The sequence below is a fragment of the Agrobacterium leguminum genome, assembly GCF_015704895.1.
Lineage (GTDB): Bacteria > Pseudomonadota > Alphaproteobacteria > Rhizobiales > Rhizobiaceae > Agrobacterium > Agrobacterium leguminum.
Window position 1 is genome coordinate 1 of sequence record NZ_JADQWB010000022.1, and the last position, 57,671, is coordinate 57,671.

The window sequence follows — 57,671 nt, forward strand, 5'->3', positions numbered from 1 at the left end:
ATGAGACGCCTAAAATCTGCGCCGCGCCGGGATATGACTACAATCGGGCTACGCCCTCACTCCGTCACACCCCGGCGCGAGTCTCATCCTGATTGACGCTGAATCTCACCTTGATTGCCGCTATGCAGGCAAGGTCCGTAAGGGGCTCGAAAAGCGAAGTTGCACTAATCAGGGGCGGATATTGCCCAATCGGCGCATTTCGCTATAGACCGTGGAACGACCGAGGCCAGATTGCCTGCCAGCTTCCGCATGAAGGGTTTGCGCCTCGATGAGCTTCATCGCAGCCTCGACCTTCTTCAGGTTTAGAGACTTGACGGCCGGGCCGCTTCCATGCCGCTCGACACACACTTCCAAGTCCCGGACCAACCAGCATTGGGTTCTGTCTTCGATACCCATCAGCGGTAGTATTGCGGAATTGTGTTGTTTGTCCGATCTGCTGCGAGCTCCGCGGCAGGCGCTGGTCTGCCAAGGAGATAACCTTGACCAATGTCGCATCCCAGGTCCTGGAGGCGCTGAAGCTGGCTCTCCTCCTCAATGCCTTCAGCTGTTATCGTCACGCCGAGACCAGCGCCGAGGGCAATGATAGCCTTGACCACCTTGTCCTGCTTTTCGTTGTCCTCAAACGAAGCAACGAAACTCCGGTCGATCTTGATCTTGTCGAATTGATAGTTGGAAAGTTGCGAGAGGCTGGAGTATCCGGTGCCAAAGTCGTCGAGAGCGATCTTGACCCCTGCATTCACCAAATCGTCGAGGATGCTTCGGGCGGTGATGACATCTTGTATGATGGCACTCTCTGTTACTTCCAGCTCGATCCTGTGTGCTGGCAGCCCGACATCGCCCAATATCTTGAGGATGCGTAGTCCCAGCAGCCGGTCGCTCAGCTGGATGGGAGAAAGGTTGAATGACAGGATAACGTCAGAAGGCCAAGAGAGTGCATCCGTACAGGCGCGGCGAAGCAGTTGGTCCGTCAGATCGACGATCAAGCCGGCTTCCTCCGCCACCGGAATAAATTCGCTCGGGGGGATGAAGTCGCCGGACGCCGTTTTCCAGCGCGCCAGTGCTTCAAAGCCGATTATCCTGTTCGTCTTCAAGTCCACCAAGGGTTGATAGTAGGGAACAATCTCCTCTTTGTTTATCGCAGCCCTCAGGTCCCCTTCCACTCGGATCCGCTTCTCTAATTCGTTCTGCATCGAAGAGACAAAGGACTTCACCAGGTTGCGCCCTTGCTTTTTCGCGACATACATCGCGCAGTCCGAATGCCTGATGACCTGTTTGAGATTATCACCGTCTTCCGGATAAAGTGCGAGGCCGACGCTGGCACCAATATCGACGCCGATACCGTTGACCGTCAACGGCTTGGTGATGGCAGTTACTATACGGTCCCCTAAAGTGGCGAGATCCGGACTTCCACTGCGTTTCGCCAGGACAAAAAACTCATCTCCTCCAAGCCGGAAAACATGTTCGCGGGGAAAGAGGGACGAAAGCCGTTGAGCGACAGCTCTCAGCACTTCATCGCCATGATCGTGACCAAGGAGGTCGTTGATCTTTTTGAAGCCGTCCAGATCGATGCTGAACGCGGCATACGCCTCTTGTGCACTTTGATTATTTGTTTTCTGCGCGCACAAGGAATCGAGAAACCTGCGGTTGGGCAGCTCGGTCAAGGGGTCGTGGCAGGCAATCCAATCCACATTCTTTTCGGCCTGTTGCCTGCGCTTGATCTCGCTCGAAAGCTCTCTGATCCTCAGCAAAGAATAAATCAGGCAAAGGAATCCAGAGATGTTCACAGCGACGAAGAGGTTCTCGACTAAATTGCCATCATGCGCTTCAGCAAATGCGTCCAGCGCCTGATGCGTCTGGAAGTGCCAGGAAAGATAGAAGAGGATCAAGAAGACGGAGAGCCAGACGAATATCTCGCATTGATGTTGGGTCAGTCGGAGTCGGGGCATAAGCGGTATCCTGTTCTGAACTAAGAAGAGGCATCATGCCAAGACTGGGGGACAGCATTGGCCCCTACATTTATTTGTCGAACGACTTGGCTCATCTTGCCTGCAAAGCGCAGAAGACAGGCCGGCTACAACGATGGAAGACCGCCCGATTCATTCTAGCGGACGTGAGATAAACAGGTTGTCGGTGCATACGAAAACGCGAGCGAAGTCTCCATAGACATTCTTGCAGGCGTGCCATTTCGGAGTGGCATGGTAAATTGCCTCTTTCGTGGGCTCAACGTTTCATTCGTTTGAATTGTCGTACCGAGGAACCGGCACCCGTCAGTGTTTGACACTCTGCTTGATGCGCCGAAATTGGGGTCGCTTTGTTGATTTAGGGTTAACTGAATCGACGCTGTTAAGCGCGAAACTACTGAATGTTGCGCCGGCTGGATATCCAGTGGAATTTTTGGATAGTGCGATGTACCTGCCCCAGTCGATCTGATCCGATTTTGGTCAAGTGAAGAGACGGCCTGCGTTAATCGTCTAATTGCTCATTGCCGCCCGCCAACGCTCTGTAAACAGTCATTCTGAAAACATTGATCACGCACGCTACCGAACGTGGTGGTTTCGGATATCGTTACACAGCGCGAAGGGACCGGTAATTAAGGGCGCTATCCGACGCTCGCAAATTTCTGCAAGAGCGTGGAAAGCGATCGCGTGATCATAGACATTTCAATGCCATTCGCCGCCAGTAAGACCGGCCTCGAGGTCAAATGTTCAGTCCGGAGCAACAGCCTTAGTTCCGGCAGTCGCTGATTGAACTCACATCCCCGCAAATGACACCCGCCGACCGGCGGACCTTCGACCTAGCGGACGATTAGGCTGGTGGGCGGGCGCGGACTAGTCGGGGACCGAGCGTCGTGGGTCAGCTTGCTTCGTTGTGGTCGTGCTTGAAGCGGTAGATGTAAAACGGAGGATGTCCTTCGTCGGCGGCCCCGGTGAAGGCTGGAGTTGTGTCCAAATGGTTGGCGACGACATAAATCCAGTCTTCCGGACCGAGCGCGATATTGTCTGGCCAGAGAATGCGAGGATCCTCGATGAGCGTTTCGGCGGTTTGACTGTTTGCAGAAACTTTGACAACCGCGTGGTTTTGCAGGTCGCCGAAATAGTGGTTGCCTTGTCCGTCGGTCACCGCGCCGTCGCTCAGCGGCTTGGGACCGGCCTTACGAATGGCGGCGCCAATAACCGCGTCTGCCTTTCGTTCGCGAAAGAGCGCTGCAGGCACCCTGTACCATGTCGATCCGTTCATGGCCCCGAAAAACAGGGTCTCGCGATCATTCGACAGCGTAATTGGATCGATCGCAACGCGCGCCGGCTTGCCGCCAAAGTAAGTGACTTTCCCATCGATGACGACGTCAACATTCTCGGACTGCAACGCGGGATGGCCACCAAAGCGGCGCGCCTCCTTTGTGTTCAGATCGATCGCGACAATACCGGGATTGGCTATGTCGGCGAGGTAGATCCAGCCGTTCTTCTCGTCGATGGTCAGATCTTGGATGAACGAGCCACGCGGTGCAATGTCGCGGGGCACCTCTATCTTGTCGACGACTTGCCCCGAAGTAATGTCGATCGCCCAGACGCGGGTCTTTCCAAGATCAAGCCCCATATCCATAACCCAGAGCCGATCGTTCTTATCGAAGACGAGACCGAGCAACGTGTCGAACGTCGCGTCGGATGGCTGTTTGTCGCCGCGCTGTAGTTCAGCGCTTGGATACGCAACGGCTTTCCCGTCCTTGATTTCGACCAACTGCACTTGCGGCTTTCCGAGCGGATGCAGAGTGGTGAAGATCCTTCCTGTGCTGGAAACGGCGACATTCCCGGGGCGCTTGTCAAGGGCTGCAACGACCTCAAGACGCGGTGTGTCCTGTGCAAAGATTTGAGCAACAGGTAGCGCAAACAACATCGGAAGTGTGAGCGCCAGGACTTTAGCAAATCTCATCAATTAGCTCCTTTTTTGCATTATTTTCCGTCACCGTCGTGGAACGCCGACAGAAGAAGGTGAGATGAAAGCGTTGGGCGGAACTAAGAATTAAATCACGAGAGGTGCCGACGGTTCCTATGACCCGTCGGCACCTAACCGAAATTCGTGTCGTCAGCTTGGGACACGACAGCCGGAACGGACGAGTTGTGGTTGTGGCGGCCGACGCCTCGCATGAGCGACCTCTTCTTTTTTTGCCTCAGATGAATCTAAAACTAAAGTTGTCTTGCGCAAGAACGCACACGTATTTGTGATAATGTACGGGCATGCGGATCCGATTCCGTGGCCCGGCGTAAATCTGCGTTTCGTGGCCGGTCCTCAAATGGCTTGATCTCTTTTATACATTCTGGAGGAAATTCTCGAGCGGCTGGCACGCCATCAGCCAGCTGCGAATCCCGGTTTCCGTGCATTAGTACGCGGGATATCCAACGGCGGGAGCCGATCATTGTCTGAAAAGTATCCGGGTGAGGCCTCGACATTGCCTCGCCCCGATTTTCGCGAAACTAGTTCAGCTCTCTGAGAAAGTGATCAAGCGACCCAGCTCTTTCTGCATGTCGGTTTGTGAATGGCACACCGTCGCGCCGCATTGTGGATCATACAGTCGATCGCGTGGTCGATCCGTACGGGCAGGTTTCGGACATCCATTGGAACGAGGAAGCAAAAGCTCTCCTGACCGGGTCGCCTTCGCGCGGTGCGTCGTCGGTTTCACTTCGGTCGTTTTTTCCTCTGCCTATCGGGCGACCTATGGGAGAAACCGTCGGATACGAAAACGCGAGCGGCAAGAGCCTTCAAATCAACCTTTATCCAATTTTTAGAAGCAGTATCCGTATTATGCATATTTGATCACGCCAAGCAGCAAAGCTTAGGTGTTGTTAAGCTTTACCATTGAGTAACGTTACTCAGCCGCGGACGGCGTTTCCGCCGGTCGCTTCGATTGCTCCAAGTCTTGTCCAGGAGGCGTGAGACCCTTCTGCCCAGCACCGGAAAACCCGATGAAACCGTCATTACTCTATTACTCTCGCTCGATGCGTCGTCCATGCCCACCCCAGGCACACTGCTGCTGAAACCTTTTGCGAGCCAATCCTTTTCGCCACGAAGTCCATGAGCGACGACCGTCGCAACATCAGAAGCCACCAAACCTCCCTCCCGCCGAATGAGTCGCGCTGGATCACATTTGTCCCCTCCAACCTTTGAAGCCATGACGACTTTCAAGTGAGCGGCGTGAAGCCTCGGTGGAACCGTATGGTTCTCCACCACAATCGAAAAAGGTGTTCGTCATGAAACGACCAAGTGTAAAACTGTCCCTCATCGGCTCTGCCGCTGGGATGGTCCTTTTAACCGGTATCATCTCCTGGGTGTCCATCAGCTCGCTGTCCCGGATCGACGTTGAGAGCGACGAGATTATCGACAACCGGATGCCGGGCATCGAGCGCTCGAAGGAAATAGATACGGCTCTTTCCGACCTGCGTGTGGCTTTCAACCGCCACGTCCTCGCGACCACAGATGAGGAACAGAATGTGGCCGACAAGGCGATTGCGGACGAGAAGGTCCGCTTCTTCAAGGCTATCGAAGAGTATGAGGCAATTTTGGGGGACAAGAACGTCAGGCAAAAGGCCGAGCTGCCGAAGATCAGGGACACGGCCGGCCAGCTCATCGAGGCGGGCGGCAAGATGGTTGCCGCTTCGGTAGCAGCGAAGGACGACGAGGCCAAACAGATCATCGCCAAGGAGATGGCGCCGCGCTTCGCGGCAATCGCCGAATCGATCGACACCATCGTCGGCATCAACAAGGAGGGAGCTGCCGAGTCCGGGGCCAACATCCAGAGCCTTCTGGAGAACGCCCTCAATCTCGTCTACGTGCTCTGTGGTATCGCCCTTGCAGTCGGCCTCAGCGTCGTCGCCTTCGCCGTTGCCGGGATCGCTAATCCCATCAGTCGAATCACAGCTGCCATGCGCAATCTTGCTTCCGGCGATACGGCAAGCGCCATCCCCTTCGCGGGCCGGCAGGACGAAATCGGCGCCATGGCCGAAGCCGTTGAGGTCTTCCGTCAGAACGCCATCGCCAATGCACGCCTGGAGCAGGAAGCCTCGCAGTCCCGCAGCGCACAGGAAGCGGAGCGCGTCGAGGTCCAGCGCCGCAACGAGCGCGAGGCCGAACAGCTGCGCTTTGCCTCCGACAACCTCGCGGCCGGCCTGAAGCGACTTGCAGGCGGCGACCTCGCCTTCCAAATCGATGAGGCTTTCGCGCCGGACTTCGAGCCGCTGCGCCAGGACTTCAACCAGTCGATCCGCCAACTCGGAACGGCGCTCTCCTCCATCGCCGAAAGCATCGGCACGATGGACAGCGGCACCCGCGAGATCGCGTCCGGCGCGCAGGACCTCGCCAAGCGGACCGAACAGCAGGCCGCCGCGCTCGAGGAAACCGCTGCCGCCCTCGACCAGATCGTCGCAAATGTCGGCTCTTCGACAAAGCTGACGGAAGAGGCCCGCACCGTGGCAACCCAGGCAAACCAGAGTGCGGCGAAATCCGCCGAGGTGGTTTCCCACGCCGAAGAGGCGATGCGCCGCATCGAGGAAAGCTCGCAGCAGATCTCCAACATCATCGGCGTTATCGACGAGATCGCCTTCCAGACCAACCTTCTGGCGCTGAATGCTGGCGTCGAGGCAGCGCGAGCAGGCGAAGCTGGTAAGGGCTTTGCGGTCGTTGCACAGGAAGTCCGCGAACTCGCCCAGCGCTCGGCCCAGGCTGCCAAGGAGATCAAGGGCCTGATCCAGAACTCCACGACCGAGGTCGAAAGCGGTGTGAAGCTGGTACGCGACACCGGCGAGGCCCTGAATGTCATCGGAGGCTTCATCGGGCAGATCAACAGCCACATGAACTCGATCGCTCTCTCAGCTAGGGAGCAGTCCACAGGACTTGCCGAAATCAACACGGCAGTCAATTCGATGGACCAGAGCACACAGCAGAATGCGGCAATGGTGGAAGAATCGACCGCCGCCGCTTCAAGCCTCGCCCAGGAAGCGGCCAAGCTCCGCGACCTCGTCGCTCGCTTCAAGCTGGAAGGAACTTCCGGGCCGCATGTCGCGAGCGAGACGGCGAAGCCCGTCCTCTCTCCGGCCCGCGTTCTCGGTAACAAGCTCGCCCGCGCTTTCGGCGGCAAAGGCGCTGCGGCGGTCGCGGTGAAAGAGTGGGAGAGCTTCTGATGACTGCGACTGCTTCGGCCCTGGCGACGACGCTGGAAATCATCGCCTTCCATCTTGGCGACCAACAGTTCTGCATCAAGACCACCTCCATCCGGGAAATCCGGGGATGGGCAGCGGCGACGCCGCTACCCCACTCGCCAGCTGATGTCATCGGGGTGATGAACCTGCGCGGTTCCGTAATTCCGATCATCGATCTCGCCGCGCGCCTGGGTGTGCGGAGTACGATAGATACCAGCCGCGCCGCGATCGTCGTTGCGGAAATCGACAGAAATATCGTCGGCCTTGTGGTCGATCAGGTCTCCGACATTCTCTCGATCCGGACGGACCAGATTCAACCCGTGCCGGATCTTGGAACGTCTTTCGATCCGGCTTTCTCCTACGGCATCATCCCGCTCGAACGCGGCATGGTCTGTTTTCTGAACCTCGACCACATGTTCGAGAGGTTCGAAGACGAGGTGCACGCCGCATGACTCGTGATTCCGGCCGGAAACGGCCGGAATCTTCAACAACGACTACTCCCGAAAGGCGTTTCCAATGCGTGGCCCCACCGCACTCTCTCACCTTGAACCAGCGAATACAAACGGCGCTTCGCAGGCCGCCAGCAATTTCGGGACAGACTTGGGATTGGAACAACACCGAAACAATATGCTGCACATTACAAACTATATGGAAGCGCTCCATGCGCGATTGCGCATAGCGGCGCATGGCCGATTGTCAGTCCTGACTGTCTATGAAACGGAGTCAGAGGCCTGAACAGCAGCCTCGAGAAATGCGCGCGCCTAACAAAGCCGGTTTAGTTAAATGAGCAAAGCGACGCCGGTTCTGGCGCATCGAGCAGCGAGCCAAGCCCAGCAGGCTGCCGGTTCGACGAACGATCAAGATGCAGGCTTGATCACGATTTGCCTTCTGGGCGGCAACGTCGAGGGCGGCACTTTTCCGGATTTGGCGGCAATGTCCCATCACGGCAGCGCCAAGAAACCAACGAGCATCGACGCCCCACTAGATCGACAATGAGAGACAAAAGATATGACAATCAAAATAAAACTCCTCGCTGCCACGTCGGCGCTCATCGGGTTGATGTTTTTTATATCGGTTTTTTCTGTCTACGTTTCCGGTAAAGAAGAGGAGATTGCAGATTCCATCGTTTCTGACGATGTTCGTCCAATGGAGGCCTTGAAGCATGTCGCTGACAGCTACGCCGTGGACATTGTCGACACGACGCATAAAGTGCGGTCGGGGGTGCTCACGGCCGCCGAAGGTAGAAAAGCTGTCGTTCAAGCCCTGGACCTGATTGACACCGAGTGGAAGGAATATACTGCAGGATCGCTAACCCGCGAGGAAAGGGCGATTGCCGACGAATTCCAAAGGGCTCGCCAGGTTGCCGATAAGGGCATCGCGGAATTGCAGGCTTTGCTGGCAAGCAATGACCTGCAAGGACTCGCCACTTTTGCGGATGGAAAGCTCTATCCGGCCATCGATCCGCTTGGTGCTCAGATCTCGAGGCTGATAGACCTGCATATTACCTTCGCTCAACACAGCCTCGATAAAGGTAAGGCACTTCAGGGTCAGTTGGCGATAGTCATGACGGCGTTGTTCGTTTTGGGCGCGGCGGCGGCCGCATTTTCGATCTGGACCATAATTGTGGGAGTGGTCCGACCGCTAAACTCGATCACGGGCGCAATGGGCGCCCTCGCTGGCGGCAATCTGGATGTGGCTGTCTACGGACAACATCGCCGTGACGAGATCGGGACCATGGCCGCGACCGTGGTGACGTTCCAGGAAAATGCCCGCAAACGGCGCCAGCTTGAGGAACAGGCCGCGGAGAACAGCGGCAAAATAGACGCGATTTCTCGGGCGCAGGCTGTTATCGAATTCACGCTCGAAGGCAATATCCTCACCGCCAACGAGAATTTCCTTCAGGCTCTCGGTTATCAGCTTTCCGAGATCCAGGGCAAGCATCATTCCATGTTCTGCGACCTGAGCTACGCGAACAGCGAGGACTACCGTCGGTTCTGGGCTCAGCTTGCTCAGGGTGAGTTTGTCGCCGGCGAATTCTCTAGGAATAGCAAGGCGGGCAAAAGAGTATTCATCCAAGCTTCCTACAACCCGATCTTCGATATCAACGGCAAAGTCTTCAAGGTTGTCAAGTATGCCACCGACGTCACGCAGCGTGTGGAGAACGTTGAACAACTCGCAATTGCCCTCCAGGCGCTGTCGGCTGGGGATCTGACGCAGACGATTGCCGATCCGTTCCTGCCTACCCTCGAACAGCTACGGGTGGACTTCAACGGGGCATCTTCGAAACTCCGTTCGACCTTGCAGACGGTCTCCCAAAACGCCAGCGCCATTGCCGCCGCATCCCAGCAGATCCAGTCCGCCTCAAACGATCTTTCCAAGCGGACCGAGCAGCAGGCGGCTTCGGTGGAGGAGACTGCGGCAGCTTTGGAGGAAATTACCACCACGGTCAATGATTCCAGCCATCGCGCTCAAGAGGCCGGAGAGTTGGTCCGGCGGACGAAAGAGAATGCCGAGCATTCCGGCAATGTCGTGGGGCAGGCTGTGGATGCTATGGGGAAGATCGAAAAATCGGCGGGAGAGATTGCCAACATCATCGGCGTCATCGACGAAATTGCGTTCCAGACGAATCTCTTGGCGCTTAATGCTGGCGTCGAGGCGGCCCGCGCCGGCGAGGCCGGAAAAGGTTTCGCCGTCGTCGCACAAGAAGTCCGAGAGCTTGCACAGAGATCAGCGAAAGCTGCAAAAGAGATCAAAGAACTGATCAACGCTTCGGGTGAACATGTGCGAAGCGGCGTCGAGTCGGTCGACAAGACCGGCAAGGCTCTCCAAACGATTGTAACCCAGGTAGTCCAGGTAGACGGCAATGTCGGTGCCATTGTCGAAGCATCGCGGGAGCAGGCCACGGGCCTCAAGGAGATCAACGTTGCCGTCAATACGATGGATCAGGGCACGCAGCAGAATGCGGCAATGGTCGAAGAAACCACTGCGGCCGCCCATAGCCTTGCCCGGGAAGCAGAGCAGTTGTTCGACCTTCTAGGACAGTTCAACATCGGATCCGACACGAGCACAACGGTTGCAGCGCCCAAAACCTTTTCCCGGCCAATCGCATCCCCGGCTCGCCAAATGGCGGTCAAGGTGGCGTAGGCATTCAACGGCGAAACAGGCTTAAAGCGGCGATGGTTGGGCAAAATTCTGAAACTACAAATTTTGCTTGGCCTATAGATGATCTGCCGAAACAGGTTTTGTCGGTCGCCATCGTAATTCTGGCGGCGGGACAATCGAGCCGGATGGGCAGTGCCCATAAGTTGCTTGCCGAATTTGATGGAATGCCGCTGATCCACCGCTCGGTGGTCGTCGCTAGCAGTTGCCAGAGCCATTCCGTCATCGCCGTCACCGGCTACCGGTACGCCGAGATCGGGGCGGCAATCACGGACTTACCCGTCAAGCTCGTGTACAACGCTGAATTTTCCTCTGGCATGGCGAGCTCACTTGTCCTCGGCGTTGCGGCCGCCGAGGCCGATCAGCCTGACGGCATCATGATCATGCTTGCCGACATGCCTGCAGTGACCGTGTCCGATCTCGACGCGCTCATTGCCGCTTTTAGCTGTTGCGAGGCCCGATCCATCGTTCGCGCCGCCGCAGGAGATAGGCCGGGCAATCCGGTCATTTTTCCCCGCGCGCTCTACGCGGACTTGAAAAAACTGACGGGGGACAAGGGCGCGCGTGAACTCATACGGAGTTCGGGCTTTCCCGTCGCCGATATTGAGATTGGCGACGGGGCCATCATCGATGTCGACACGCCGGATGCCATAGAGGCTGCGGGCGGAGTCTTGCGCGGGTAGGGGGCCATACCCGCGAGCTGATTGCTGCATTTCATTCATCACCGTCTTCGGAAATACGTACCTAATCGTAAAATACGTTTTGAGGCACGATAAAAATGTACACCGACTGCAGTGCCAGCAACGTCTCGGCACGAACAGCAAGTGTCACGCAACAAGCCGCGGGACCTTCTAGGAGGGAGGCTCAGCTTTAGCTTGATGAACCGGAGCTCATGCATGACCACTTTCAAAATCAATGACAGAGACTACACCTTCGATGGTGATCCCGACACACCCTTGCTCTGGTATCTCCGAGATGAGTTGGGACTGACTGGCACGAAGTTCGGTTGTGGCCAAGCATTGTGTGGAGCTTGCACGATTCACGTTGACGGCGATGCGGTCCGTGCCTGCCAAACCCCGATTTCCGCTGCTGAGGGTCGCACGATCACGACGATCGAGGGCCTGTCGCCTGATGGATCGCACCCCGTACAGGTGGCCTGGCGCGAACTGAACGTCATGCAATGCGGCTACTGTCAGAGTGGGCAGATCATGCAGGCGGCTGCTCTTTTGCAGGCCAATCCTAAGCCGACCGACGACGATATCGACGCTCAGATGAGCGGGAATATCTGTCGGTGCGGAACGTACCCTCGCATTCGAGCAGCGATCAAACAGGCAGCGCAGAACGGGGTGGCACCATGACCGAGACTCGCACTGGTGCCAACGCAATCACCAACGTCAGCCGCCGCAACTTTCTATCGGGCATTGGCGCCGGTAGCCTCGTTCTCGCGATGGGCTTGCCGACCGCGCAGGCAGAAGAGACCAAGTATGCCGGAGAGGGTATGCCTCACGGGCTTCGGGACGACCCTCGGATCTTCGTCGCGATCGATCAGGATGGGATCGTGACAGTCCTCTGTCATCGCTCGGAAATGGGGCAAGGTATTCGCACCAGCCTTACAATGGTCATCGCCGATGAACTTGACGCCGATTGGGCGCGGGTACGCGTCGAGCAGGCGCACGGCGACGAGGCGCATTTCGGAAATCAGGACACCGATGGCTCGCGAAGCATGCGCCATCACTTTGCGGCATTCCGCAGATGTGGAGCCGCCGCGCGCGCCATGCTCGAACAGGCGGCCGCTGCCCAGTGGAAGGTACCAGCATCTGCGGTCAAAGCCATCAACCATGAAGTCGTACACCAAGCCTCCGGAAGGCGACTGGGCTATGGCGCGCTAGCTCAAGCAGCGGGGGCTCTCTCGGTGCCATCTGCCGAGCGCTTACGGCTGAAGCAGCCATCGGAGTTCCGCTACATCGGCCGTGGCGAGATCGGTGTGATCGATCGGTATGACATGACAACCGGTCAGGCTCGGTATGGGATTGATACTCGCCTCGACGAGATGCTATACGCCGTCATTGCTAGGCCGCCTGTTTATGGCGGTTCTGTCACCAGCTACGACGATACTGACACGCTGAAGGTGCCGGGCGTTGTCAAGGTCGTGACGGTCGACACGATGCCGATCCCAACTGAATATCAGCCCCTAGGCGGCATCGCCGTCGTGGCAAAAAGCACGTGGGCTGCGATAAAAGGGCGCGAGGCGCTCAAGATCACTTGGAACGACGGGCCAAATGCAATCTATTCCTCCGACACTTACAAGGCTCTTCTAGAGGAACGCGTGCGCCAGCCGGCACTGGCCGTTCGCAACGAGGGAGACGTTGATGCGGGAATGAGCCGGGCCGCGCGCCGAGTCGAGGCCGAATACTACATCCCACACCTTGCGCAGGCCCCAATGGAGCCCCCGGCGGCGGCTGCGCGGATTGTGAACGGTAAGGTGGAGATTTGGGCCTGCGCTCAGTCTCCGGAGGCGGTCCGCAGCAGGGTATCGAAGCGTCTTGGATTGAAGCTGGAGGACGTTACGGCAAATGTGACGCTGCTTGGCGGTGGCTTTGGCCGCAAATCAAAGGTAGACTTCGCGGTGGAGGCAGCACTTCTCTCTCAGGCCATGGGCGGCACGCCTGTCAAGGTGACTTGGACCCGCGAGGATGATCTCCAGAATGGGTTCGTTGGAACTGTCTCTGTTGAACGGCTCGAAGCCGGACTGGATGCTGCAGGCAAGCCAATCGCCTGGCTGCATCGCAGTGCCGCACCGTCGCTTCTGGCAATTTTCGCGCCAGATCCGAAACACGAGTCGGCTATTGAGCTTGGCCTTGGCCTCGTAAATACACCCTTTGCCATACCCAATTTGCGGATCGAGAATCCGGAGGCCGAAGCGCATACACGTGTGGGCTGGTTCCGGTCGGTTTCTAACATCCCCCATGCGTTCGCGATCCAGTCGTTCGTCGCCGAGCTCGCGGCAGCAGCCGACCGCGATCATAAGGATTATCTGCTGGAACTTATCGGCCCGTCGCGTCGCATCGATCCGCGATCAGTTTCAGATAAGTGGAACTACGGTGAAGACCCCGCAGTGTACCAGCTGGATACAGGTCGTCTGAGACGCGTCATCGAGACGGCGGCTGAACAGATCGGATGGGGCCGCCAACTCCCGCAGGGACGTGGCCTTGGCATTGCAGGCCACTACAGCTTCCTGACCTATACGGCCGCGGCAATAGAGGTTTCCGTCGATGCCAACGGAATTCTTACAATCCCTCGCGTGGATATCGCGATCGATTGCGGCCCGCAGATCAATCCCGAACGAATTCGTTCTCAGCTCGAGGGTGCAGTTGTTCAAGGTGTAAGCCTCGCGACCACTGGTGAGATCAGCTTCAAAGATGGTCGCGTCGAGCAATCGAACTTCGACACCTATGAGGTGACGCGGATCGACGCCGCCCCGCGCGAGATCCACGTTCACCTTCTCCCAGATCCGGACTACTCAACCCCACTCGGTGGTGTAGGAGAACCTGGAGTCCCGCCGATTGCCCCGGCGCTTCTCAACGCCGTATTCCTAGCAACGAGCAAACGAATTCGACAGCTACCGATCCGCGATCAACTCGCGAGCTGACATCGATCTCTAGAAGACACGAAAAGACAACGCTATGTACTCACTTGGAATAACAATGCTTGCGGCCGTCGTCATACTCGGGCCTGCGACGTCAAGAGCTTCAGCCCAGGATCTTTCGGCCGAGGGGCAGCGCCAATTTCGCGCGCGATGCGGCGGATGCCATGCGGTCGAAGCAGGCAAGACAGGGATAGGTCCTAACCTAGCGGGGGTCCTCGGCAGGCGTGCCGGGTCTGCGAGTGGTGCACGATACTCGCAGGCACTTGCGAACGCCACCATTACCTGGGATGCCGCGACTCTCGACCAGTTTCTTACCAACCCAAAAGCGCTGGTACCAGGCACGTTGATGGCTATCAGTGTCAAGGATGCGAATATACGCGCCGCTCTGATTTCCTATCTGGCGACCGTTCATTGATCGAATGTTGCCTCATAGGGTGAATCACATATGCCGCCTGAGGCCCACAACGTTATTCGCTGCAACGTGGCGGAACCCTCTTTTCGATACACTGGCTCCCGCACGGCGGGGCCGCGTCTTGAGTGAGCAGAAGATCAAGGCTGGCAGGATGTTCAATTTCGAGGTGTCTTTAGGACGTGGCCGAGGTCTGCCGAGCAGTGTACGATCAAGGGCGCCCATAGGAGTGTGACAGGTCTTGGAAGGTCGCGACTATATGTGGCTGGCCGCAGCCGTGTCGAATAGCGCCTGTGGCTTTGTCGACCAGCTTTGATCTCGCACCCTGGAAGATCGATGGAAGATCCACTTGGCTGGCGGTCATCCCGAAGCGTGCAACTGGCGACGCAGATCAGGAAAAGTGTATGAACAATGTTGTTGAGCTTATTATTCCGACACCTGTTCAGGCTCTTGATACCGACACCCCCAACGAAATCCTCAGATTTGCAGCGGAAGCGTTTGTGATAGGCAAGGTTGCTTTAGCGACGCTCGTCGAAATCCGGGGAGGGGCCGCGCGCGCGCTCGGCGCGCATATGGCCGTGGCCGAAGACGGGCGCTTCTGTGGATATGTTTCGGGCGGTTGTGTCGAGGCAGCTGTAGCGACGGAGGCGCTGCTGACCATGGCGGAGGGCTGCGATCGCATGGTCAAGTTTGGTGATGGATCGCCATTCTTCGATGTTGTGTTACCCTGCGGCGGAGGGATCAGCGTGGCGATCCATCTGCTGCGCAGCGCCACGGCGTTGGAGCACGTAATCGAGTGCCTCGGAATCAGAAAATCAGCCGGGCTCGCTTATTCCCCTTCGGATCAGACGCTCTCCGTGATTGAGGCACCCGAACGTGCGTCTTGGTCTGACGGATCGTTTATTCGCTCCTATCATCCTCGAACACGCGTGGTCATATCTGGTCGAGCCATCGAGGTCCGAGCCGTCGTGCGCCTGGCTGAAGTTTCAGGTTTCGATATCATAACGGCCGGCACCGGGCGTGACGGCGTTGATGTCGTACCGCTCATAGATCCGTTCACAGCTGTTGTACTGCTGCATCACGACGTTGATGCCGAGATGTCGCTCCTGCGTACGGCCCTGGATTCTGAGGCGTTCTATATTGGGGCACTGGGAAGTTCCCGAACTCATCGAAGACGCATGCACGAGCTTATGCATCTCGGCATCAGTAAGGCTGATATCGAGCGTATAAAGGCCCCCATCGGACTATTTGGACCGGCAAAAGATGCGTCCACGCTAGCGCTATCCGTTCTCGCCGACATTGCGTCCGTCCGGCTTGCTTGTCTGAGCTCTCTTTAAGAAAAGAACATGCATATGTATATGTATATGTATATGTATATGTATATGTATATGTATATGTATATGTATATGCATGTTCATTCCATACCAATACTTGGCGCAATGAAGATGATGGTCCATGCACACGGCCGAACGTTACTTATCTGCACGTCTTTGTTACCGATTGTTGTGATTTCCGCTTCACTTACTGCATGGCAAAAAATGTGACTTCCTGCCAAAAAGGCATTTGCTGACGCGAGGAACTGGACTGGCTCTGTTCTCGGTTTTCCGTGGAAAGGCGTGCGCAAGCTACGGCTGGTCGGCGGTGAGCCTTTGGCCCCCAAGAGCATCCATGCATCTCATCCGCAACTTATAGCGTCACCTAGCAGCAGACTCAACGAATTCGGGTGTGAGTAGTAACGGAACAGAAAACCTACATAAGCGTCAGGCTACCTGTCAGAACTGCGTCGACCTGCCGCAAAATCGGTAAACCTCATGAGGAGCGGGTTTACGCCCTCCCGTCGCCAGCAGATTCCAACGGGCCAGGAGGCCGCCTCGTCTTGAAGCGGGTGGTTGTCGGTGCTGCCGCCCAACGCGGACACTCCGGTCAAGGGGAGGAAAGCCACGCCTAGTCCGGCAGCAACGGCGTGGACCGTCAGGATGTCGTCGGCATACCGGACCGTGCGTGGCTCGAAACGTGCCGCGCGGCACCATCGGCCATCTGCGCGGCAAGCCCGGATCCGCGTTCAGGTATTAGTGCAACGAAGCCCAGCCCGTTCAGATTGGAGAGTTGATCTAATGGAGGCATCGTCGTGCCGTGCGGCACGACAAGTGCCAACCTCTCTTCCAGAACCGGTTGGAAGGACAGATCATCGCCCAAAGGCGCTCGACAGAAGCCGAGATCCAGCGTGCCATCCCTGAGACGCCGATGTTGCTCGCTCGTCGGCATGTCGTTCAACGTGATCTCACAATCGGGCACCTCTGCGCGAAACGCAGCAACAAGTCGCGGCACGAGTTCCAACATGGAGATGCCGAAGCCTATATCGAGATGCCCGGCAAGGCCGGACTTCGCGCGGGCAAGCTTGCCACAGATCTCATCGCTCAGCTTCAGCAACCGGCCGGCCTCCTTCAAGAGCAAGCTGCCCAGCGGCGTCAGCTTGGCACCGTGACGGCCGCGCTCGACGAGACTGCCGCCGACTTGATGCTCAAGCGCTAGAATTTGCTTTGATATTGTCGACTGGGTCATGTTGAGCCGCGACGCGGCAATTCCGTAATGACCGGCTTTAGCGACTTGCACGAAGGCACGGAGCAGTTTCAGTTCCATTCCTAACTCGCATTAATGGTGTCGACAATTTCACTTTACTGAATGGGTGTGACGGATCAAGTCTGTAATTCGCAGCAGTCAGGAGGTTGTGCATGTCGCTCAAGGTTTCTTCGATCCAGTTCCAGCACCGCGCAGGTGACAAGGCTTACAACCTATCGCGCATCACCGATTTCACGGATATGGCCGTTAAGGCGGGCAGCCAGTTCGTCGCCTTTCCGGAGATGTGCTTACCGGCTATTGGCACGTGCCGAAGCTCGACAAGACTGGGCTCGACGCGCTGGCCGAACCGCTCTCCGGCCCGTCGATGTCGCACGTTGCAGCGCTGGCAAGCGACAGAGGCATCGCCATTGGGGTGGGCTTTGTCGAGAGTGAAGGCGGGAAGTTCTACAACTCCTACGCCGTCTGCATGCCCGACGGGCAAGTCCATTGCCACAGAAAGCTTCACGCTTGGGAGCATCGCCTGTTCTCTAGCGGGAACCGCTATACTGTCTTCGACACGCCGTGGGGCATTCGTGTTGGCATCCTAATCTGCTGGGACAACAACCTGATCGAGAATGCCCGCGCGACCGCCCTGATGGGGCCGAATTGCTGATCGCCCCGCACCAAGCGGGCGGCGGCCAGTCGGTTAGCCCGCACGGAATGAAGCGTATCCCGGTCGAGAAATGGACCCGGCGCCACGAAGACCCTGCCGCGATAGAGGCTGAGTTTCGTGGCCCGAGCGGCCGCGAGTGGTTCATGCGCTGGCTGCCCTCGCGCGCTCACGACAACGGCATGTTCCTGATCTTCACTAACGGCGTCGGCCAGGACGAAGACGAGATTCGGACCGGAAACGCGATGATTCTTGATCCCTATGGTCGCATCATTGCCGAGACCTGGGTGGCAGAGGATGCGATCGTCACGGCCGAACTAGATCTTGAGCTGCTCGACAAATGTACTGGTCAACGCTGGCTCAGGGGCCGCAGGCCGGAACTTTACGGCGTCCTGACCGAGCTTCGCCCCGACAACCTATCTCCTATGGATGCGCGCTTCTCTAATGCTCCAACCGCAATTCTGCGGATCAGTGATGCGGATTCTTGCGGGCGACATTGGTGGCACGAAGGCGTTGCTCGGACTCTATGAGTTCGACGGCGCTGCGGCACGCCTCGTACGAACTGATCGATATGCAGTCAGGGATTTCGGCAGCCTAAACGACGTGGCACAGCGCTTTCTCGGCGTTGATCGCGCGGACATCGCCTGTTTCGGCGCACCCGGCCCCAGCAACCCCGACCGCATGACTATGGCGAATCTCGACTGGGTGCTAGACAGGCGCGACTTGTCCAAAAGCCTTGGTATCGAGACGGTTCTTTTGACCAACGACATCGAAGCGACGGGCCACGGGCTTTCGGCGCTTTCGTCTGCACAGCTCAGTACATTAAACGCAGGAGAACCCGCCGAAGTCGGTACGACGTGCGTGATCGCGGTAGGAACCGGCCTTGGTACCGGGTTCCTGACCCTGCAGTGTGACCAATATGCTCCACAACCATCGGAAGGGGGACACGTGGACTTTACGCCTCGCGATGATGACGAGGAAGACCTTACCCGTTATCTCAGGAGGAGGCACGGAGGCCGCGTTAGCGTCGAAACCGTGGTCAGCGGACAGGGCCTGACCCTTATCTTTCGTTTCCTGCGCGATGTTCGGGGGATGGGCGAGCCCGTCTGGCTGGCGGACGAGATCATGCGGGCTGACGACCCGAACCCTGTAATCTCGCGTGTGGCTATGGAAGGGCAAAGTGCGCTCTGTGAGCGCGCCCTCGATATGTTCGTCGCGGCCCTTGGCGCGGCTGCGGGAAACCTGGCTCTGACAACCTGTGCGACAGGCGGCGTCTACCTAGCAGGAGGTATAGCGCCGGCCATTCTCAAAAAGCTGAACGACGGAACGTTAATGCGAACCTTCACGGAAAAGGGACGCCTAAGCAAATATGTCAAGTCGATGCCGGTCCATGTCGTTCTCGACCAGTCAACGGCGCTCCAAGGCGCGGCAAAATATGCGCGGACTCATCAGCGCGAGCCCAGGGTGATTTGGGTCGAGCCTCATCCAACCGCTCAAGTGCAGACAATTCCGAGACTCACGAATCCGGTCCGAGGCGGAGCGCACGGCGCCTCGGGAAAGTGATCCAAAACCTCCCATCAAACCCCGGTTTGATGGAACGCTACGGAACGGATCACCAACAATTCGGAAAAGCAGCCAAATTTCATAAATAGCCGTGCAGAAACCTATAGGCGATAAACTCCCTGCCGTCTAAGTTTATATGAAATAGGGGGCTACCGATGCTGATAGGCTAGATGCGGGTTTCGACCGGCGAGCAGAATCTCGATCTTCAGCGCGACGGCCTGGAGAAAGCTGGGTGCGAGAAGATCTACGATGACGTGTGCTCAGGTCGGGCTACCGACCGTCCCGGCCTTGCAAAGGCACTAGAGATTGCGCGGGCGGGTGATGCGCTCGTCGTATGGAAACTCGATCGCATCGGAAGATCGCTTCCCCATGTCGTCGGCCTAATGAACGACCTGCAACAGCGTGGGGTCGGCCTCAAGGTACTGACCGGAGACATGGATACGACCACGACGACCGGCCGTCTTGTCTTCGGCATCTTCGCGACATTGGCCGAATTCGAGCGCGATTGCAGGTCTAGCGGCCGCACGCGCCCGTCGCAGGGCCGGCGGCCGCCCGCGATGTCGCCGCCGAACTCGGCATCTCCTTGTCGACACTCTATGCCTATGTCGATGCGAGGGGAAAGCCACGTGAACGGGCCAACGAATTGCTCGCCCGTCGCTCGATGAAGCGCGATACCGCAGCGAAGGCCTGACGACCTTGCCGGTTGATTTCCTGAGCGACAACCAGGCGCGAGAATATGGCCGCTTTCCAAGCGAACTGACGCCAGACCAGTTAGCCCGCTATTTCCACCTCGACGACGTAGACCGCGCATTCGTCGCCTTGCATCGTGGTGATCACAATCGCCTGGGCGTTGCTGTCCAGCTTGGCTCGCTGCGCATGCTCGGTGTCTTTCTGGAAAAGCCGGAAGACGTTCCCGTTCGGCCCACCGCTACACCGCTCGCCAGCTTGCCATTGCCGAACCCGAGAAGTTGATTATCGATTATGCCCGCAGCGAAGGACGGTGGCGACATACTCCGCGCATTCGGCAACACTATGGCTACCGGACCTACACCGACTACGGTGTTGCGTTTCGGCTCAATCGTTTTCTGTATGCCCTGTGCTGGACGGGATCCGATTGACCCTCCGCTCTCTTCGAACGGGCTGTAGCATGGCTGCTGGAAGCCAAGGTCCTTCTGCCTGGCAAGTCAGTGTTGGAAAGGGCGGTGGCGAGAGTGCGCGTACGGGAACCAACCGCCTCCATAAATTGCTGATTGGGACGATAACACCGGAACAGCGCATACGCCTCGACAGTCTGGTAGCGGTTCCGGACGGCGAACGACAAAGCCCGCTCGACCGGCTGCGTGATTGCCCCTACATTCAAAGTGGCCGTGAGATCAGCCGTGCTGTCGGCCGGCTTGAGGAGATCCGCGGGCTCGCCAACGGATTGCCATCTATCGACCGCTTGCCACCCGGCAGAGTCACCGCAAGCTGTTTCCCGATTGCCGGACGATCGCCGCGCTGCGACTCTACTGGCCTTCGACTCTTGAGGCTTCGGCCGGAGATGATGTCATCGACCTGTTGGATGCAGTCACGACATCGATGGTGTCGGAGGCAGCTTCAGCCACCAAACTGGCTCGCTTGAGGTCTCTGCGCGATCTCGATGCTGCAGCGCTGAAGCTGCGGGACGCGGCAATCGTCATTCTCGATCCCGAGACGCCCGATGACGCCGTGCGCACTGCTATCTTCGACCTGATCGATGAGCAGACGCTCGGTGCAGCCGTCGAGCGTGTCGGCACCCTCGTGGAACCGCACGACGACACTTACTTTACCGAACTCAGGAAGAACAACCGCAAAATCGCCTATACACCGGGCCTGCTTGACGGCCTCGATCTCGGTGCGGCCCCCGCCGGTCGCCCGTTGCTGGAGGCGATTGACTATCTCCGTGTCGTCCAGTCCGGACACAAGCGCGCCGGTCCACCGCCGACCGCCTTTGCGCCGAAGATTTGGCTCCCTCAATTGAGGACCCCTGACGGGGCGGTCGATCTCACCGGATATAAGCTCTGCGTTCTCGACGGGCTTCGTCGCGCCATCCGCCGGCGCGATATCTTTCCGGTGCGTTCACTTCGCTATGCCGATCCTCGGAAGGGATTGCTTTCAGGTCCGGCATGGGAGGCGGCTCGCCCAACAGTTTGCCGCACCGTCGGGGTTTCCACCGTCGCAGATGAAGAGCTTCGGCGTTTGTCGAGCCGGCTTGATCTGGCCTATCGGGAAACTGCCGAACGTATTCCGATGAACCCGGCCGTCACCATCGTCAACATGGCGGAAGGTCAGGACTGTCGCTTGAGCGTCTGGAAAAGATCGAGGAGCCGCCAAGCCTGACCGCACTGCGTGCGGCGATCGACGCGCGCGGCTGAGCTGGGTGAAGCAGAACTTCCTGCGCGCCGAAACGCTGACCGCTGCCAATGCCGCCCTCGTTTCGACACAAAACGCAATCCCTCTGGCACGAAAATGGGGCGGCGGCGAAGTGGCGTCTGCCGATGGGTTGCGCTTCGTCGTTCCGGTCCGCACCATTCATTCCGGCCCCAATCCTCGGTATTTTGGGCAGGAGCGCGGGGTCACCTGGTACAATCTCGCCTCCGATCAGTTCATCGGCCTCAATGCCATGACCGTTCCCGGCACCCTGCGCGACAGCCTCAACCTGCTCGCCGTTGTTCTGGAGCAGGAGACCGAATTACAGCCGACCGAGATCATGACGGACACGGCTGGATATACCGATACGATCTTTGGCATATTCTATCTGCTCGGATACCAGTTCAGCCCCGCATCGCGGATGTCGGCGGCGCACGATTCTGGCGTGTCGATGCGAAGGCTGATTACGGCATCCTCGACGACATCGCGTCGAACAGGATCAACATGAAGCTGATTATCGACCATTGGGACGATCTTCTCCGGCTTGCCGGCTCTCTCAAACTCGCCGTCGTTCAGGCTGCCGGTCTGACCAGCACCCTTCAGACCAACGACCGGCCAACACGTCTCGCTCGCGCCTTGCAGGAACTCGGTCGGCTGATCAAGACCCTCTATCTCTTGCGCTTCATCGATGATGAAAATTACAGATGCCGTATCCTCGTCCAACTCAATCGCGGTGAAGGTCGCCACCAGCTCGCCCGCGTCATCTTTCACGGAAAGCGAGGCGAGTTACGCCAGCGTTATCGGGAAGGCCAGGAAGATCAGCTCGGCGCGCTCGGCCTGGTCGTCAATCTTGTCGTGCTCTGGAATACGATCTACATGGACGCCGCCCTCAACCAGCTCGCCTCCGAAGGCTACGAGGTCAGGCCAGAGGATGTCGCGCGCCTGTCGCCGCTCAGTTTCCGCCACATCAACATGCTCGGCCGATATGCCTTCACGCTTCCGGAATTCGTCGCGCGAGGCGAACTTAGGCCGCTACGCGATCCCAACGCCGCCGATCCGGACGACGAGCCGTGAAATCCTTATGTAGGTTTTCTGTTCCGTTGCTACTCAGACCCCAATTCAGCCTGACGACCAACGGCTCACAGCTGAAACGCCATCCGCGGAGCTTAGGAACTGTGGCGTGCGCCGCATATAGCTAGACGGCAATCTCAAACGCTTGGCACAAAAATCCGGGACGGCCCGGGGCGATCCGCTATGCGGCTTTCCCGTTGGATATCGCTTTGGCGATTTCTTGATGAGGGTAGCGTCGAAATCGATAGCACTGGATACACGTTATATCAGGTTTTGAATATAACAGGTTCTTGGGTTCGATGTGCCTCAAGGCGCGAACAGAAGGAGAAGATAACGCTTCTGGGAGCTTCATCTGACGCTTGCGGCACCGCAATGGCCTCGCCCGAATGAGCCAACCAAGTCTCGTTTGGCGATGTCAGAGCTTTCTTGCCGTTGTCCATTATGACAGGTGATCGGCCGATCAATGGTCAGCCGTCTTAAGCGCACTGCCACGCGTTAAATCATCCCAGCGGCTGTGCGCCAACACCAGCCTGTACATAGATCTTTCGGAATCGACTGAAGTGGTTGCAGACTACGTTAACGTCTCGCTTTAAATGTTATTGTCGCTTCGCCGAGCTTCTTAGCGTTTGTCATGAAACCAACGATCGCGCCAGAGGTATTTGCTGGCAGATCAAGTTTCTCGACACTTAGCGCCTTGACCGTGATGACATAACGGTGCGTCTGACCTTCTGGCGGGCATGCCCCGAGAAATCCCGCTGCTCCGGCGTCATTGTTGGTTGTCAACACACCCTCCGGCATCCTACCGGCTTGCGATCCGACACCCTGTGGAAGTTCGGATACGGAAGCCGGAATATTGATGACGACCCAATGCCACAAGCCGGAACCGGTCGGCGCATCGGGGTCATACATGGAAATGGCAAAACTCTTGGTTCCCTTCGGGGCATTCTTCCATGAAATCTGTGGTGAAATGTTCCCACCTGTGCAGCCGAAGCTATTTGCGAATTGCGCTTGAGTTAGCTTCCCATCGACTGTTGTCTCCGTGCTGGTGACAATAAATTTTGCCGCTTGGGCGCCGGTTATTGTGAAAAGCGAACCCGTAAGACCGAGCGCAAGCATAATTTTCTTCATGGAACAATCTCCTTTTCGGGATTACATTTGACGCAATCTTGCTAGCAGGAAAGTCCACCTGAAATTGCGCAACCTCGCTCAATTATGTGGTCATCCGATCAATGTGCGAGTTGAGCTACTTTTACTCCGCCGCTGCCATCGTACAACGACACAAGAGGTCAAAAACAAGCGTAGATATCCATATCTTCCATATAATTGAGATTGCGCAGTCCGCGGCCGTGTTCCATCCGACGACCGGCCGATAAACTCATGCCTTGATGCCGACCAACAGGGGCGGCTGCCGGTCAATCTCGTCGTCTCGACTTCATTCGACATTGGCTTTTGATAGGACCGGTCAGTATTACGACCACACTGGGAGCCCACGGATGAGCGGAACGCACCTTTTCGAACTTGTGATCGCGATGTTTCTGGCAATCATTGCGCTCCACTATTTAGCTCGTCGGCTCAGCCTTCCGCCGTCTGTAGCGCTACTTGCAGGCGGTATCATGCTAGCATTCATTCCAGGTCTTCCTACCATCACCGTTGATCCAGAGCTCGTGCTAGTGATCTTCCTGCCACCGCTCTTGATGGATGGGGCCTGGTTCATCGCGATTGGCCGCCTAAAACGGCATATTTTCGGCATCGCATCTCTTGCTGTTGGCGCGGTTTTCTTTACATGCATGGTCGTCACTGTTGTCACTCACATGCTCTTTCCGTCTCTGTCATGGGCGGCGTGTGCCGCACTCGGCGCTATCGTCTCTCCGCCAGACGCCGTGGCAGCACGTGCCGTTCTTGAGCGGGTGGAGCTGCCTCGACGGCTTGAGATCCTGCTGGAAGGAGAAAGCCTGTTGAACGATGCCAGCGGCCTCGTATTGTTCCGGTTTGCGGTCGCCTCAGTCGCGACGGGAACCTTTGACGCGGCCGCGGCGGCCGGCAGCTTCCTAGTTCTTGCGCTCGGCGGCGCTGGAGTGGGCACCGTCGTTGGCTATGCTTGGGTGAAGTTCGTCAGCAGACTTGGCGATGAGTATCTTATAATAGCAACGACGACGTTGCTCGCTTGGATTTCTTATCTCCTCAGTGAAACGCTACAGGTGTCGGGAGTCATAGCCACTGTAACAACGGGATTGATTGCCACCTGGCATCAGCATACCGTTTTTTCTGCAGCGACACGCATCCGAGGCACATCCTTCTGGACCGTAGTCGTGTTTCTAATGGAAGCTGCGGTATTCATTCTGATCGGCCTCTCGTTACGAGACGTTGTAGAGCGTGGCGGAGGCTTCGAAACCCTGCTTTCGACGATGGGATTACCCGCGCTTGTCATCCTCGTCGCGCTCGTCTTAGCACGCTTTGCGTGGGTATTCGGTTCCGAGGGAGTGGTCAAATTTTTCAACTCCATCGGCTTTGCTTCGACGCAACCGCTTAGCATCGGCGGATCGACGGTTCTCGGCTGGGCGGGAATCCGCGGCGTCGTTACGCTGGCCCTTGCCCTCAGTTTGCCAGAAGACTTCCCTGGCCGCGATTTTATCTTGGTGACGTCGGTCACGGTGATCCTCGGAACTGTTCTCGTACAGGGGACTACGCTCGGACGCGTGATTCTATGGGCGCAGCTCTCCGAAGCTGAATCCGAGAAGGCGCCACTGACCATAAGTCAAGCAGAAGCGGCGATGGCGCAAGCGCAATTTATGACAATCCAGAAACTAGCGTACGACCCCGAAGGAGAATTGATACACCCGCAGCTTCTTCAACAGTATGAACGCCGCGCAACTGCGATGATCGACTACGCAGCTCGGACGGAGGAGTACGCCCCGACCCTACACGCTCACTTCGACATCATTCTTGCAGCCGTCGCCACCGGTCGCGAGGAACTCATTCGGCTCCATCGGTTGGGAGAGATCGATGACGAAACATTACTGGAACTTGAACGGGATCTTGATCTGGAAGAGCTAAGTGCCATTTCCGCCAAAGCATGATTTCTTTGTTACAAAGACCCGGTTGGCACCCACACCGCTTCAACATCGTTGCTTGAAGGAACACCGCAAAACCTAAAACCGAGAAAATCGGAGCGTAGCGCGATTGCACTCAATTTCTACCGCATTCTACAGTGTGCCACATTCGTCATTAACAGCCGGAGATCCACCGGCAGACGCGGATCCTAAACTTCGAAAAACGCGGTACATAGTTCGGCTGCGTTGATCGATTTGCAGTCATCAGGTGTGGGTAATGCTCTTATGCCACATGCTACGTCGTCCCAAGAGCGAAGAAGGAATTATCATGAACCAAGCCATAGAGAATCGGACCTTAAACACCTCAGACAACGCCTCAAATCGACTTAGGCATGCTTTGATTGTGTTCGTTCATCCTGAACCACGCAGCTTCAATGGAGCGTTGAAAGATGTTGCCGTAGAAACGTTGTCTAGTCTGGGCTGGACCACCGAAATCAGCGACCTCTACGCAGAGAGCTTTAACCCCGCAGCTGGTCCAGGTGACGTCCGCGCAACGCAGTCAACCGACCGAGCCTTTTCGTTGATGCGTGCGCAACGCTTGGCCTCGACGACCGGAGGATACACTGAGGAGATCGAGCGTGAACAGCATCGTCTAGCGCGCGCCGATCTAGTAATTTTCCAGTTTCCCATCTGGTGGTACTCCGTACCTGCAATGCTGAAGGGCTGGTTCGATCGCGTGCTTACACATGGCTTCGCCTATGACGACGAAAATCTGTTTGAAGATGGCTTTTTGCGCGGGAAACACGCGCTGATCTCGTTGACCACCGGTGGTAACGCCGATGAACTGGCCGCAGACGCTGACCGCACCGGAACGCCGGAAGACTGGCTGCGTGCAGTGCAGGGCGGCACTCTAGGCTTCGTGGGTATGCACGTGCTACCGCCCTTTATTGCTTTTGCTCCGAAGTCCTTAGACGAGGTCTCTCGGCGTGCAGAACTGGTGCGCTGGCGGGATCATTTGGCCAAGGTGACCGCTGCCACTGAGCCGACTTGCCAGTATCGATGATTGACATCAGTGGTCTCTGTTTCGTGGACAGTTTGATGGTCGTGTCAAGCTTTCCACAGCTCTGTTGCGAATTTCCACTTTGGCTACAGTGAAGTTTAGTGGATACCGCACATAGTCACGCGGCTCTAACCGTTTCCAGGTAAGCCTCCGGTGAAGGCCGCAGGTCCCGTCTCGGTCTGCGGCTCGTCGAGCCGGCACAGCTCTTTGCGCCAACGAAACAACTGGCTGACATGGATACCAGCCGCGCGGGCAATCTCGGAGATGACCGCGTCTGGCTCAAAGCAGGCAGCGACCAGGCGCTCTTTGTCTTCTCGTGACCAGCGCCGACGGCGCTCTACGGACGTGATCACCTCAATTGGATGCTTCGTCATATGACTACTCCTAGTGTTACCACTAGGACTGGCAGTCAGAAGGCCGTCATCGCAAGACGGCCTTCACCGTGGGCTTACGTTTCCAGACTTTGAGCGCGCGACGCTACTGCCACTGGGAGAAGACCCAGTCCAAGTTTTCAGATTATCAAATACTGTGATTCCGTCAGATAAAATTTCTGAGGAACTCAGCGGTAACCTCACCGCATTGATGCATGTTAGGCAAACGGAGGGTTCGTTTGTGCAAACAGTTCCTACGAACAGGCATAGTATTTCAAAAGTCTGCTGTGAGGGGAGCGGACCGATACCGTCGTCGCCCGAGTTACCGTGTCGGGTTTACGCTCGGGCGGTCATCTCACGCGTGGGGGCGACGACGTGTGTGGGCTGGCGGTAAACTCGCTTTCACAGGAGATTTTAGGCTTGGAGACGAAAGGGGACGAAAATCATTCATATCAGACGTCTTCCTTATGGAAGGCCGGAGCGGCTCTTTTTTCTTTGTAGCAGTCGATCACGAATATTGCACCTCCTGCGGTTTGGTTCCGAGCGAGCGTCACAACATCGTTTACAGGGAACAGGAATCAAGAACTGCCAGCCAAACCGGCAGATTTACTCGCTGGGTTCGAGCCCGACCTCAACTTTTCGGTTGACGCCGTGCACATGCGTATTCCTTTGCTACCTTTAGTGGTCACCGAATTCACTACGACTGTGACTATTGCGACAACGAGGAGGGAGCATTCCGGGCTGGTGGTGCGCGGCCGCTACAGGCAATTTTTTGATTGGGCTCGCTCATAAGATGAACGGCAGCCGTTTTCCGTCGCTTTTCTCTTACTACGGCCTCAATCCGCTCTTCGATAGCGCCGCATTCAGTATGAATATCAAACACGCTGGCGATAAACCGTAGCTTTGCATGGCCAATGCATTGGGAGTGGCGACGATGACCGCGACGGCCAGCATCTGACCAAGCTGCGTTTTTATAGCGTGAACTAATGCGATGACGAGTTCGCACTAGCGCGCAGCACGGTAAAGCTCGATCTGACGGCAGCGCCGCCTGTACAGGCTTTCGCTGGCACAATACAATAAACACTGGCTCGATCGAACCAGTGTTTATTGTCGACAGTGTTTGCGGTGCAGGCGCTCTGCTGTGTTCAGAACTCCTCCCAGTCAGTTGCAACCGCAGCTGCCGTGGACGCTCCGACGGTAAGGGCCCGAACAATCTTGTTATTGAGTTTGCGTGCAGGTGAGACGGCCGGTACCACATTGGCGTTGACTGCTTGAATACGCACGGCCTCACCAAGCTTGAATCGAGCGAGAAGATCACGCAACTTGGCCGCTTCACTGGCCAGACTTGAGGCCGCTGCTGTTGATTCTTCCGCCATCGCGGCGTTCTGCTGCGTGCTTTGATCTATCGAGTTTACTGCGGTATTGATCTCGGCAAGCCCCGTCGCCTGCTCCTTCGCAGAGCCCGCTAAGGCACCCACGTAGCCGTTGATCTCACCAATAAACTCACTGATCGTCTTGAGTGCTTCGCCAGCATCCCTTACCAGCTTTACGCCGCTTTCCACCTCAGTGCTCGAATTCTGGATGAGCCCTTTGATTTCTTTGGCTGCCTGAGCCGATCGCTGGGCAAGCTCCCTGACCTCTTGCGCTACGACAGCAAAACCTTTGCCCGCCTCACCCGCCCTTGCGGCCTCCACGCCGGCATTGAGTGCCAAGAGATTCGTCTGGAAGGCGATTTCGTCGATGACACCGATATTGCTGGAGATCTGCTGCGAACTCTTCTCGATTCGCCGCATCGCTTCCTCAGCATGAGCCACGACTTCGGCAGAATTCACCGCACTGTCATTGGCCCGGTTCGCCAGCGTACGCGCCTCTTCGGTCAGCTTTGTCGAAGAAGTGACGTTGGCAACAATTTCGTCAAGTGCGGCTACGGTTTGTTCCAGCGAGGCCGCCTGCTGTTCGGTTCGTTTCGACAAATCATTAGCGCCATCATTAAGTTCCTTCGCCCCCCCGTCGATGAAGTGCGTGGCTTCGGCTACAGCCTTCATCGTTTCTCTCAGTTGCGCAACCGTGTTATTGAAATCACTTCGCACACCTTCGAGCTCGGACGCAAACGGCTGATCCAATTTACATGCCAGGTTGCCCGACGACAAATCCTTCAGACCGACGGCGAGGGCGCGAGCAGCTTCCTCCATTCTTACCGCGCGGGCTCGGTCTTCCTCGGCAACGCTCGCTCGCTCCTGCTCATTCTGGATGCGGTCGGCGTTCGCGCGGCTCTCTATATCTCTAGCGCGCCGTTCGTTGTCCCTTAGAATCTCAACCGCTTTTGCCATGGCACCGATCTCGTCTGTCCGACCAGCGCCATCAATGCTGACTTTCAGATCGCCTTCCGCCAATGCGTTCATCGTTTTTGCCAATCGTTCGACGGGCGTTGCGACGATGCGGGAAATAAGCCAGCCAAGAATCGCGACTGCAACGATGACCGCAGCGAAGCCTTCCATCATCACAAAGCTTTGCTTGGTGAGTGAGGCGTTGATGGTTTCCAGAGGGATGTCAACGACGGCCACCCAGTTCATGTCGAAACGACCGATCTTGAAGGGTAAAAAAACACGTTTGACCTTCGTTCCATCTTGCCATTCGAGCGACTGAACGGTCTTTGCTCGCCCGCTTTGAAGTGCGGCCTGTAATTGTTCACTACCGTCTCCAGATCCGTAAGGCTTGGCGAGAAGCGAGCTGTCGGGATTGGCAACCCAAGCGCCATTGGAGGACAGGATAGTGACACGGCCCGTACCCAACGGTTTGAGTTTGCTAATCAGAGTAGAGAAACTACCTAGATTCACTGCGTTGCCAGTGAGCCCTATGACTCTCTTATTAACTTTGATCGGGTAGACGATTACAGCGACCAACGGCGGCTGGTCTCCGATCGGGTATACGAACGGATCGGTCATAGTGCCCTCACCGGTGGTTATTGGTTTGGTATACCAATCGAGATCAGGACGCCGTTCGAAAGTCGCAAGCGAAATGCTACCATCAGCCTCGCGAGCATGAACAACTGCGAATGAGCCTTCATTGTTTGTGGTGGGAGCTGTCGCCTCGCCTTTCTTTCCATCCAATGCTAGCGGTTCCTCGATGAACCAGCCATTGAATGCATCTGGGAACGCCTTCAATTTGTCCAGCAACGCTCCCGTGATATATGGACGGCTGAGCATACCTTGTGTGTAGGATTGGGCAAACAGAGCTGCCGTCGCGCGTGCCGCGCCGTCATATTCCAACAACGCTGCGGAAACGGATGAAGCGACTTGGCGCGCCTCGGCATCCATAACTTGGTTACTCAGATCGGTAGCTGTCGATTGCGCGTTCGACCAAATATAGATAGCAAGTGGAAACAGGACCGCAAGGAGACCAATCCCCACAAGTGCAACAAGCTTTGTGCTTATTGAATGAATTCTCGTACCCATCTTAAACGCCCTCGTCCCTTAGAGAAATAGATGCCTAGGAAGAGGAGGAACACCGAGGGCCGATTAACGGAGCTTTAGTTTTAAAAGACAAACCTCAGACTCCTGACGATTATTGAAATTAGAGGATAGAAATTATCGTTTTCGGATATTCTGAACCGCCGCTGACCTGTCAGGCATCCTGGGCCGATCCAGTGGAATTGCTGGTGATTATACCCTGATTGAGGTGATTGTCATTGGGGCCACGTATTCCTCAACTAAAGGGCAAGCGGCCCCAGCAGGATCGAAAAGCCAACCGTGGAGCTCCGTTCGTGGGCAGGGGAGGGCTGCGAGCTGTGTGAGACTGCGGTTTGACCGCAACGCAGAAATTTTATGGCATTCACATGCCGTCCTTTGGAGGTAGTTGTGCCAGACTTTGCTTGCACGGCTTTGGAAGGGATGGCTGGTAACGGGACCACCTCGTAAAATGTAGTATCCGAATTGCTGGGACCTGGGCGGTGGCCACATTGAGCCTCGCGAGAACGTTGAGGGCAGCGCTGCTGCGTGAAGCTCAAGAAGAGGTTGGATAACTCCAGTGCGGTTATCCCAACAGGAGTGAGCCTACATCGCTGGTTGACGAACGCCGCCATGCAGCGGGTCACCGCAGCACAGGCCTCGCTTCTCGGTGCGATTGCACATCCAGATATTCCCCGGGTTTTCATTGAGCTATTAGAAACGTAACCGTGCTTTCAAGGAGAATCCGTTGTAGAGGACATAGCACAAGCCAACACGTTGCGTACTCTGGGTTGCCAAACAAACTGGACAAGACGATTTATTTTATAGGCCAATGCGGCTTGATCAATTCAACCTTGCAATCGATGGCGTAGCCATGCTTAGGCACTCCCGCGTCATTATGGTCTTGCGGCGACCGATGTACCTCTAAGCGCGATACGCAAGGTCTCTGAGGGAAGACATCCGTATCGGATCGTATAGTCGGTGGCGAAACGGCCGGCGTGTGTGAAGCCCCATTTCAACGCGGTTTCGCCAACCGATTGACCAGCTTGGGCATTCTTGAGGTCGCAGTGTGCGGCCTCCAATCGAAGATATCTCAGATAAGCCATTGGGGTCACCGTCTTGAACTCGCGGAAGCCGTTATTCAGGCTACTCATGCTGACACCGCAATTGATAGCGATCTCCGTTAAGGTCAGCGGCTTTCCTAGATTCGCCACCATAAAATCAATCGCGCGCTTCACGTGACGAGGCAGAGCTCCCACACGGCGGTGCAAGTCTTGAGACAGACGATGGGGCTGCGTCTCGATGACCATCTGGAATAACGCTTCGGTGAGGTTCGCGGCTGCGATCGGTGCCCGCGTCAGCGGTTCGCCGGGGCCGGCAAATCCAATCCTCAGCGAAGATACTATTTGCCTCATGAGAAGAGTTGCACCTGCCGACATATTCAGTTCTGGCTTAAAATCCAGTTGACCTGTCACCGGCCTTTCGAGGATATCAGCCACTCGCCTATTAAGTTCCTCGAGTTCTATATTGACTAGGAAGTGCTCACGTGGACCGTGGACGTGGACGTGCCCTCTCTCGCGGATATCAAGGATCGCACCTTGATCCGCTGAAGTTAGTATCTCGCGGCCATCAAAGTTAAACTCGCCGTTGCCGTACTCCGGCAGTACGATCAGCACCCTCTCGCGCACACCATGGTGCGCAACTCGAAAAGTGCCTTCATAGCGGTATCGGCCGACACTTAGCCCACGGAGCCTTGTGAAGCCCGCATTATAGTGAAATGGTGTACCTGCAACCGGCTCCACATGCATCTTAACGGTCGCGCTCGATAGCGCGGCGCCTAGCTCTTCGGCATCGCTGCCGTTAAACACGAAACTCTCGACGCTGTCCGTCATTTCACAAACTCGCACACGCCAAACCCACAAAAAAGGGCGAGGCTTGTTTAACGAACCGCTTGCTAGCGTAGATCAAAGCACTGACGCAATTCAAAGGGAGGTAATTTCGCTGGCATCGTGCACCATTTAAATATTTCGCAAAACGTTACGCAGCGAGACTGCTGCATCTGCGAAAAGACTTCGTTGGGAGAGCTTCACGGCAATATCCTCGATTTGTGAACAAGGAAAATCTATCATGTCAGGCTCTCGCCTCAATTGAGAGACGGCTTATAACTTATATCATCCAAGCTTATTAATAGAGATTCCATGGACCAACTATCACTTCTGTCCTGTTTTGTTCGTGTCGCCGAGAGCGGCAGTTTTTCGGTTGCCGCTCGAGACTTAGGGCGGAGCCAGTCAGCCATCAGCCAACAGATCCGCGCTCTTGAGGCTCGGCTGAATGCACGGTTGGTCGACCGAACCACGAGACGCGTCTCTCTCACTGAAGCTGGAACCCGTTACCTTGAGAATGCGAAACTTATTTTGGAGATGTTGGCCGAGGCGGATGCGACGGTCTCCAATTTAGAAAATTCCATGACAGGCCGTCTTGCGGTAAGCGGGCCGGTGAACTTTGGCACCTCAGTCCTTGGCAGGTTTCTGTTTGAGTTTCGACAAACCCATCCCGGACTTCAACTGGACGTGTCGCTTTCTGACCGCTTCGTTGACCTTATCGCAGAAGGATTTGATGTAGCTATTCGGATGGGAGCAATATCCGATCCCAATCTTGTCGTCAGAAAAATTGGAACGGTTGAGAGACGCCTTGCAGCAACACCGAGCTATCTTGACCGCGTTGGCCGACCGCGGACGCCCAAGGATCTGGAGAAGCTCGACTACGTCGTTCATTCGCACATAAAAGGGGGCGAGCGGTTCACTCTCACAAATTCTGATGGAGGGGCCGAGCAAGTAAGCGTCAGTCCCGCGCTGCGATCCGACAACTCTCATTTGATCTGTGAAGCGATTGCCGGGGGCGTGGGAGTGGGAGTAATCCATGAAATCCTTTTGACGCCCATGGTTGCGAGTGGTGTGCTCGAGCAAGTGCTACCGAACTGGAGATATGAGCCTCAATTAGTTCACGCCGTTTATCCGTCAAACAGATACGTTCCTCGTAGAGTGCGGAAATTTGTTGATGGATTTGCGGCGTATTTGCACGAGCGTGGAGCGCTCGTCGAAGAACGGCTATAATCGACATAGGGTCAATCGAAAGTTTCCAGCGCGCCTTCGAAATCGCAAAGGAATTGATCTCGAAGGCGGTTCGCGAACGGGCGCGATGCCCACACTGCGGATTCCGACGTGAAGCCGGCCGGCATTCCGATCAATATCCGGCCACCGTTCCGATTTGAAGCCGGCCACGATTCCAATCAATTACCGGCCGGATTTCGGCACTAACGATCCCCTCTGGGTCAGCAACTTTGGCATCAAGCCTCCCGATACACGGGAGATTTTGATGCCGGCAAAGAGAAAGCTGACCATGAGACAACTACGACAGATGCTCCGGCTCGCCGGAAGCGGAACCAGCAGCCGCGAGATCGCAGTGATCCTCGGCGTTGCCCGCAGCACCGTGCAGGATAACCTGAAGCGGGCAGCCATAGCGGGGCTGAGCTGGCCATTGCCAGGAGACCTGACAGACGATGCTCTGGAGCCGGCTTTCACCCGCGCCGGCGTCAAACAGGGACAGCGACGACGTCACGAGCCGAACTGGGCAGAGCTTTCCATCGAGCTGAAGAAGTTCGGCGTGACGCCGCTGATCCTGTGGGAGGAATATCGCAGCGTCAATCCCGATGGTTATGACTATAGCCGTTTCTGCGAGCTGTTCCGCGGCTTCGAGCAGCGCCTGTCGCCGACAATGCGCCAGGAGCATGCGGCCGGCGACAAGGTCTTCGTCGACTATTCCGGCAAGAAGGTGCCGATCGTCGATCGCAAGACCGGCGAATTCCGCGAGGCAGAGCTGTTCCTCGGCGTGCTCGGCGCGTCGAGCTTCACATTCGCTGAGGCAATCCAACGATCGCCGATGCCGTCCTCGACCGCCGTGTCCACAACGCCTACCGCATCGAACTGTCCGGCGAGAGCTTGCCAAAGCAGCGTCAAACACCATCCGCCGCTTGACCGCGTGACAATCACGAGCCATTCAAAACAACGACCCAGGGGAGCACCGACTGGCCGGCTTCGTTTCGGAATCAATGGCCGACTTCATCGGAATGCGCACCCACACATCGAATCGCGCTTCGGCGCCTCATACACCATCGACTCGGAACCAGGATCATCGCAGCCAAGAGCGCGTCCGATGAAAGCGGAATCGGCGTGAGGACTCCTTTTCAAAGCGTTCTGTGATTCTCTCTTCCTGTTTTTGATTTGTCGGAGGGAACATGGCGTGAGCATTGAGAGATAATCTTCACCACCAGGTTCTGGCTGCGTCGGTTGGAGGGGTGTCGCACGGTCAGTTTGCAGCGCGGTTCGGGATCGGGATTTCGACGGCGATTGCCTGAACCGCGAGCGCCCGGCAGGGTCGACCTGAATAGATGGCGTGGTTGCCGCTCTTCCCACCCGGCACGTTCTGTCAGAGGATGGTCGGGTTAAATCCAGCGGGTGGGAGGATGGCAGCATGACATACGACACGATGATTGGGATCGATCTGGCGGAGAACGTTTTCCAGGTTCATGGAGCTTTTGCTTTCCGGAGAGGTAAAGTTTCGGCGGAAGCTATCCCGGCAGCATTTTCGAAGATTTATGGCCGGGCAAGGTGCTTCGATCGTCGTGATGGAGGCATGCGGAAGTGCTCATTACTGGTCACGCGAGATGACAAAACTCGGCCATGAAGTACGGCTGATAGCCCCACAATACGTTCGTCCATTCGTGAAGCGTCAGAAGAACGATGCCGCAGATGCCGAAGCGATTGTCACAGCCGCGCAGCGACCGGAGATGCGCTTCGTTACGCCGAAACTGGAGGAGCAACAGGCACAGGCGCTTCTTTTTTGCGGTAGAGAACGACTTGTACGTCAGCGTACCGAACTGGTGAACGCACTACGATCAGTCCTCTACGAGTTTGGGCATCCGATCCCTCCGGGCATCGGGCAGCTTACGCGGATTGAGGCAATGGCCGAGGCTGAGAACAGCGATCTGCCAGAACTGGTTTGTGACGAATCCCGCGACCTCCTGCTGCAGATCGCCGAGAAGACGCAACGGATCGAAGTGAAGTCAAATTGGCGCTCTGGCAAAGATTACGGACACAGCGCGTCGTTTGCAAACAATGCCGGGCGTTGGATCAATGAGCGCGCTGGCCGTTGAAGCATTTGCTCCGCCCATGGAAAGCTTTCGGCGTGGGCGAGACTTCGCGGCCTGGCTGGGCCTGGTACCGCGGCAGCATTCGTCGGGAGGAAAGGAGCGGCTTGGACGAATATCAAAGGCCGGACAAGCCGATATACGCCGGCTCTTGATCATGGGAACCATGTCGCGCTTGAACTGGCTTGGGCGAAGGACGATCCCGGAAAGGTCTTGGCTATCTGGAATGTTGGCCAGGAAACCGAAAATGCTTGTGGCTATCGCGCTTGCGAACAAAATGGCCAGAGCGATCCGGGCCATGCTGACAACAGGCAAGGATTATAAGAACAATGCACAGACTGCTGCTGCATGACAGAGGTGTGGCGCAAGGCAGTTTAACGTCGGTGACGGAGGTGTGAGAAAGTCGACGACCCATATGGGCAAAATGATCGAACATATCTGGATCAGGAAAACCAGGTAGGGGCATAGAGTCATTCAGCTCGCTGAATAGATTTGGACCATCCGCTGATCACCATATCGGCCAGCGGCTTCCTAAGTGCCGCACTTGAAGGCCTGACAGAAGACCGCACTCGATCACACCCAATGGATCAGAAACTTCTTGCATTACGGGCGGCAACCACAGAAGCCCCGCGTTTCGTAGACACCCTCGGGTTAGATTTTCTGTTGCTTTTCGAAGTCGACGGGCGACAGCATCCCGTTCCTGACGTGCTTTCGTTTCGGGTTGTAGAACATTTCGATGTAGTCGAACACGTCCTGGCGAGCTTCATCGCGTGAGCGATAGACCCCGGTGGCGTATCCTCTCTCGCTTCAGAAGATTGAAGAAGCTTTCGGCCACTGCATTGTCGTGGCAGTTGCCCCGTCGGCTCATCGAGTGAACTAGATTGTGGTGCCTGAGGAACGATGCCCAGTCCATGCTGGTGAGCTGCGAACCTTGATCCGAGTGGATCAGCACCTTTTCTTTCGGCTTTCGCCTCCACACCGCCATGAGAAGAGCCTGCGTCCGTGGTCTGTCGGCTCTGCATCGCCCAGCCGATGACCCGGCGAGAATAAAGGTCGATGACCACCGCAAGATAAGCGAAGCCCTCGCAGGTTCGGATGTAGCTGATGTCCGTGACCCAGGCCTTGTCCGGAGAGCCCAATCCAATCTAGGCACATATCGTGTCGGACCGCCCCGATGTCCTCGATATTGCGTTAGAACCTGTTTGGAAGCCAATCACCCATTGCGGAGAGCCGTTATTCCATGCCCAAACAGGTCATTCGATGCTTTGACGAAGATGGCGCTGCTAACGGCCCGCGCAACTCCCATTATTGATAATCCGAACTGGACCGCACAAGAACCGACGCGAGGCGAATCGCATCGGTCTTTTATTGTTGCAACATCGACTTGTGATCAAACCGGGTAAGAAACTTCCGTTGTCCAATCCACCTTTTCTTGGCTATGCAGTCGCCAGAACTGTTCAGCGACGTCGTTGGCCTCCCGGGAGCCCGGCAAGATCAGCGCCTTGACGACCACGGAGCCGACGTGGATATTTTTCTTTTTGAGTTCCTCGAACACGCCTTGGATAAGCGCGCGTATGCCGGCCTTGCCAATACTGAGCGAGAGATAATCGGGTGCCGGTGACAGAGCATAACCTCCACCGGTCAAGAGTATCGTACCAGCGCCACGGTTCGACATCTTTGCGGAAGCAGCTTGCACGGCCACCAACGCACCGCCAATATTAATGGCGAGGTCGGTGTTGAACGTATCGAGCGGCTGATCGGACACGGTCGCCTGCCTCATAGACGCGGCGTTGTAATGAACGACGTCGATCGGGCCGATCTGCGTTTCAACGTCCTCGATCAACGAGGCAACCGCATCGGGGTTGGTCGCATCCACGGTCTTTACATCTACCTTATAGCCCTTGTCCCGAAGCTGTTGTGCCAGCGCCTCGGTTTTCGTGGCAGTACGGGCGCTAAGGACGATCTGGAATCCTTGGCTCGCGAAATGCTCGGCGGTGGCCAAACCAATCCCTGGCCCCGATCCGATACTGAGAAAAATGCTCATAGGTCTTCCTCTTCAATCAATCCGTTTACATTGTCTGTGGGGGGGGCGGGATTGCTGTTCGGGGCGCGGGTATGCCTCTGCGCCCCGAACCGGCATCACGCGATGATGTCGTGTGCGAACTCGATGATGTTGCCGCCGTTGTCCTTGACCAGGCCGAGGCGCTTGCCGATGGGGGGCAGATCGAACGGCTCGATGAAGACCTCGACACCCCGTTCCTTCAGGCCGGCGATTGTCTTGTCGACGTTTTCGACGGCGAGGCACAGATGGATAAAACCGCTGTGTGCGAGGTGATCGGCAAGATCCTTCTGGACGGGCAACGGCTGAGGGTTGGCATCACCAAGAACTTCGATCTTGAATGAGCCGAGGCGGAGATAGGCGCAACGCAGATCGGGATTGATCGCTGGCAGCGTCCACTCGACGTCGACCGTAAAGCCCAGCTTTTCGGTATAGAATGCCAAAGTACCTGCATAATCGGGTGTACGCAGCGCAATATGGTCCGCGTTGAGGATGCCCAATGCCTCGCGCGTGGCCTGAGTAGCCGGAGGTGGCGTTGCCTCATCAACCCGATTGCCCTTGATCAACCAGGTCGGACCTTCGACGTAGCTTGAAATCGCTTCGAAGAACTTTGCGAAATGCGGTCCGTTGGAATGAAGCTCGAACGCGGCAAGACTGTCATAGGCTTCGTTGAGATAAAAGCGGTTCGGGTTGGTTTCGTCTGCGATCAGCTCAAAGCGACGCGTTCCCGGCTCGGACGCGGCGGAGTTACGACCATCTTCGTGCGCTGCTGCGATGAAATCGTCGCGATGCTCCGGCTTCACGTCAAAATAAACGGCTACATTGTACATGCTATTCTCCTGTACGTTTTGAGCGTTTCCTTTCGGGCGGCCTGTCTAATTGACGGGCGTGCTCATACGTTAAGAGTGCCGAACCGATATGAATAGTCGATCAATTCTTATCAGTGTGATGAGCTGTAAATATCAATCGAGGTTTTCTCGGTAATGCTGGTCAAGGGCTACACCCATCGACTTTTAGATAAACCCGGAAAGTTGTATTATCGAACTGTCCGCACAATGCAGCCAAGTGGTTTCGATGTCCTTTGAAGCCGGCGCCTTCCTTCAAATCTGCAGGCATTTCTTTGTCTGGTTGGCGGTGCGCTGGGTGTTCAGTCCACAAGCAAGATGCAGTTAAGTTTCTTGACGCCGTGGCTACGTTCAAAGTCTAACGATAAGCTGAATATATAGTTGCTTCACCAATATATCAGCTATTTCCAGCAAGCCGGATCATTACTCCACTTAGTAACGTTTCTTAAAGAAAGCCGCTTGGCTCGGTGCGCTGACCGAATTCGAACGGAATGAGTGTTTTTAAAGTTGATAAAAGGCCTCGCGCTGTTAGATAATACGGAGGGTGCAGGAGGCTGGTTGCACGCGGCATCTTGGATGCCGTTTCGCAGTTATGATGACACCGTCATGACACAATGGATATCGAGCTTCGCACGGTTTGTCGGTGATTTGCTAGTGGTCGGATACTCGTGGCAACTGGCCGCCATCTTGCAGCTAAATGGCATCTCAGAAGTCTGCAATCTCGGGGTCCGGCCCAATACGCCCGTCGCCGGAGTTGAGCTTAGCAATCGCAGCCAGGTCGGTTTCATCGAGGCCGAAGCCGAAAACGTCGAAATTCTCGATGATGCGAGATGACGAGACAGATTTCGGAATCACAATCAACCCGTTGTCGATGTGCCAGCGGATGATGATTTGGGCCGGTGTGCGCCCATGCTTATCAGCGATCGACACGATGGTCGGGTCGGTCAGGAGCGTTCCTCGCCCGAGAGGGCTCCAGGACTGGGTCGCGATCCCGTGCTTGGCATTGAAATCCCGCAGCTTTCTCTGCTGAAAGCGCGGATGCAGCTCAATTTGATTGATCGCCGGAGTGACGCCCGTCTCCGAGATGATCTTGCTGAGATGCTCAGGAGCGAAATTGCACACGCCGATCGACCGAACACGCCCTTGCTCCTTCAATTGGATAAAGGCTTTCCAGGTATCAACATACAGGCCTCGACCTGGCGACGGCCAATGAATGAGATAAAGATCGACGTAGTCGAGGCCCAGGCGCGTCAAACTATCATCGAACGCGCGCAGCGTTGAATCATAACCCTGATCGTCATTCCAGAGCTTCGTAGCGACGAAAATATTTTCGCGCGCCACACCTGCGGCCCGGATGCCTTCACCGACTCCGGCCTCATTGTGATAGGCCGCAGCCGTGTCTACGTGCCGATAACCGGCACGTAGAGCCGCATCAACCGCCGAACTGGTAACATCGGGAGGCGTTTTCCAGACGCCCAGACCGAGTTGCGGGATCGTATTCCTGTCGTTCAAGCAGACCTGCGGTTGTGACACGATCAATCCTCCTAACGAGCTGAAGATGCGAGCGCCGCCGCCGCCATGTGCCTGATCTGGTTGGCGCGACCCTGTAACCACCAACCAACCTGCACAGGCCAGGATCGGTAAGGGTTCGCCGGGTCAGCAGCGCTCAGTTGTGCCTCGACATGCAGCGGAAAATTCGGGTCAACCAATGCCTCGCGCGCAATGGCGACGAGATCAGCATGACCGTTAGCGACCACCGCTTCGGCTTGATGCCCATCGACTATCAGGCCCACGGCCATGGTGGCGATCCCCGTCTCGGCACGGACGCGCGAAGCGTAGGGAATCTGGTATCCGTAGCTGGAAGGATAGTCATAGCGCGGCGCGATGCCGCCAGACGAGCAGTCCACCACATCGACACCCAGATCCTTTAGGCGCTGTGCGAAGACCACCGTATCATCGATGGACATGCCCTCACGCAGTCCATCTACCGCCGACACCCGCACGAAGAGCGGCTTATCGTCGGGCCAGGCTGCCCGCACGGCCTGAGCCACTTCAAGCGGGAAGCGCATGCGTCCCTCGAAGTCTCCTCCAAACTCGTCGGTGCGATTGTTGGTGACAGGCGACAGGAAGCTGTTGAGCAGAAAGCCGTGCGCGCAATGGATTTCGACGATGTCGAAACCTGCAGCGAGTGCTCGCCGCGCGGCAGCGACGAACGCTTCCTTGACCTCATCCATCGTTTCGCGCGTGAGCGCCGTCGGCTTCAACCAACCCTCCGCATAGGGCTTGTCGGAGGCCGAAACGACCGGCCAAGGATGCTCACCACGGTCGAACTGTTCCTGACCGAGTGGGCCATTGCCTTCCCACGGCCGCTGGCCGGCAGCTCTCGCTCCGGCGTGTCCGATCTGGATGCCCGCAACAGCACCCGACGCCTTCAGCGCGGTGGCGATGCGAGCGAGGCCCTCAATGTGGTCATCGGACCAGATACCCAGATCGCCATGGGTGATCCTGCCTTCAGGCACAACACCAGTGGCCTCGACCATGACCAGGCCAAAGCCGCCCATCGCGAAGCGTCCGAGATGAATAAGATGATAGTCGTTCGCATACCCATCCTTCGCCGAATATTGGCACATGGGAGCGACCGCGAGCCGATTGCGCAGCGTGATACCACGCAGCGTGACGGATTCGAATAATTTCACGGCTTTATCCTTCAACCTTCGAGAGAGCCGCGCCGCGCTGAGGCGGCGCGATCAATCACGCCTTCGCGGCGATGGGCGTCACCATTGCGCAGCGGCGCAGATCCATGTCGCCGTCGAGCACTTCGGGCAGCACCGCGAGGAAATCCTTCATGTACTGATACTCGAAATGGGCATCGAGGTCGGACGCCTGCTTCCAATTCTCGTAGAGCACCCAAACATCCGGGTCTTCATTCGAGCGGTGGAGGTCATAATTGACGTTGCCGGCTTCGGCGCGTGCCGGCTCGACCAGTGTTCCCAGCCGGCGACCCAACTCGTCGCCCATGCCCTTCTTGGCACGAATAAAGGCGATAAGGGTGAGTTGCTCGCCGTATGATGGTGTCGGCAAAGGCGCGACTGATTGTGCGGTCATATGCTAGTCTCCGATTATAATAATTGTCGCGCTGCGCAGCGCCGAAGGGTTGCCAACGCTTGGATCAACGGCAGCCGGCGAGCGCGTTCGTATCTGTTGTCACGCCGCAGAACGCGGCAGCGGATCAAGGTCCTGGACGAACCTCAGGCCACCTTCACTGAGCGGTTTGGCCAGGTTGCGTTCGAACATCGCAAACAGCTCGATCGTATAGGACTGCGCGAAGTGGAACTTCACCGCGTCTTCGTTGCGCCAGATCTCATAGAGCACGTAGCTGCGCTCGCTCCCGAGGATCTTGTGGACGTTGAAGGTGATGTTGCCGGGCTCAAGGCGTGAGTTGGTCACCGAACGGCGGAAGACCTGCTCGAATTCGGCTTCGGCGCCGGGCTTGACCTCGAAGTTGACGACGAGCGTTACCTCGCCATTCGCGCTGGGCTGCATAACGATATCGGACATTGCTCTTCTCCATAACGAGAGGTGATCAGGTTGACGTGCCGCCACTCAACCGCAGGCTCTACCAGGTAACAGAGCCTGCGGTTCAAGGCCGCGCGCGAAGCAATCAGGCGATCGAGTAACCGCCGTCGATCAGGAGGCCGTGGCCCGAGATGAACGAGGCCTCGTCCGATGCCAGGAAGGCGACGACGGTCGCCATCTCCTCCGGCGTGCCGGCGCGGCCGGGGACCGTGCTGGCGGCGAAGGCGTTCTTGGCTTCCGCGGTCGGCCAGATGCGGTCCTGGAACGGCGTGTCGATGATGCCGGGATTGATCGCGTTGACGCGAATGCCCTGCTTGAACAACTCGATCGCGGCGGTCTTGGTCAGACCGAGCACGGCATGCTTGCTGGCGATATAGAGGCCGGCATTGGCGAAGCCGATAACACCGCCCATCGAAGCGTTGTTGATGATCGCGCCGCTGCCCTGCGCCAGCATCGCCTTGGCCTGGTGCTTCATCGACCAGAATACGCCGCGCACGTTGGCGTTGAAGATCGTGTCATAGGTCTCGTTGGTCTGCTCGACAAAGGGCGAAAACGCGCCTTCGGTGCCGGCGTTGTTGAACGCGATATCGATGCGGCCATAGGTCGAGATCGTCTTTGCGATCAGGTCGATGACGCTCTGCTCGACGTTCACGTCAGCCACCACGGCGGTTGCTTCAAAGCCTTCGGCCTTGATTTCAGCCGCGAGGGCTTCGATCTCCGCGCCACGACGGGCGCTTGCAATGACCTTGGCGCCACGGCGGGCGAGTTCGATAGCGGTGGCACGGCCGATCCCTGAGCTGGCACCGGTAACGAGGGCGACCTTACCTTCGAGGGTTCTGAGCGGTTTGTTGCTCATCTTTATCTCCATCGGTTGAAAACTTTCCCGGTGCGGGCGCCAACTGATGCAGCCGTTGTGCCGGTGCTACTTATTTATAGCTTTGAAACAGATATGATAAGGCGATTAATTTTCATCTTAGTAGTGAATGAAATGCATCAATCGGAGTTAACCGGGATGGCCGAGCCGGGACCATCTGACTATTCTCCCGACTCGTGGTTTTTTTTGAAGCGCTCAACGTTGTCCAATCTGCCTCCTAGGACCAAAGAGTAGACCTCGAGGGCATTATCAAGGCCCCGCACATTAAACGACCCGATATGATCTAATTCATCCTGGCAGTTCACAATCTTAGCAAACTGACCCGAGAGTAAGATCGGTTTGTTAAGCTTCTTTGTCATTCCCTCCAACCGTGACGCCACGTTTACAGCCGGTCCAATAACAGTAAAATCTAATCTTTTCTTTGATCCGATGTTACCATAAGCAACCTCGCCGACATGAACACCTACGCCATGTCGAAGCGGTGGTCGCCGGCCGTCCGAATTTGTGGCATTGAGAGCCGCGATTGCTGCGTGCCCCTCCCGAACGGCTGCAAGCAGGTTCTGCGATGCGTTCGGATCGGAAAGCGGGAATATCGCAAGCAGGCCATCGCCGACGAATTTGAGTATCTCGCCTCCAAACCTTTCGATTGGCTCTGAAATGGCATCAAAATATTGGTTCAGCCGCTCGATGACATCGTCAAGCGGCCACCGGCTTGCAAACTCTGTAAAATCACGCAGATCGCAAATCGTCACTGCGGCATTCACGGTCTTCCCGCTACCTCGCCTCGTCGCTCCGGCAAGAATCTCTTGACCAGCACGTGGCCCCACATAGGTATCAAGGAGCGTTCGAGTGAGAATATTCTTCAGCCTGATTTCCGTTATCAGTGTGATCGCCGACAGTAGATACCGAAGGGTTTCGATGTGATCATCGAGAAACCCGCCCGAGCGATCCGTTGCGAAGGTCACGACATGGCGTTTACCGAGAGTATGATTGAGTGGCCAGGCAACATAGTCCGTAAGCCCCTCACGAGTTAGTTCCGTATATATCGGATACTGGGCCGCGGAATCGATGCCTACGTCGAGACGTTGTCGCACCATTGTTGCACCGCTGTATATATCGTAAGCTGGACTCTGCAGAAATTGTGGGGTCTCTTCGACGCCGTAACCAAATGTCGTTACCTTAACCCCACTTGAACCAGCCCGCCATAACAACCTCGCGCCAAGCCATTGTGGGTTGTGCGTTCTGAAATGTAAAGTTGCTCGCGCAACCGGAACCGCTGCCGCACGAAGCCTTTCGCACAGCTCAGCTAAAATGTTATCGATGAAGGGCTCATCCTGAGTACCCGACATCAGCCAGCACAACAAATCATCGGGCTGGTTCGACCGGAAACTGTCCTCGCGGCTATTTTGTCCTATTGGTGATGGGTGTGCATAAGTGTGCCCTTGTGTTGCACCGATTGAATATTGGGTTGTGACATCGCTGCCTTCATTAGGTGCCATCGTTCTTAGATTCCTACGCGCACAATATCGCGATCACAGCCTGCCATCAGTCCACACGCCATGACGGAAACGGCGCTGACTAAAGCCAGAAACTTCGGCCATGGCCACCATCTCCACCGTGCAAACCCGATCGAGAATGTGCTCCACCAGTCAAAAAAAACTTGCCGACGCAGTGCCAGCCGTCCCGCCTATGTCGATATCTCTTACTTACTTAGATATCTGAAAAAGATATGACTAGACGATGAATTATGATTGAAGTAATGAATAAGAATTATCAATTGGATTGCAGCATGCACGCTACGGAACTGGCAGAACTCTCAACATTTCTCGCTGTCGCGCGTTTCAAGAGCTTCAAGCAGGCCGCAGTCGAGCGCGGGGTTGCCGCTTCCGCCGTCAGCCATGCGATCCGCAGCTTGGAGGAACGGGTGGGTGTGCGTCTGTTTCACCGAACCACCCGAAGCGTCTCTCTTACGGAGGCGGGTGAGCGCTTCATGACCGAACTTCGTCCAGCATTTGGTCAGATCGAGCGGGCCCTCGATAGCTTGAATTCATTTCGTGGAACGCCGTTCGGGACAGTTCGGATCAATATGCCCAACTCGATTGCTCCTTACGTGCTGCACGATGTCATGGGGCCACTGGTCAAGCAGAATCCCGGCTTGCATCTGGATATCGTCGCGACAGACCGACTGATCGATATCGTCGACGAGGGCTTTGACGCTGGAATCCGTTTCGGCGAGCGCCTGATGCAGGACATGATTGCAGTACACATCAAACCGACATTACGATTCTCCGTCGTCGGAACTCCAGAATATTTCAGCGGACGCAGCATTCCGTTGAAGCCCGCCGATCTTCGGCAGCATTCCTGCATTCGATACCGTTTTCCGAGCGGCGCGATTTATAACTGGCAGTTTGAAAAGGATGGGGAAGCGATCGATATCGAGGTCAATGGCCCGGTCACTATCGACAGTCAGGAACTCATGGTGGAGGCAGCCCTACAAGGTTGCGGCCTGGCCTATGTTTGGCAGGAGCGCGTGACCGAGCATCTGAAAAGCGGCGCCCTGATCCGCTGCCTCGATGATTGGTGCGCCCCTGACGACAACCTGTTCCTCTATTATCCCAGCCGGCGTTATCTCTCGGCCGGCCTGCGTGCCGTGATCAACATGCTCAAGGCTTGAAGGGCATCACGACGCTACTCTTGGCCGCTTTTCTGCGTGGTGCTGGATCAAAGCGATCCTATCAATCGTCGCGAAAATCGCTGGCGTTGTTGTTGTCCTTTTTTGAGAATCTTCCTCAAGTGCATCATGCCGGTTTTGCAGGGTAGGGGATCAGGCCTCCTCCTGCAAATGGGCCTTGAAGGCTTCGCCCGGGGTTCTATAGTTCAGGCACTTTCTCGGCTGGTCGTTGAGAATGTGTGTGAGCTGGTTAAGCGTCGCCTGCGACATTTGACTGAGGTCTGTATCCGGCGGCAGGAAACGGCGGATGCGCTTGTTGGCGTTTTCCACCGCATCTTTTTGCCAGGGCGCACTCGGATCGCAGAACCAGCTTCGTGCGCCAATGCCATCTTCCAAAGCCCGGAATGCGGCAAACTCCCTACCGCGATCAAAGGTGAAGCTCTGACGCGCGAAGGCGGGCAGGGAAGATAATGCACGAAGATCTTGTCCATGATCGGACGCGAGTGCCGGCTCGGGTTCTTGATCAGAACGGTATAGCGGCTTTTGCGCTCAACGAGTGATGTGACATTGGCATGTCCAAACGGGCGCTCGAAGATGATGAGGTCGCCCTCCCAGTGCCCGAACTGCGATCTGTTTCCAATGAAATCAGGCCTTTGGCCGATACGATGGCTTTCTGGAAAAGCACCATTGCGCGGTTTTCTGGAGCGGAGAGGACGACGCTTGCGGCGCGCTTCCGGCAGATATTGATAGAGGCCGAGCGCATAATTTTCCTTGCTGTAAATGAACCGGTAGATGGTTTCGGCGGACGCGCGAACAGGCTTATTCCCTCCGACAGCAGACGCCCGGCGATCTGCTCGGGAGACCATCGAGCCTTGAGTTGACGGATGACGTCGGCTCGCAAATCCGGATGGCGTCGCAGCTTGCGCAAGCGTCTTCGTCGCTCGCGGGTCAGTTGATCAGCGATCGTCCCGAAGTAACCGGTGTACTGGGGAAGATCACGGTCATGGAAGGGTTGCGACGGATTTCGCGATAGATGGTTGAACGATGACGTCTCAGCCGCCGGGCCATCTCATTGATGGCGACTTTCTGATCAACGAGACGATGAAGACGAAGACGATCGGCGAGGGTCAATTGCTGATAACATCCGGACATGCCAAAATCTCCAAGTTGAAGCCATTGAAATCATTGGCATGCCGCACTTGGAATTAGAATGTACCCCTTGTTGCCTCCGACAACTCACCATACCTCGCTTTCGCTGCAGCGAGGCCTGTGGCTTTTGGAGGTTGCGTGCCTTCTCCGGTGATTGATCGCCATAGGCAAAGTCAATTAGTATTTATCATTCATCACTCTAATAAGAATTAATCGGCTAATCGCATCTGTTCCAAAGCGATAAACAACTTCCACGTCCGCTGAACAATTGATGAGCCGAATTGGCGCCCTTCAAGCAGGCGGATTGACAATCGCATGTTCAACTCGTTTCCGCTTGGAGAGAAGCCATGAATATCCTCAAGAAGATTGCGCTCAGCACCGCACTGGCAGCCGGCGCGTTCCTGTCCTCGCAGGCCGCCAATGCTCAGGTAGCCCTGCAACCCAGCCCGAATGGCGAGGTAACGCTCGTCGTCAACTTCGAGGTCAAGCCCGGCGCCGAAGCCGAATTCGAGCAGGTCTTCCGTCGCTCGGTGACCTGCTCGCGCCTTGAGCCTGGCAACGTCACCTTCAACGTTCACAAGATCTTCGGGAGCGAGCGCAGCTACGTGCTCTACGAGATCTGGCGCAACGAAGACGCGGTGAAGTTCCACTTCGCGCAGCCCTATACCGTCGCGCTGTTCTCAATGTTCGACCGCAACCTGACCAAGCCCCTCAGCGAGGGTGGACTGAGGTTCGTCCAGGACCTCGACCCGCTGCCGCGTTCCGCGCCGGCGACCACCAATCCCGCTTCGCTCGCCGAGTGCCGCTGATCTCAGCGCCGAAGTCCTCCGGCGGTGACGGGCTCAAAAAATTGGAGCGCGTCACCGCCAGCATCACACTGTAGCTATCTTTTGGAGGGGTCGAAATGATCCGGAAACTATCGGCCAACCTTGCGGCCGCATTCACCATCATGCTGGGCACCAGCGCTCTCGCGCAGACGCCACCAGCGCCAGGCGCGATCCTGGAACTTCCTGCGCGCTTCCATCCCGGCAGCGGCGTCGCCGCCCCTGATGGGCGCATTTTCGTTGCGAGCATCACCACTGGCCGGATCATGGTCTTCGCACCCGGCAGCTCGACGCCTACCGACTTCATCGATCCCGCTGCGGTCGGAATGGACTCGGCTATGGGGATCGAGGTCGATACAGCGCGGAATCGGCTGTGGGCGTGTTCCGCTAACCTAGGCGTTGACCGGACGCCCGGTGATCATCCGACCGCACTTCTTGGGCTCAACCTGCAATCCGGAGCGCTCGAGCAGACGCTTCCGCTCCCCGGTGGCGGGCTGTGCAACGATCTGGTCGTCACACGCTCCGGTGCATTGGTCGTCACCGACAGCTTTTCGCCGCGGTTGCTGGTCCTGCGTCCGGGAGCCAGCGCTCTTGAAGACCTGATCCGGGACCCTCTGCTCACTCCCCCGACCGGCGGGTTCGGCACGGATGGCATCATCGAACTGGATGACGGCTCGCTCCTGGTCTCAAAGAACAGCGCCGGTGAACTCGTGAGGATCAACGATCCCCTCGGCTCCACGCCGACGATTACTCCGCTCCGGACCTCGCGCGCCCTGGCCAATGCCGATGGGATCATGCGCGGTCTCAATGGGCAGATCTACCTGGCCGAACCCGATTTTACGGGCAGGAACGGTCGCATCGATCGGATTTCGCTGACGGAATCGGAGGCAGTTATCGAAACTGTGGTAGAGCAGCTTGCTACGCCGTTAGGCATCGTGGTCACTCCGACCGGTTTCTGGACGATCGAAGGCCGTATGGGTCCGGTCCTTTTTCCCGATCGCAAGAACGAAGACCCCGGTCGGATGACCCTAGTTTTTCATGCTGAGTAACATGAATTTGTTCGCGCAACCGACGCAGGCCTTGGCAAACCTCGGGTGAGGCAAAAGTTGAGCGTGAAATTAAAGAATACTTGAGCAATAAGGCGTGGCGCCAATCTACGGGACTTGGGCGTCCCTCGGACTCTAGTTGGCGCCGCTCCTGCGAATTATGGCTCGTTTAGCGCGAGTGATCTCGGTTTCCACGACAAATTGGGCGGACATGCACTCCCAATCGGAATACTGCCACGAAAGGAATGATCATGGCCCGAATTGTACGTTTTCACGAATATGGCGAGGCTGACGTCCTCAAGATCGAGGAGGTAGAATTTCCGGCACCTGCAGCCGACGAGATTCAGATCGCCGTTCGCGCTATCGGCTTGAATCGTGCTGAGGTCATGTTTCGCCGCAACGCCTATCTTCAGGAGGCGGTGTTCCCCAGCGGCCTCGGCTACGAGGCTTCCGGTGTCGTCAGCGCAGTCGGCGCGGATGTAAAAGGCTTCCAAGCGGGTGATGTCGTAAGCGTCATCCCTACGCTGGATATGGCCCGTTGGGGCACCTACGGCGAGTTGGCCAATATTCCCGCCCGCCATGTCGTGAAGCACCCGGCCAATATCTCCTTCGAGGAGGCCGCAGCCTCCTGGATGCAGTACATTACTGCCTGGGGTGCGCTCATCGAGCAGGCAAAGCTCGCCTCAAATGACTTCGTGATCGTCACCGCAGCGTCCAGCAGCGTCGGCGTGGCGGCGTTCCAGGTCGCGCGGACGGTCGGTGCAACGATCATCGCAACGACCCGCAGCAGCACGAAGCGCCAGGCGCTCCTCGATGCCGGTGCGCACCATGTGATCGCGACGGAAGAGGAAAATCTGGTGGCTCGCATCAGCGAGATCACCAACGGCGCCGGCGCCCGTGTGGCCTTCGACGCTATCGGGGGGCCAGAAGTCGCACAACTCGCCGAATGCCTGGCCGTGGGCGGCATTTTGATCGAATATGGTGCGCTGAGCCCTGATGGAGGGGCATTCCCTCAATTTGCCGTCCTCGGGAAAAGCCTGACGATCAAGGGCTATCTGTATACCGAGATCCTCACGGATGATGTGCTCCTCGATAAAGCCAAGACCTTCATTTCGGATGGTCTCGCCAAAGGGACGCTGAAACCTCTCATCTCTCAGACTTTCCCGTTCGATCAGATTCAGGAAGCCACCCGCTTTCTCGAATCCAACGCGCAAATCGGAAAGGTCGTCGTGACGCTTTGAACTCTCTGCGCTGCCATCGTGCCGCGCTGCGGGCTTCGATCCGCGCTCGATACGATGGCCCCGTCAACAGTGATTGAAAGGAAGAAAAATGGCTGCGTTTGTTGTTGTTGAGATGGAAGTGAAGGATGCGGCCGCAAAGGATCGCTATTCGAAAGCTGCCGCTCCGGTCATCAAAGAATTCGGTGGCGAGTTCGTCGCCGCCGGGGGCTGGACTCAGCTTGCTGGCGAAGTCGGCCTGAAGAACGGCGCGATCATCCGCTTTGAGGACCGGGAGCAGGCGCTCGCCTGGTACAACTCTGCGGCCTATCAGGCGGCCATTGAAGATCGCGACGCGGGCATGACCTGCCGATTCCACCTGATCGGATAGCCCTCCAAGGCCACTTTCAGGCCGTTTGTGGTTACCTATCAAAAACTGGATTCCCCATGCGCGAAATCTCAAGCAAGCCAGTCATCTTCATCACCGGCGCGACCGGCTATATCGGCGGTTCGTTCATCGAACTCATGATCTCGCGTGGGTATCTGCAGGATTTCACGATCTCCGCGTTGGTCCGCCGTGAGCGCGACGCGGAGATGATGCGAGAGATCGGGGTGGAACCTGTCGTTGGAAGCCTGGACGATAGCAACCTGCTGCGACGCGAATCCGCACGTGCAAGCATCGTCTTCAACACGGCCAACTGCGATCATCAGCCGAGCGCGCGAGCGATCGTTCAGGGCCTTTCCGAATATGCGAAGGCAACAGGCACGCGCCCGATCCTCATCCACACGTCCGGTGCAGGCGTACTCTCCACCAATTCAAAAGGAACGGGCGTTTCACTGGAGGAAGACACCGGCGCCGTCCTCTGGGATGACGCCGATGCCGCGGCTCATGCCGCCATTCCGGCCCACGCTCCGCATCGTATCGTGGACCTTGAGGTCTTCGCAGCCGCCAGGTCGGGTCTGATCAAGACATATCTTGTGGTGCCGCCAACCGTGTTTGGGCGTGGCGTTGGCCCATTTGCAGAAAATCGTATGTCCATTCAGCTTCCGCGGCTTGTCTATCAGTCGCTGGTAAACCGGCGCGCCCTGTATGTCGGCCCCGGAAAAGCGCAATGGACTAACGTTCACGTCGCCGATTTGGCCGAACTCTACCTCCTCATCCTCGACGCCGCTCTTAAGGGAGCGGCGCCGGAGGGGCTCGAGGGCCTTTATTACCCGGCGACAGAATATTTCACCTGGTCTGATGTGTCCGATCGGATCGGCCAAGTCCTCTATCAGAAGGGGCTTATTGAAAGCTCCGTCGCGGCAACTGGCCTGCAACCAGGCTGGTTTTGGGGCAGCAATGTTCGGACGAAATGCACCAACGGCCAGAAGCTTGGCTGGAAACCAATCAGCGGCGGCACGGCGGAAATGCTGGCGGACATCGAATGGGACGCCGAACTGATAATCAGAATGCTGGCTTCGAAAGACTAGCGGACGAAGCTGGCAAAGGAAGCGGGTTGTCATCCGCCAAAACCTCAGAAATTAGAGCGGAGATGTAAGTGCAGTGCAGAGACGAGAGGTTTTAATTTCGGCAGCAATGCTGTCGGCGGTCGGAAATGCTAGAGCACAAGCGCAAGACAAGGAGATCGGTATGATCAAGACAACTCTCTTCTATCCCCGTCACGAGGGCGCTCGCTTCGATTTCGACTACTATCAAAACAAACACCTTCCCATGGTGAGAGCGCGGTTAGGCTCGGCACTGAAACACATCAGTATCGACAAGGGCGTCACCGGTGGCGCTCCGAACGCTCCCGCACCATTCGTTGTTCTCGCGCACATGCGCTTCGACAGCCTGGATGAGTTTCAGCAAGCAATGGCTCCCCATGTGGAGTTTATCATGAACGACGTTCCGAATTTTACGGACATCGTGCCAATTCCAATGATCAGCACCTCCATCCTCAACGAATAATTTCATCCTCGGTAAGACGGCATTCGTTGTGCTGCGGTCGTGCGCCCCTTACCTAAACATCGGCACATGTCACGCATTCTCCGAGTGCCATGCCTTAAGAAAGGCCTGACTTTAGGTGGGGAGAGCCGCGAGGACTGAAGCCGATCGATATTGACACTGTTCCAATACTGTATGAGGTTATCGCACGTTAGTGAGTTCCCTCGCAGCCTTTATGCGCCGAAGTACAGTCATTCGTGTCTTGTTCATGGATAGTCATCTATTGGATGGCGTTTGTTCTCCGTTCGAAAGAGTGTTGTCTTTTGCGACGGGACCTAAGGCCATCAACTCCATGGTGACAACTCTCACCGTGCAGTTAACGGCGGGACGGGGCTGATATCCGCACGATCGAGGGTAGGGATGGTTGGGGTGATTGCCCTTCACGGATTTCGGTGCCTGTGCCGAGCCGCCACGGGATCCGACCGGAGAGAGTGAGAATGGCCCGCGCTGGCGCGAGAAAAACGGGGTACTATGTTACCTTGATCTGGGCCTCTTTGACATGAAGAGCGGCAACTATATCGTGCTTGAGGCATTTCGGAGGGTGTACGAGCAGTTCTCTCGCATCTGCCGATTTGCTTGCAGTTCACCTCTTGAGGAGTCCGACAGCGCAGCCAATCTAACGCGTGAGCGGAGAAATATATGGTGGTGCCGGATACCTCCCTGCCGAACGGTAACATCGTTTTGGACGGCTTCCGGCCCGGGCCAGCGGGTCTGAACCCAGGGAAAAGCAGTCCCTCGCTGTTGCAGAATGAAGAGGCGCTCCGGCTCTTTGCGCGGAGGCCAAAATTGTTCTGGCGATCGAGAGGCTAGGGTCAGATGGGGTATTCGCTGACGGCGACAAACATGAACGCCGACGGAGGTTTAGCGTGCCGCTGAAAGCTTATGTCGAGGCTATTTATACTACGAGATCGCGGGAGGGGTTTGAAAAAGCCAAGAGCAGCATCCCAGGGGGCTGGCAGTGCAAATTCTCCCCGGCTGTACGACTAGATGGCTATCCAGACCGCGCGTCCGCGCAGCACCAACGACGCCACCCATGACATGAAGCATGCCAGTTCATATCGCCAAGCTCAAGGCGGTCGCTCTGTACTTGTTGGCGCAGTCAAGATGGTTGCCAAGTTTTGTTTTGATGAATTATATCAGACATATTTAATGCTTTCTGAGAGAATAGACGATTGTCTTACAAGGCACCTCGCATCCAGCATCTAAACTGGAACCTCCTGAGGACATTTCTCGTCATCGTTGAGGAAGGCAGCATCACGCGTGCGGCCAACCGGCTTTTCGTGCGCCAGCCCTCCGTGACGGCCGCGTTGCAGAAGCTCGAGGAGACACTGGGTTGCCAATTGATCCAACGCGACAGCCGCCGTTTCGTTCTTACAGTACAGGGCGAAATGCTCCGTCAGGAATGCGCAGAAATCTTCCTGCGCGTCGAGCGCATCGGCGAAAAACTGTCGACAGAGGCGGACGACCTGACGGGTCAGGTGCGTGTCCTCATCGTCACCAATCTCGTGCTGCCGCAGCTCGATCAGGCGCTGCGCCAATTGCGGCGGCGTCATCCATCCGTCACCATCCGTATCGATGTCGCCAATACGCAGGATATCGTTCGCGCTATCGGCCAGAAACAGGCCCCATTCGGCATTTGCCTGCTGCCGAAACCGCTTGCCGGAATGGACTGCAAGTTCCTGCTCAGGGAAACATTCGGCATTTATTGCGGTGCTTCCCATCCCTTTTACGGCCGTGGCGACATCACCATGGAGGAATTGCGGCAGGAATCCTTCGTGGCCTTCACCTGCAGCCAGGAAGGCGGCGCGCTGGAACCGATGATCGCCCTTCGCGACGGTGTGGGGCTCGGCAAGTGGACCGTCGGCTCCAGCCCGCATATGGAAGAAGTCCGGCGAATGATCATCGCCGGCATCGGCGTGGGCATTCTGCCGCTGGATGCGGCGCGCGGCCTTGAGGAAGACGAGCTTTGGCAGATCCCGCTGCTTCAGGATTCGCTCGGAGCCGACGCCTATTTCCTCCGCAACCCCGATATGGACCTCGGCGGCGCCGAGCGGGCATTCCTGACTATTTTTGAAAACGAGCTTTTCGATGCGCAGGCGGCGGCGGCCCTTGTGGAAACGGGGAGCGAATAGGAAAACGGCGAAAAGTGGTCGCACTTTTCGCCGTTCCCTCTAAATCTAGCAAAAGCGGACCCCGGCACTACCAGCCGGGAATACGCTAAAACAGAGTGTTGGAGCCTTTTCGCGCTTCGCAGAAAAGCGGAAGCGCTCCAACATCAGTCGGCGCGGTTCGCGCGCTCCAGAACGGCCTGAACCAGCACGTTAACACCGGGTTCGATGTCGGCAATCGTGACGTTTTCCGCTTCGTTATGGGAAAGACCGCCCTCGCACGGCGTGAAGATCATCGCCGTCGGCAGATATTCGGCGACATGCATGGCGTCGTGCCCGGCCTCGGTAAGGAGGTCCATCGAGGAATAACCGAAAGCACCGGTGGCATTGCGGATGAGTTCGATGCAGCCGGCGTCGAAGTGCATGCCGCCATAAGCCCAGCCTTCCTTGACGACGATCCTGCAGCGCGACCGCTCCTCCAGCTCGGGAAGTCTTGCCTTGAAGGCCTCGAACATGGTGCTGACAACGGCATCGTCGGGGTGGCGCATGTCGCAGGTCATTTCCACGAAATTCGGCAGCGCACCGAGGAGATTGGGTTCCGCCCTGATGCGCATCGTCGTGGATTTGCCGCCGGTTTCGTGATTGGCCCAGCCGATCTCATTGATCGCCAGCGTCACCTCAGCGGCACCCACTAGCGCATTCTTGCGCGCCGGCATCGGCGTCGGGCCGACATGGCCAGTCTCGCCGTGCACTTCCACCACGAAACCGCGCACGCCGAAAGCGCCGGTGACGATGCCGAGTTGCTTGGCCGCTGCCTCCAATCGTGGCCCCTGTTCGATATGCAGCTCGAACAGACTGTCGAAAACCTCCGCCGAAATCGCGTCTTTACCCTTGAAGCCGATGCGCTCCAACTCGCCGCCAAGCGTAAAGCCATCGCGATCCCTGCGGGAATAGGCGAATTCCGCCGCCTTGGCGCCGGTAAAAACCGCCGAGCCGATCATCGGCGGCTCGAAACGCGCGCCCTCCTCATTGGTCCAGTTCACAAGGGTGATCGGCCGGCGTGTGGCAATCGAATGGTCGTTCAGCGTACGCACGAGTTCCAGCCCGGCCAGCACGCCAAGAATACCGTCGAAGCGGCCGCCATGAACCTGCGTGTCGAGATGGCTGCCGACCAGCACCGGCTTGGCATCCGCATCGGTTCCTGCCCGTTCGGCGAAGATATTGCCGACGGCGTCGATCCTGACGGTCAGGCCCGCCTCCTCGCACCAGTGAATGAACTGGTGCCGCATCGCCGCATCCTCGTCGGACAACGCCAGCCGCTTCAGGCCGCCCTTTTCGGTCGCGCCGATTTCGGCGGAACGCATCAGCGTCGCCCACAGGCGTGACATGTCCGGCCAGATATTGCTCAATCTCTTCATTTCGGTCCCCTGTTATGGTCTCGCGGCAGCAATGCCCCGGGCGTAGCCGGCAGCCTGCAGACGACCTCTTTTCAGTCCGTGGAATGACAAAGGGGATAAGACCAAACCGGAAAATTCAAAAATAGATAGATTCGATACTTAGAATAAGAGTAGCGGTTTTTTCCGGCCGAAAAAGAAATTTCAGCCGGTCAAAAGACAGGCAGGGACTGCACAGCCGACCGGCAAAGAAAAACAGCGCCTGCGATATTGCCATGATTTCATTATCTATTTTAAAATTCGCATTCAGCATCGACATCTCGGAATATGCCCATGATTTGGTCTATAGCGCCGCCCTATGGAAGAAATCTGCATTATCTATTTGTCGGGAGCCTCCTGCTTTCCCATCATTGCGAAAAACAGGGGAACATCGCAGCGTATCAAACTGACGGAGAAAGCCAGAAACGGTTTCTCTGCAAGGGATGCCCATAGGCATCATGCCCTAATCCGGTTCCGCTTCGTCGTTCCCCGTTTTCCTTCACAGCAACATAAAGGGGAATGTTCATGCAAGGGGAAACCGCACTCGTGGGCTCCGTCGAAAAACAGCCGGTTGGCGTTCGGCGGATCGCCGTGGCAAGCGTCATCGGTACCACCGTCGAATGGTACGATCTTTTCGTCTTCGCCACCGCTTCGGCACTGGTCTTTAACAAGGTCTTCTTTCCAAGCTTCGACGCAATCGTCGGCACGCTTCTGGCCTTCGGCACCTTCGCCTCGGCTTATCTCGCCCGCATCGTCGGGGCAGCGCTTTTCGGCCATTTCGGTGACAGGATCGGCCGCAAGTCGATGCTGCTCGTCTCGCTGGTCATGATGGGTGTGGCAACCTTCGCCATCGGCCTTCTGCCGAATTACGAACAGATCGGCGTCTGGGCGCCCATTCTGCTTCTGGCGCTGCGCGTCGTGCAGGGGCTGGCGCTCGGCGGCGAATGGGGCGGTGCGGTGCTGATGGCGGTCGAGCACGCGCCGCAGAACAGGCGCGGCCTTTACGGTTCGTGGGTGCAGATCGGCGTTCCGGCCGACACTCTCATCGCAAATCTCGCTTTCCTCACCATCGGTTTCCTCATGTCGCCCGAGGATCTCATTTCCTGGGGCTGGCGCATTCCGTTCCTCGTCAGCATTCTTCTGGTCGGCGTGGGTGCCTATATCCGCCTCAATACCGCCGAAACGCCCTCCTTCGCCAAGGTGAAGACGGAAGAGGCCACCGTTCGCATGCCGTTTATCGAACTGCTCTCCAAATCCTGGAAAACGGTCCTTCTCGGCGGTATCGCCACCATGTCCACCGGATCGTCCTTCAACCTCATCGTCGCCTTCGGCCTCAGCTACGGCACCCAGGCGCTCAACATCGCCCGTAACGAAATGCTGATAATCGTGCTGATTTCCTGCACGGCGTGTATTTTCCTTCTGCCGCTTTTCGGCCTGCTGTCCGATAAGATCGGTCGCCGGCCAGTCATCCTCGGCGGCATTCTGGCCGAAGCGCTCGTCGCCTTCCCGATGTTCTGGCTGATGGATACCGCCACTTTCGCCGGCGCCCTCATCGGTTACCTGCTGATGATGACGGCCTTTGCGGCCAATTATGGCCCGATCGCCACCTTCCTCGCCGAACTCTTCGGCACGAAGGTCCGCTATTCCGGCCTGTCGATCGCCTACATGCTGTCGGGCGTCCTGGGCAGCGCGCTCACCCCCGTCATCACCACCTGGCTTCTTTCCGCCACTGGCAGCGGTGCATCCGTCGCCTGGTACATGATCGGATCCGCCCTGCTCTCGGCCGTCGCATTGCTGGCGCTGACCGAAACCGTGAAACGCGATCTGGCCAAGACCAACTGATTCCGTCGACATATCGCAAGACGTCGGCCCCGTGCAGGCGTCTTTTCTTTTGGAGAGATGCATGGAAAATCCCGACAAAATCAACGAGGCGCTCGAACTGCTCATGAGCGTCGAGACGGCGACGATCGGCCATTTCAGATCGGACGGTTTCATGGAGCCGGCGGTGCAATGTGTCATCGACGGCATCCGTGTGGCCGGGCGCGCGCTGACGGTCAGCCTGCCGGGAGACGATGGAACGGCGCTTCTTTATGCCCT

Annotated in this window: 42 protein-coding genes and 11 pseudogenes (1 of these 53 running past the window's edge); 34 read left to right on the plus strand and 19 right to left on the minus strand. The window is 56.9% G+C overall.

Annotation, left to right across the window (positions count from 1 at the left end; translation table 11 throughout):
* Positions 1 to 168 precede the first annotated feature (168 nt).
* The 3 genes from I3J13_RS22695 to I3J13_RS22705 form a co-directional block, all read right to left on the minus strand.
* On the minus strand, positions 169 to 396 hold the full coding sequence (locus I3J13_RS22695; protein ID WP_196380310.1) for a hypothetical protein: 228 nt from the start codon (positions 394 to 396) through the stop codon (positions 169 to 171).
* Positions 396 to 1,946, minus strand: coding sequence for a putative bifunctional diguanylate cyclase/phosphodiesterase (locus tag I3J13_RS22700; protein WP_196380311.1), 1,551 nt, complete (start codon positions 1,944 to 1,946; stop codon positions 396 to 398). The genes I3J13_RS22695 and I3J13_RS22700 overlap by 1 nt, the downstream gene beginning before the upstream one ends.
* Before the next feature lie 907 nt (positions 1,947 to 2,853).
* The gene (locus I3J13_RS22705) at positions 2,854 to 3,927 is read right to left on the minus strand and encodes an L-dopachrome tautomerase-related protein (RefSeq protein ID WP_196380312.1); all 1,074 of its coding nucleotides are present in this window, start codon (positions 3,925 to 3,927) and stop codon (positions 2,854 to 2,856) included.
* A 1,316-nt stretch (positions 3,928 to 5,243) separates the two neighbouring features.
* Here I3J13_RS22705 and I3J13_RS22710 point away from each other — a divergent pair.
* From I3J13_RS22710 to I3J13_RS25850, 10 genes and pseudogenes are all read left to right on the plus strand, one after another.
* Positions 5,244 to 7,169 (plus strand): methyl-accepting chemotaxis protein, encoded by a 1,926-nt coding sequence (locus I3J13_RS22710; RefSeq protein ID WP_196380313.1) that lies wholly within the window; start codon positions 5,244 to 5,246, stop codon positions 7,167 to 7,169.
* Complete coding sequence (locus tag I3J13_RS22715) at positions 7,169 to 7,639, plus strand: chemotaxis protein CheW (protein WP_196380314.1); 471 nt, start codon at positions 7,169 to 7,171, stop codon at positions 7,637 to 7,639. Before I3J13_RS22710 ends, I3J13_RS22715 begins: the two co-directional genes overlap by 1 nt.
* A 331-nt stretch (positions 7,640 to 7,970) precedes the next feature.
* Positions 7,971 to 8,183 carry a hypothetical protein gene (locus I3J13_RS22720; RefSeq protein ID WP_196380315.1) on the plus strand — a complete coding sequence of 71 codons (213 nt, stop codon included), beginning with the start codon at positions 7,971 to 7,973 and terminating at the stop codon, positions 8,181 to 8,183.
* Positions 8,184 to 8,195: 12 nt separating this feature from the next.
* A complete protein-coding gene (locus tag I3J13_RS25995; RefSeq protein WP_196380316.1) occupies positions 8,196 to 10,331 on the plus strand; it encodes a methyl-accepting chemotaxis protein in 2,136 nt (711 codons plus the stop codon).
* A gap of 98 nt (positions 10,332 to 10,429) precedes the next feature.
* Positions 10,430 to 11,029 (plus strand): nucleotidyltransferase family protein, encoded by a 600-nt coding sequence (locus tag I3J13_RS22730; RefSeq protein ID WP_236001100.1) that lies wholly within the window; start codon positions 10,430 to 10,432, stop codon positions 11,027 to 11,029.
* A gap of 213 nt (positions 11,030 to 11,242) precedes the next feature.
* Positions 11,243 to 11,704 (plus strand): (2Fe-2S)-binding protein, encoded by a 462-nt coding sequence (locus I3J13_RS22735; RefSeq protein WP_196380318.1) that lies wholly within the window; start codon positions 11,243 to 11,245, stop codon positions 11,702 to 11,704.
* The gene (locus I3J13_RS22740) at positions 11,701 to 13,995 is read left to right on the plus strand and encodes a xanthine dehydrogenase family protein molybdopterin-binding subunit (RefSeq protein ID WP_196380319.1); all 2,295 of its coding nucleotides are present in this window, start codon (positions 11,701 to 11,703) and stop codon (positions 13,993 to 13,995) included. Before I3J13_RS22735 ends, I3J13_RS22740 begins: the two co-directional genes overlap by 4 nt.
* Positions 13,996 to 14,050: 55 nt before the next feature.
* Entirely contained in the window at positions 14,051 to 14,407 is a 357-nt protein-coding gene (locus I3J13_RS22745) for a c-type cytochrome (RefSeq protein ID WP_236001101.1), read from the plus strand.
* A 398-nt stretch (positions 14,408 to 14,805) separates the two neighbouring features.
* Positions 14,806 to 15,738: an XdhC family protein gene (locus tag I3J13_RS22750; protein ID WP_196380321.1), complete on the plus strand. Its 933-nt coding sequence runs from the start codon at positions 14,806 to 14,808 to the stop codon at positions 15,736 to 15,738.
* 143 nt (positions 15,739 to 15,881) lie between these two features.
* A pseudogene (locus I3J13_RS25850) lies at positions 15,882 to 16,068 on the plus strand (4Fe-4S cluster-binding domain-containing protein); the annotation flags it as partial.
* A gap of 98 nt (positions 16,069 to 16,166) precedes the next feature.
* On the opposite strand, the pseudogene I3J13_RS22755 reads toward I3J13_RS25850, so the two are convergent.
* Positions 16,167 to 17,041 (minus strand): annotated as a pseudogene (locus tag I3J13_RS22755) (LysR family transcriptional regulator).
* 244 nt (positions 17,042 to 17,285) lie between these two features.
* On the opposite strand from I3J13_RS22755, the gene I3J13_RS25975 reads away from it, so the two are divergent.
* The 7 genes and pseudogenes from I3J13_RS25975 to I3J13_RS26075 all read left to right on the plus strand — a co-directional run.
* On the plus strand, positions 17,286 to 17,633 hold the full coding sequence (locus I3J13_RS25975) for a nitrilase-related carbon-nitrogen hydrolase (RefSeq protein ID WP_338081655.1): 348 nt from the start codon (positions 17,286 to 17,288) through the stop codon (positions 17,631 to 17,633).
* The gene (locus I3J13_RS22760; RefSeq protein ID WP_268884167.1) at positions 17,627 to 18,160 is read left to right on the plus strand and encodes a nitrilase-related carbon-nitrogen hydrolase; all 534 of its coding nucleotides are present in this window, start codon (positions 17,627 to 17,629) and stop codon (positions 18,158 to 18,160) included. The genes I3J13_RS25975 and I3J13_RS22760 overlap by 7 nt, the downstream gene beginning before the upstream one ends.
* The gene (glk, locus tag I3J13_RS22765) at positions 18,105 to 19,193 is read left to right on the plus strand and encodes a glucokinase (RefSeq protein WP_196380322.1); all 1,089 of its coding nucleotides are present in this window, start codon (positions 18,105 to 18,107) and stop codon (positions 19,191 to 19,193) included. Before I3J13_RS22760 ends, glk begins: the two co-directional genes overlap by 56 nt.
* A 170-nt stretch (positions 19,194 to 19,363) precedes the next feature.
* Positions 19,364 to 19,884 (plus strand): annotated as a pseudogene (locus I3J13_RS22770) (recombinase family protein).
* A 5-nt stretch (positions 19,885 to 19,889) separates the two neighbouring features.
* Positions 19,890 to 20,165 (plus strand): DUF4158 domain-containing protein, encoded by a 276-nt coding sequence (locus tag I3J13_RS26105; RefSeq protein ID WP_476774945.1) that lies wholly within the window; start codon positions 19,890 to 19,892, stop codon positions 20,163 to 20,165.
* A pseudogene (locus tag I3J13_RS26110) lies at positions 20,162 to 20,443 on the plus strand (DUF4158 domain-containing protein). The gene I3J13_RS26105 and the pseudogene I3J13_RS26110 overlap by 4 nt, the downstream one beginning before the upstream one ends.
* Positions 20,444 to 21,200: 757 nt before the next feature.
* Positions 21,201 to 22,655 (plus strand): annotated as a pseudogene (locus I3J13_RS26075) (transposase); the annotation flags it as partial.
* Between the two features lie 573 nt (positions 22,656 to 23,228).
* Here the strand turns inward: I3J13_RS26075 and I3J13_RS22780 are convergent.
* A complete protein-coding gene (locus tag I3J13_RS22780; protein ID WP_236001107.1) occupies positions 23,229 to 23,780 on the minus strand; it encodes a YbhB/YbcL family Raf kinase inhibitor-like protein in 552 nt (183 codons plus the stop codon).
* A 365-nt stretch (positions 23,781 to 24,145) separates the two neighbouring features.
* Between I3J13_RS22780 and I3J13_RS22785 the strand changes: the two genes are divergently transcribed.
* Positions 24,146 to 25,729, plus strand: coding sequence for a Na+/H+ antiporter (locus I3J13_RS22785; RefSeq protein ID WP_196380323.1), 1,584 nt, complete (start codon positions 24,146 to 24,148; stop codon positions 25,727 to 25,729).
* A gap of 301 nt (positions 25,730 to 26,030) precedes the next feature.
* Positions 26,031 to 26,765 (plus strand): NAD(P)H-dependent oxidoreductase, encoded by a 735-nt coding sequence (locus I3J13_RS22790; protein WP_196380324.1) that lies wholly within the window; start codon positions 26,031 to 26,033, stop codon positions 26,763 to 26,765.
* A 125-nt stretch (positions 26,766 to 26,890) separates the two neighbouring features.
* Here I3J13_RS22790 and I3J13_RS22795 read toward each other — a convergent pair whose 3' ends face one another.
* The 3 genes from I3J13_RS22795 to I3J13_RS22805 form a co-directional block, all read right to left on the minus strand.
* The gene (locus I3J13_RS22795; protein WP_196380325.1) at positions 26,891 to 27,136 is read right to left on the minus strand and encodes a transposase; all 246 of its coding nucleotides are present in this window, start codon (positions 27,134 to 27,136) and stop codon (positions 26,891 to 26,893) included.
* A 1,142-nt stretch (positions 27,137 to 28,278) separates the two neighbouring features.
* Positions 28,279 to 30,588, minus strand: a complete 2,310-nt coding sequence (locus I3J13_RS22800; RefSeq protein WP_196380326.1) for a methyl-accepting chemotaxis protein — start codon at positions 30,586 to 30,588, stop codon at positions 28,279 to 28,281.
* Positions 30,589 to 31,475: 887 nt separating this feature from the next.
* Positions 31,476 to 32,471, minus strand: a complete 996-nt coding sequence (locus tag I3J13_RS22805) for an AraC family transcriptional regulator (protein ID WP_196380327.1) — start codon at positions 32,469 to 32,471, stop codon at positions 31,476 to 31,478.
* A 306-nt stretch (positions 32,472 to 32,777) separates the two neighbouring features.
* On the opposite strand from I3J13_RS22805, the gene I3J13_RS22810 reads away from it, so the two are divergent.
* The 5 genes and pseudogenes from I3J13_RS22810 (at position 32,778) to I3J13_RS22820 (ending at position 36,137) form a co-directional block, all read left to right on the plus strand.
* Complete coding sequence (locus I3J13_RS22810; protein WP_196380328.1) at positions 32,778 to 33,692, plus strand: LysR family transcriptional regulator; 915 nt, start codon at positions 32,778 to 32,780, stop codon at positions 33,690 to 33,692.
* Between the two features lie 262 nt (positions 33,693 to 33,954).
* A pseudogene (locus I3J13_RS26020) lies at positions 33,955 to 34,059 on the plus strand (hypothetical protein); the annotation flags it as partial.
* Positions 34,060 to 34,499: 440 nt separating this feature from the next.
* Positions 34,500 to 34,613: pseudogene (locus I3J13_RS25860) on the plus strand (AAA family ATPase); the annotation flags it as partial.
* Positions 34,614 to 34,885: 272 nt separating this feature from the next.
* Positions 34,886 to 34,987: pseudogene (locus I3J13_RS25865) on the plus strand (IS630 family transposase); the annotation flags it as partial.
* Positions 34,988 to 35,109: 122 nt separating this feature from the next.
* Positions 35,110 to 36,137: pseudogene (locus I3J13_RS22820) on the plus strand (IS110 family RNA-guided transposase).
* A gap of 299 nt (positions 36,138 to 36,436) precedes the next feature.
* On the opposite strand, the pseudogene I3J13_RS22825 reads toward I3J13_RS22820, so the two are convergent.
* From I3J13_RS22825 to I3J13_RS22865, 9 genes and pseudogenes are all read right to left on the minus strand, one after another.
* Positions 36,437 to 36,918 (minus strand): annotated as a pseudogene (locus I3J13_RS22825) (IS3 family transposase); the annotation flags it as partial.
* Positions 36,919 to 37,175: 257 nt separating this feature from the next.
* Positions 37,176 to 37,829, minus strand: coding sequence for an SDR family NAD(P)-dependent oxidoreductase (locus I3J13_RS22830; RefSeq protein ID WP_196380329.1), 654 nt, complete (start codon positions 37,827 to 37,829; stop codon positions 37,176 to 37,178).
* Positions 37,830 to 37,924: 95 nt separating this feature from the next.
* Positions 37,925 to 38,674 (minus strand): VOC family protein, encoded by a 750-nt coding sequence (locus I3J13_RS22835; RefSeq protein WP_196380330.1) that lies wholly within the window; start codon positions 38,672 to 38,674, stop codon positions 37,925 to 37,927.
* A 720-nt stretch (positions 38,675 to 39,394) separates the two neighbouring features.
* Positions 39,395 to 40,225: an aldo/keto reductase gene (locus I3J13_RS22840; protein ID WP_196380355.1), complete on the minus strand. Its 831-nt coding sequence runs from the start codon at positions 40,223 to 40,225 to the stop codon at positions 39,395 to 39,397.
* Positions 40,226 to 40,233: 8 nt separating this feature from the next.
* Positions 40,234 to 41,385, minus strand: a complete 1,152-nt coding sequence (locus I3J13_RS22845; RefSeq protein ID WP_196380331.1) for an oxidoreductase — start codon at positions 41,383 to 41,385, stop codon at positions 40,234 to 40,236.
* A gap of 55 nt (positions 41,386 to 41,440) precedes the next feature.
* Entirely contained in the window at positions 41,441 to 41,794 is a 354-nt protein-coding gene (locus tag I3J13_RS22850) for a putative quinol monooxygenase (protein WP_196380332.1), read from the minus strand.
* Between the two features lie 99 nt (positions 41,795 to 41,893).
* A complete protein-coding gene (locus I3J13_RS22855) occupies positions 41,894 to 42,247 on the minus strand; it encodes a putative quinol monooxygenase (RefSeq protein ID WP_196380333.1) in 354 nt (117 codons plus the stop codon).
* 103 nt (positions 42,248 to 42,350) lie between these two features.
* The gene (locus tag I3J13_RS22860) at positions 42,351 to 43,121 is read right to left on the minus strand and encodes an SDR family NAD(P)-dependent oxidoreductase (protein ID WP_236001109.1); all 771 of its coding nucleotides are present in this window, start codon (positions 43,119 to 43,121) and stop codon (positions 42,351 to 42,353) included.
* Between the two features lie 179 nt (positions 43,122 to 43,300).
* Entirely contained in the window at positions 43,301 to 44,638 is a 1,338-nt protein-coding gene (locus I3J13_RS22865; protein WP_196380335.1) for an adenylate/guanylate cyclase domain-containing protein, read from the minus strand.
* A gap of 290 nt (positions 44,639 to 44,928) precedes the next feature.
* On the opposite strand from I3J13_RS22865, the gene I3J13_RS22870 reads away from it, so the two are divergent.
* Complete coding sequence (locus I3J13_RS22870; protein WP_196380356.1) at positions 44,929 to 45,813, plus strand: LysR family transcriptional regulator; 885 nt, start codon at positions 44,929 to 44,931, stop codon at positions 45,811 to 45,813.
* A gap of 150 nt (positions 45,814 to 45,963) precedes the next feature.
* Here I3J13_RS22870 and I3J13_RS22875 read toward each other — a convergent pair.
* Positions 45,964 to 46,962, minus strand: a pseudogene (locus tag I3J13_RS22875) (IS30 family transposase).
* Positions 46,963 to 47,306: 344 nt separating this feature from the next.
* Here I3J13_RS22875 and I3J13_RS22880 point away from each other — a divergent pair.
* The 7 genes from I3J13_RS22880 (at position 47,307) to I3J13_RS22910 (ending at position 54,165) form a co-directional block, all read left to right on the plus strand.
* Entirely contained in the window at positions 47,307 to 47,768 is a 462-nt protein-coding gene (locus I3J13_RS22880; RefSeq protein ID WP_196380336.1) for a putative quinol monooxygenase, read from the plus strand.
* A gap of 95 nt (positions 47,769 to 47,863) precedes the next feature.
* Positions 47,864 to 48,832: an NHL repeat-containing protein gene (locus tag I3J13_RS22885; protein ID WP_196380337.1), complete on the plus strand. Its 969-nt coding sequence runs from the start codon at positions 47,864 to 47,866 to the stop codon at positions 48,830 to 48,832.
* 248 nt (positions 48,833 to 49,080) lie between these two features.
* Entirely contained in the window at positions 49,081 to 50,070 is a 990-nt protein-coding gene (locus I3J13_RS22890; RefSeq protein ID WP_196380338.1) for a zinc-dependent alcohol dehydrogenase family protein, read from the plus strand.
* 88 nt (positions 50,071 to 50,158) lie between these two features.
* The gene (locus I3J13_RS22895) at positions 50,159 to 50,437 is read left to right on the plus strand and encodes a DUF1330 domain-containing protein (RefSeq protein ID WP_196380339.1); all 279 of its coding nucleotides are present in this window, start codon (positions 50,159 to 50,161) and stop codon (positions 50,435 to 50,437) included.
* Positions 50,438 to 50,493: 56 nt separating this feature from the next.
* The gene (locus I3J13_RS22900; RefSeq protein WP_196380340.1) at positions 50,494 to 51,519 is read left to right on the plus strand and encodes an NAD-dependent epimerase/dehydratase family protein; all 1,026 of its coding nucleotides are present in this window, start codon (positions 50,494 to 50,496) and stop codon (positions 51,517 to 51,519) included.
* 160 nt (positions 51,520 to 51,679) lie between these two features.
* Complete coding sequence (locus I3J13_RS22905) at positions 51,680 to 51,997, plus strand: EthD family reductase (RefSeq protein WP_196380341.1); 318 nt, start codon at positions 51,680 to 51,682, stop codon at positions 51,995 to 51,997.
* Positions 51,998 to 53,205: 1,208 nt separating this feature from the next.
* Complete coding sequence (locus tag I3J13_RS22910; protein ID WP_196380342.1) at positions 53,206 to 54,165, plus strand: LysR family transcriptional regulator; 960 nt, start codon at positions 53,206 to 53,208, stop codon at positions 54,163 to 54,165.
* A gap of 143 nt (positions 54,166 to 54,308) precedes the next feature.
* Here the strand turns inward: I3J13_RS22910 and I3J13_RS22915 are convergent, their stop codons facing one another.
* Positions 54,309 to 55,559, minus strand: a complete 1,251-nt coding sequence (locus I3J13_RS22915) for a Zn-dependent hydrolase (protein ID WP_196380343.1) — start codon at positions 55,557 to 55,559, stop codon at positions 54,309 to 54,311.
* A 540-nt stretch (positions 55,560 to 56,099) separates the two neighbouring features.
* On the opposite strand from I3J13_RS22915, the gene I3J13_RS22920 reads away from it, so the two are divergent.
* Complete coding sequence (locus I3J13_RS22920; protein ID WP_236001111.1) at positions 56,100 to 57,416, plus strand: MFS transporter; 1,317 nt, start codon at positions 56,100 to 56,102, stop codon at positions 57,414 to 57,416.
* Between the two features lie 61 nt (positions 57,417 to 57,477).
* On the plus strand, positions 57,478 to 57,671 hold the beginning of the coding sequence (locus I3J13_RS22925; protein ID WP_196380345.1) for an RraA family protein. It continues 445 nt past the right edge of the window; 194 of the gene's 639 nt are visible here — the first part of the coding sequence; it begins with the start codon at positions 57,478 to 57,480; the stop codon falls past the right edge of the window.

Bases quoted from the DNA above. Each gene is read 5' to 3' on its own strand.
- I3J13_RS22695 (WP_196380310.1), bottom strand. From the start codon at position 396: ATGGGTATCGAAGACAGAACCCAATGCTGGTTGGTCCGGGACTTGGAA.
- I3J13_RS22700 (WP_196380311.1), bottom strand. From the start codon at position 1,946: ATGCCCCGACTCCGACTGACCCAACATCAATGCGAGATATTCGTCTGG.
- I3J13_RS22705 (WP_196380312.1), bottom strand. From the start codon at position 3,927: ATGAGATTTGCTAAAGTCCTGGCGCTCACACTTCCGATGTTGTTTGCG.
- I3J13_RS22710 (WP_196380313.1), top strand. From the start codon at position 5,244: ATGAAACGACCAAGTGTAAAACTGTCCCTCATCGGCTCTGCCGCTGGG.
- I3J13_RS22715 (WP_196380314.1), top strand. From the start codon at position 7,169: ATGACTGCGACTGCTTCGGCCCTGGCGACGACGCTGGAAATCATCGCC.
- I3J13_RS22720 (WP_196380315.1), top strand. From the start codon at position 7,971: ATGAGCAAAGCGACGCCGGTTCTGGCGCATCGAGCAGCGAGCCAAGCC.
- I3J13_RS25995 (WP_196380316.1), top strand. From the start codon at position 8,196: ATGACAATCAAAATAAAACTCCTCGCTGCCACGTCGGCGCTCATCGGG.
- I3J13_RS22735 (WP_196380318.1), top strand. From the start codon at position 11,243: ATGACCACTTTCAAAATCAATGACAGAGACTACACCTTCGATGGTGAT.
- I3J13_RS22740 (WP_196380319.1), top strand. From the start codon at position 11,701: ATGACCGAGACTCGCACTGGTGCCAACGCAATCACCAACGTCAGCCGC.
- I3J13_RS22745 (WP_236001101.1), top strand. From the start codon at position 14,051: ATGCTTGCGGCCGTCGTCATACTCGGGCCTGCGACGTCAAGAGCTTCA.
- I3J13_RS22750 (WP_196380321.1), top strand. From the start codon at position 14,806: ATGAACAATGTTGTTGAGCTTATTATTCCGACACCTGTTCAGGCTCTT.
- glk (WP_196380322.1), top strand. From the start codon at position 18,105: ATGCGGATTCTTGCGGGCGACATTGGTGGCACGAAGGCGTTGCTCGGA.
- I3J13_RS22780 (WP_236001107.1), bottom strand. From the start codon at position 23,780: ATGAAGAAAATTATGCTTGCGCTCGGTCTTACGGGTTCGCTTTTCACA.
- I3J13_RS22785 (WP_196380323.1), top strand. From the start codon at position 24,146: ATGAGCGGAACGCACCTTTTCGAACTTGTGATCGCGATGTTTCTGGCA.
- I3J13_RS22790 (WP_196380324.1), top strand. From the start codon at position 26,031: ATGAACCAAGCCATAGAGAATCGGACCTTAAACACCTCAGACAACGCC.
- I3J13_RS22795 (WP_196380325.1), bottom strand. From the start codon at position 27,136: ATGACGAAGCATCCAATTGAGGTGATCACGTCCGTAGAGCGCCGTCGG.
- I3J13_RS22800 (WP_196380326.1), bottom strand. From the start codon at position 30,588: ATGGGTACGAGAATTCATTCAATAAGCACAAAGCTTGTTGCACTTGTG.
- I3J13_RS22805 (WP_196380327.1), bottom strand. From the start codon at position 32,471: ATGACGGACAGCGTCGAGAGTTTCGTGTTTAACGGCAGCGATGCCGAA.
- I3J13_RS22810 (WP_196380328.1), top strand. From the start codon at position 32,778: ATGGACCAACTATCACTTCTGTCCTGTTTTGTTCGTGTCGCCGAGAGC.
- I3J13_RS22830 (WP_196380329.1), bottom strand. From the start codon at position 37,829: ATGAGCATTTTTCTCAGTATCGGATCGGGGCCAGGGATTGGTTTGGCC.
- I3J13_RS22835 (WP_196380330.1), bottom strand. From the start codon at position 38,674: ATGTACAATGTAGCCGTTTATTTTGACGTGAAGCCGGAGCATCGCGAC.
- I3J13_RS22850 (WP_196380332.1), bottom strand. From the start codon at position 41,794: ATGACCGCACAATCAGTCGCGCCTTTGCCGACACCATCATACGGCGAG.
- I3J13_RS22855 (WP_196380333.1), bottom strand. From the start codon at position 42,247: ATGTCCGATATCGTTATGCAGCCCAGCGCGAATGGCGAGGTAACGCTC.
- I3J13_RS22860 (WP_236001109.1), bottom strand. From the start codon at position 43,121: ATGAGCAACAAACCGCTCAGAACCCTCGAAGGTAAGGTCGCCCTCGTT.
- I3J13_RS22865 (WP_196380335.1), bottom strand. From the start codon at position 44,638: ATGGCACCTAATGAAGGCAGCGATGTCACAACCCAATATTCAATCGGT.
- I3J13_RS22870 (WP_196380356.1), top strand. From the start codon at position 44,929: ATGCACGCTACGGAACTGGCAGAACTCTCAACATTTCTCGCTGTCGCG.
- I3J13_RS22880 (WP_196380336.1), top strand. From the start codon at position 47,307: ATGAATATCCTCAAGAAGATTGCGCTCAGCACCGCACTGGCAGCCGGC.
- I3J13_RS22885 (WP_196380337.1), top strand. From the start codon at position 47,864: ATGATCCGGAAACTATCGGCCAACCTTGCGGCCGCATTCACCATCATG.
- I3J13_RS22890 (WP_196380338.1), top strand. From the start codon at position 49,081: ATGGCCCGAATTGTACGTTTTCACGAATATGGCGAGGCTGACGTCCTC.
- I3J13_RS22895 (WP_196380339.1), top strand. From the start codon at position 50,159: ATGGCTGCGTTTGTTGTTGTTGAGATGGAAGTGAAGGATGCGGCCGCA.
- I3J13_RS22900 (WP_196380340.1), top strand. From the start codon at position 50,494: ATGCGCGAAATCTCAAGCAAGCCAGTCATCTTCATCACCGGCGCGACC.
- I3J13_RS22905 (WP_196380341.1), top strand. From the start codon at position 51,680: ATGATCAAGACAACTCTCTTCTATCCCCGTCACGAGGGCGCTCGCTTC.
- I3J13_RS22915 (WP_196380343.1), bottom strand. From the start codon at position 55,559: ATGAAGAGATTGAGCAATATCTGGCCGGACATGTCACGCCTGTGGGCG.
- I3J13_RS22920 (WP_236001111.1), top strand. From the start codon at position 56,100: ATGCAAGGGGAAACCGCACTCGTGGGCTCCGTCGAAAAACAGCCGGTT.